Consider the following 57,671-nt stretch of genomic DNA (forward strand, 5'->3'; position numbering starts at 1 on the left):
TGAGGTCATTGATGACCTGGTCACGGTTCGAACTCTGAGCGTTACTCTTAAACATTGATATTCCAACGGCTATAGCAATACCAACGATAATGACGCCGAGTACGATTAGCAGAAGTTGTTGCTGTCCCATACTTACCTCCTACGGTTTTTAAGATTTGTTAATCAGTGACTCTTGTAATTTATATTAGATTGTCAGGTTTCCCTGAAGTGGAGCCACTGCGAGCACGCATTTATTATAAGGCAATTGTGATGCCAATCAAAATGTACTGTACCATCACCATAATGCCTCAAATTGACAGAAACAAAGGGGAGCAGAGAGAAAATTATTCCTGAGCTTTGAAATAATTACCGTGACGTAATACCGAGATGAGGTTTTGGGAATAGGTCCGCCGCATATCTCCATCACCCCAAATTTCTGCTTCCCTCTATTTACCTCTAAGTGCAGCTGATCAGAAAGCATGCGAGAATATATTTCGGTCATTCCGATCGTTGAGTGTTCGAACAGTTCATGACTGCACAACGCGACACCGACGAAATGGCCAGCGCCGAACCAAATGGACGGCTCAGCCAATGAAAACGAGGCTTATTGTTTACAGGAGATATCATCGTTGCAGATAGGACCGGAAGAAAATGTCAAAGGAGAACCCTAATTCCAGAGAAGTTTCAGCAGTGGGCTACTTTCAAAGTGAAGTGACATTGACAAATTCTCTCACTGTCATTCCCGTCCGACCGCAGATTCGGCGGCCGGATCGTGGGGACGTGCTCTTAGCGGGAATCCATCTCCATTCTCCACCATGGATTCCCGATAGGAGCGTTCGGGAATGACATTTGTGTTTTTTTTGAACGCCGTAGAATACTCAACGATGGGACATTTCAGTAGCGTCAAAATAGCCCACTACCGAAGCTTCCGCATGTCCGCGCTCTATCTGTCGAGCAGCCGATATGTTTTGAATTCCGTTGAAATTTTGGCCTCACGGTAGTATATTATTTCTTAAATTCCCGGAGGTTTAATGCTAGCTGTCGTAGAGATTGCAGGTAAACAATTCAGGATCAGCGAAAACTCGAATGTCGTTGTCCCCCTGCTTAAGGCAAAGGTCGGCGAGAAAGTCAGCTTCGACCAAGTGGTCTATTTGGAATCCGAAACAAATAAGACCGTCGGCAACCCTCTCGTGAAGGGTGCGGTCGTGGAAGCGACAATCGTCAACCACGACAGGGAAGACAAGATCCTTGTATTCAGGAAAAAGAAAAGAAAGAACTTCAAGGTGAAAAAGGGACATCGGCAGGACTACACGACGATCCATATCGATAATATAAAGGCGTAGGAGTTACATCATGGCACATAAGAAAGGCGGCGGAAGTTCAAGGAACGGCCGCGATAGTAATTCGCAAAGACTCGGAGTGAAGACGTTCGGCGGAGAAAATATATCAGCGGGCAGCATTATCGTTCGTCAGCGCGGAACCAAAGTATTACCCGGCGAAAATGTCGGTGTCGCGAAGGATGACAGCCTCTTTGCTTTGAAGGACGGCGTCGTGAAATTCGAGACTTTCAGACGAGTGCGCAAGAGAGTGAGCGTACTTCCTCCGACTCCCCGCAAAATTTAAGTTCAGAAGGACATTTCCATGAAAATCACCGTAGTAGGCGCCGGCAATGTCGGCGCGACCGTGGCTCAACGCCTTGTCGACCGCGAGCTTGCTAACGAAGTCGTCCTCACAGACGTTGTCGAGGGTCTCCCGCAGGGGAAGGGCCTCGATATGCTCGAATCATCACCGGTGCTTGGCAGCGATGTCAGAGTCGTCGGTGCAAACACGTACGACGAAACCGCGAACAGCGACATCATTGTGATTACAGCCGGCATCGCGCGCAAGCCGGGCATGAGCCGGGACGACCTCCTCTCCACCAACGCGGGAGTTCTGAAGTCAGTGACTGAACAGGTTGCTCCGCGTTCACCGAAGGGCATAATCATCGTTGTGTCTAATCCGCTCGATGTCATGGTTTACGTCGCGATGAAGATGAGCGGGTTCGACAGGTCGCGCGTGATTGGGATGGCGGGCGTCCTCGACACCGCAAGGTTCCGGTCGTTCATCGCGGCCGAGCTCAACGTGTCGGTCGAAGGTGTTCAGGCCTTTGTTCTCGGCGGTCACGGTGATTCCATGGTGCCGTTGGTCCGTTACACTTCAGTTGCCGGAATTCCGCTCACTGAAATGATGGACCGCGACAAGATCGAGAAGCTCGTCACGAGGACAAGAAACGGAGGAGCCGAAATCGTGTCTCTCCTCAAGACCGGGAGCGCATACTATGCTCCGTCCGCTGCGGTCGTCCAGATGGTTGAGTCGATTGTTAAGGATAAGAAGAGAATCCTTCCATGCTCTGTCTACCTCAAAGGAGAGTACGGCATGAGCGACGTCGTCATCGGCGTACCTGTGAAGCTCGGCGCGAAGGGGATGGAGAAGATTATCGAAATAAAATTGACGGAAGATGAGAAGAAGGAACTCGCCAAGTCGGCGGAGGATGTGAAAGCCAATATGGCGAAGGTAAAGTTTAACTGACCGGTTGGAATCTCATGTTCATGCAGAACCCGTCCCGCCCCGGACGGGTTTTTTTATTTAAGTGGGTTAAATCTTTATTCTTGCCGGTGAGAAGAGTAACTGTCCCGATTCTTATTGCGAGGGAGAAGATCTGCTAAAGGCGGGCTCGACCCATTATTCCTTATGAAGGGTCAGCTTCATCGTCATTCGCGTTCCGCGCGGGGTGAAATCGTATTTCACACTATCCATCAACGATTTCATAATGTGAATTCCCCTTCCGCTCGGCTTTAAAAGATTCTCCGGTAGAATTGGGTTAGGCAGCGAGCTCAGATCGAAGCCGCCGCCTTCATCCTGGATCGCGACGATTATTACCCCTGCTTCATAATCGACGTCGATAGTTATGTTCTTCGTGGGATCGTGCTTGTTCCCATGCTGTACAGCGTTATTGACGGCTTCACTGGCCGCAACAAGCAAATTGTGCTCGTCGGATTCCGACATCGAAAGTCTCTTAAAAATTTTCTTTAACTTTCGTTCGGCCTCTTTGAACGAAGTATTCTTAGTCTTTATCTGTATGTGTTCGTGCAGTTGGGTCACTAGAAAATGTACGATGCTTTCAATTCGAAGTTAGGATAAACTATCGCGTTTTCCAACGATTGGGTCGAAACCTGGTACCAACCATTTATGAAAATTCTGACGTGCTCCATTTCGACCGTAAAGAAACCCGTCGGTCCGGCATTGGTCTGTCTTAGCGCAAAATTCCTCTCGGTTGCAGTCGTGTAGTCGTACCGCGTCAGAGACAGATATTTGTATCCGACACCGTAGCCGACGTTTCCTGTGAAGTATGACAGGTAAAGCCAGAAGGTCTGGTCCACGAAGTAGTTCAAAGGATATTCGGAAAAGCTCGACCAGTATAACTCTCCCCTAGTATAAAGTTTCACGCTGGCGAGGAGGAAGGCGCTGACCTTTGAAGTCAGTGCCACCCTGGTTGAGTCGAGGAATGATGCCTGCCGGAACGAAAAACTATGTACCTCAGAAAAAGCCTCGTAATCGTAAACTGTGTAGTTGGCGAGAACTTCGAATCGATTGTAGGAATTGACTGTCGATCCCGAGTATATCACTATCGGGAACAGCTTGTAGATAAAATTTCTATTGTTGTTCGCACTTCGCTCCGAGGTGATGTAGACTACGTGTATCAAGTCGCCCTCCGCTCCGACGCCCGCCTGGAAAAACGGACTGAATTCGTTCATTACCTGGAGAGAAAGTGTGTTTGTAAGTTCGTCGCGGTCGTCGAAGTTCAGGTCGCTTGGCGTGTCGTATCTCAGTAGTGACGCGAGTCCCGAAAGATTTGCGGAGAAACTTCCGAAATGAAGAAGGAACTTGCCGGTCAGTGTGTTTCTTGCCTCGAGGCTGTTAAGTTGCGCCTCGTTCGAATCGCGGATCGCCGTAAACGGGTCCACGAGACGAGCATTGATCACTGAGTGAGTCTCGTCGCGCTCGGAGTGTTCCATACTGACAAGAAGAGTGTCCTCGAGAAAGTTTGTGAGGACCTGGCCGAGGAAATCGAAATCGGAAACTCTTATCCTCGTATCGTAAAGTGTGTTCGCGGTGTCGATCGTCGGTTTGTATCTGTAAGTCAAGTCGATCGATCGTTCTCCAAGACTTACCTGGGAATTGAGCTGGAAGAACGCGAAGGGTGTGGACAATCCGGCAAGAAAGTTCTCCCGGTCCTCGTTCCTGCTTTGGATGTTGTTCGTAACATTGTATAAAGCTTCGACCACGGGATCGGCCGGGAAGAAAAAATCTCGGAGTTGTGTGGTGTATGTTCCCTGGAAGTTGACCGATGAACCTGGACTGAAGACCTGGCGGTAGATGACTCCCGCAGCTCTGTCGAAGTTTCTCCTCGGTGAGATCTCTTCATCGTGGATCATTAGGGAAGGGAGGAGGAGGCTTCCGTCGAGAGGAGACAGGATTGAACTTCCGTGCGCGTCGTATGTGATTCCGATGTTCTCCACGCCTGCCTGCCGGTCCCATTTGTTGCCTACAGCTGCTGCGAGGGTGTCGCGCCGAGTCGCGTAAGTGAGGCCTCCAAGGACGGTGGACGCGCCCACCGAGTTCAGTCCGATCTGTCTTGAATCACTGAAGTAATTCGACTGCACCAACCCGAGTCCTGAGATATTGCCGAAAAGCGAGCGCGTGAGCTGGAAGTCTACGCTCTGTTCGTCTCTGATGAGATTCTGCTGCCCTGCGATGAGAACTGAGTGGAAGTTCTCGTCCATCTTTACTCCGTAAGCGTTCGACGACAGGTTTGCGCCCGCCAGCCCGTTCCAGGTAAGCGTATTCAGATTCTGGTCGAAACCTGTCAAAACAGAATTGACGGGCACGACGACATTACTGTCGGGGGTTTGGGAGAACGCATTCGCAGTAAGCAGGAAGACGATCATCGAACAAATGCTAATGCGCATTTCCAAAAAAATCATCTATCAGACGCTGCTCGTTGTGGCTCCCGATGTTATTCATGAAAGTCTGTTCCAGGAACCCGCGGCTCTTGGTAAACTCATCCTTCATGAATTCGTCGGTGATCCGTCCTTTATTGATGAAATACACTTTGTCGCAGACATTCTCCACCAAATCGAGAAGGTGCGAGCAGTACAGTATCGTTCCTCCGCGTGATGTGAACGACTTCATCACTTGCTTTAACGAACTAATTGCCTGTACATCGAGACCGTCGGTGGGCTCGTCGAGTATGAGGACCTCCGGATCGAAGACCAGTGCGAGCGTGAGCGCGACCTTTTGCCTCGTGCCCTTTGAAAGCGAGAGAAGGGCTCTATGGAGATACTCGGCGAATTGGAAAATTTCCGACAAGACTTCGAGCTGCTTACGTGACCGCTTCCTGTCGAACTTCCTCAAGAGCGAAGCAACTTCGATTGTCTCGGCGGGCGTCAATGATTCGTACAGTCTCGGAGATTCGGGAACGTATCCTATTTTCGAACGCCTGTAAATAGGATCTTCCGCGGTCCCGTCTCTGACAACAGTTACTTTGCCGGAGTCCTGCTTTTCCAAACCCACGACGATTCTTGCGGTAGTGGATTTTCCAGCCCCGTTCGGGCCGATATATCCGCACGCACTTCCTCTCTCGACCTTGAAGGAGATCGAGTCGAGCGCGACTGTCCCGGAAAATGTTTTGGTTACGTTACTGAGTTCAATCACTGCGATATCGTAAAACTGAAGACGTTGCTTACTGAGTTCGGGGTAGCCGGGTCGACCGTTGTTGCGGCTACACGCCAGAAATATAACTGGTTGAAGCTAAGCGAGGAACCGGAATAAACAAGTGAGTCCTCTCCTGCAGGAATCGTGGTCGTGAATACCTCGCCGCCTGTAGGCGAGCTGGAGATCAATAGAAGATACCCGGAGCTTCCCGCAACCTGGGTAAACTTGAAAGTCAGCAAGTCGTTGTAATTTATCGACGCACCGGAAGGAGGCGAGACGAGCTGCGGCCTGGCAAGTATCCTGTCGGAAACGGGAAGAGACGCCGCACTGCGCCAGTGATCGAAATCGAAGGCGATGATCTTGTAATAGTAGTCTCTGTTAATGTCGACATGGTTGGTGTCGTCGATGGAATTCGTTACCACCGTTGCGACAAGGTCCGTTTTAGTGAGAGTGTCCGGCTGAAAGTCTGCAGACGTATCTCTGTATACTTCGTAGCCGGCAAGATCTCCGATTTGTTCGGACGACCATATGACACTGACGTATTTTCCGAAATCATCATCGTGACCGTGTACGGTGAGGCCGAGAGGTGCGGGCGGAGCCGAAAAGTTCACGGGTTTTGTGGCCACAAAATTGCTCTGGCCGCTCTCGACTCCGTTGGCGTAGACCGCCGTAACGCTGAGGTAGTAAGTCGAGTCGTAGCTGAGACTGTCTACCAGAAAAGCGTTTTCGGCTGTCTGATCAACCACTTTCTGGTTGCTCCTGCTCGTGCCAAGGTACACGTTATAATATGAGAACCCCACAGCCGTAACCTGATCCCAGAATACAATTATTGTGGCATCTCCCGAAAGATATACCTGCATATTTGAAGGGGGCACTATAATGAAGTTGTCGTTTCCGGTCGGTATTGAAGTCACTTTTCTACAACCTTGCGAGATAATTGCGAATAGAATGAAAGTCGCGAGAATCATTGTCTTGTTTCCCATCGATTTCAGTCAATCATATTTGAAAATCCAGAAACGAATCTCTCACTCAGGCAATTTTCTCTAACGGATTTCCGACTTATGCTGACTCCAAATACTTTGAGTATGAAGTCGCGCATGAAGCCTGCCGCGTCGAATGCGACGGCGATCTCGGAATTGAAGTCTCGTGGATTACCTCTAAGGTCGGCTATCGTCATGCCGGAAGTGTAAACGCCCTTTGTTTCAATTGCAATTCTCGACTTGATGAAGCGAAACCAATTTCCATTTAATGCGGCGGCGATAGCAATCGGATCGTGGAGGAAGCATCCGTCGAGGCGCTCTTTTGTTTTATGATATTGCATGTAGAATTCTACTGCTTGACTGATAAGGTTCTTGAGTTCCCCTTCCAGCTTAGTGGACCGCCGCAGAACTTGATTGAAGAATCTTCGCTTGAGGAAGAGCAGCTCGGTAAGGTCGAGACTGACGAACCGGACGAATATGCCTTGCTCGAGAACGAATGCTGCAGCTTCCGGATCCACTGCGATATTGAACTCGGTGAATGTTGTCGTATTACCATATCCGAAAGTCACTCCGCCCATCTGTATGATCCGACCGACGTTGCGGATCGAGTCAGCGTCCAGCGACACGGCATCTGCGATATTCGTCATGGGACCTATTGAAACGATCGTCAGCTTTCGGCCGTGCTTTCGGGCTGATTCAACAATCATGTCGGCGGCGTTGCCCGGATCGCACCACGATCGCTCTCTGCCGTTCGATTTCCGGTAGTTTCCGACGCCGTCGCCCCCGTGGACTTCCGGCGCTGTCAGCAATTCTCTTGAGCGCGGTGAAGGAGCGCCCATGTAAACGGGGAAGTCGGCGTGCAGTAGTTCTCTCAAAAGCAAGACGTTCTGAGTTACGTCATCGACGTGAACGTTTCCTGACACCGTGGATATCATTTCTATGCTCGCCTCCGGGCAGCTCGCCGCATACATGATCGCGAGCGAGTCGTCCACGCCCGCGTCGGTGTCAATGAGTAATCTAATCACTTGATCGTCTCTGAGACCGTAAACTTCGGCGAATATTTTAACACTACTTTCGCGAGATCGCTTGAGATGAGCGAGCGGGGCGATTTCATCGAATGAACAACCTGTGACTTCGGATAGAACTCGCCGATCAACTCGGCTGAACTCAGTCCGGTCCAATTGTCATCCGCGGTGATGAAGAACCTGTCGAAGCCGTCGCCTTTATACTCCAGGGCTTTTGAAAACGCCTGTGAGACGTCATGAACGTTCACCCAGGCCCAGAGATTCTTGTACCACTTTTCATATTCCGATATGAGTTTTCTGTACACCTCTTTCTCCTTCTCGTCTGGCACCCAGATCCAGGGAAATCGCAGCGCGACAGTCTGTATCTGGTATGCGCGCGAGTAGCTCTTGAGGATTTCCTCGGAGCAGACTTTACTGAGCCCGTAAGGGTCCTGTGGAAGAAGGGGGTGCTGCTCGTCAATTGGAAAATAGTCCGGAGAGGCGGCGCGTCGGGCGAACGCGAACCCGAGAGTCGACTCGCTGGACGCAAGTACAACCTTCTTTATTCCTTTGTCGGCCGCGAACTGCATTACGGTAAAAGTGCCGAGCGTGTTCACCGTGAATACTCTCTCCGCCGGATCATTCAGAGGATGCGGTATGCCCGCGAGGTGGAGTATGGCGTCGAAATGTTCGTCGTGAGCTTTAATTGAGGAAGCATCCGTAAGATCGGCCTCGATAAACTCTACATCGGCTGCAGGCTTCTTCTTGTCGAGAACCGTCACCTCGTAGTCGGTCGCCAGATCGTTCGTTACGTATTTCCCTACGAGCCCCGCTCCACCGGTGATCAGTATCCTTTTCAAATTTCGAATTTGTCGCCTCTCGCCGGAGAATAGACGTTCTTCAATCCGATCTGCCTGAAGCCGTCGGTAAGAGCACTTTGTTCCTCGGTCTCTCCGTGAACAAGGAACACGTTCTGAAGCCGTTTCTTTTCGAAATTGTTCGTGAAATCGACAAGGTCTTTATGATCGGCATGAGCAGAGAAAGAATGCATGGCTACCACCTCTGCTTTCAGCTCGACCTGATCGCCGAAGATCTTCAGCTCCTTTTGCCCGTCCAGCATCCGCCTGCCAAGAGTATCGGGAGCCTGGAATCCGACTATCAGGATAGTGTTATTCGAATTGCCGACGTTATTCGCGAGATGGTGGAGGATCCTCCCGCTTTCACACATACCTGATGCGGAAATGATTACGATCGGTTCCTTTATGTCATTCAACTTCTTCGACTCTTCGACGCTCTGAACATAGTGGATGTATTCGAAGCCGAACGGGTCCTCATGAGCGATCACCATCTTGAACACATCCTTATTGAAGCATTCCGGGTGCAGCCTGAATATCTCGGTGGCGTTTACAGAAAGAGGACTGTCGACGAACACCGGGATTCTCGGAAGGGTCTTTGCCTCAAAGAGCCTGTGAAGCGTGTAAGCTATCTCCTGAGTTCGTTCTACACTGAAAGCCGGGATAATTACTTTCCCGCCTCGCTTTATCGTTTTCATTATGACTTCGGCAAGTTTGGCTTCCATTCCCTCGATTGGATCGTGAAATCGTCCGCCGTAGGTGCTTTCGATCATCAAGGCATCCGCCTCCGTCACTATTTCCGGATTCCTCAGAATCGGCAATCCCCTTCGTCCGAGGTCTCCCGTGAAAAGCAGTATTTTTTCTTTCCCGTTGTCGCTTATCCGCAATTGAACGAGTGCGCTCCCGAGAATGTGGCCGGCGTCCAGAAAAGTCAGCCAGACGCCTTCCGAAACAAGAACCTCCCTGTGGTAGGAAGCGGAGACAAACAGCGGCATCACCTCGAGCGCGTCCTCAGTGGTGTAAATGGGTTGAACCGGCGCCTCCCCCTTTTTCGCGAGTCGCTTATTCAAAAACTCCGCGTCCTGCTCCTGGATCTTCGCGCTGTCTGCAAGCATGATCCCTGCGAGGTCCCTCGTTGCCGGAGTCGCGTAGATCGGTCCCGTGAATCCTTGCTTTACAAGATTCGGGAGATTCCCGCTGTGATCGATATGAGCATGAGAGAGTATTACCGTGTCAATTTCCGCCGGATGGAAGTAATCGAATGTCTTGTTCACCCTGATGCTCTCGGCGCGTTTACCCTGGAAGAATCCGCACTCGAGGAGAATTTTTTTGCCGTTGGCTTGCAAGAGGTGCATGGAACCTGTGACAGTCCGAGCTGCGCCGATGAATTGGATTTGCATTTCGTCCTTCGAAAGAATTTAAGTTGAATATATTTCAACCTCCCAAGTCTTTCAAGATAGGCAAGGTGGTACATTTCAAACCTGGTGACATTGCTTATAAGCCCGATAATTGGTATCTTATGTGAACAAATCTTGGTATGAAATGACGCAACCCTTCAACGTTTTGTTCCTGTCTTCTGAAGTATTTCCATTCGCAAAAACCGGCGGCCTCGCCGATGTGGCAAGCGCGCTTCCCCAGGCGCTCAAGGAAATCGGCAACGATGTCAGGCTTGCAATTCCACGGTACGGGTTTGTGAGTGAAAGAAAATTCCGGATCCACGAGATAATTCGGTTGAAAGATATCGACATTCCGATCGGTAAGAAAACCGCGAAGCTCAACGTCAAGTCGTCGTTCCTCGTTGGCGACAGAACAAAGGTGCAGATCTATTTCATCGACAGCGCCGATTATTTCGGCCGGCAGGGGATTTACCAGGATCCGAGATCGAAGAAGGATTATCCGGACAACGACGAGAGATTCATTTTCTACTCACGCGGAATCTTTGAAATCCTGAAGAGGCTCGGGTGGGCTCCGCATGTGATACACTGCAATGACTGGCAAACCGGTCTGGTTCCGGTTTATCTCAAAAAGATTTACTCGCGCGATCCTTTCTTTAAAAAGATCAAAACTGTATATACCATTCATAATATTTCCTACCAGGGCAATTTTCCCAAAGAGACCTTCCAGAAGACCGGATTGCCTGCCGATGTGTTTACACCCGATGGCGCCGAGTTCTTCGACAAACTCAGCTTCATGAAAGCAGGAATAGTTTATTCGGATTACGTCACGACCGTCAGCTCCACTTACGCAAAGGAAATATCGGAAAGCGAAGAATTCGGCTGCGGCATGGACGGCATTTTGAGAAAGAGGAAGAAGAACTTCACAGGAATCGTGAACGGTATAGATTATTCGATCTGGAACCCCGACATTGATCCGTTCATTCCTTTTAAATACAGCCTCAAAACGGTAGACGCGAAAGTCGAGAATAAGAAGTATTTGCTCAAGAGATTCGACATTAAATACGATCCTCATGTCCCCCTGATCGGTATGGTAACGCGGCTCGTTGAACAAAAAGGGCTGGATCTTCTGATTGACTCGTTTGCAGAACTGATGAAGTTGAACGTGCAGTTGATAGTATTGGGGACGGGCGAGAAGAAGTATCATGCTCAGCTCGAATCGCTCTCGAAAAAATTTGCCGGAAAGTTCGCGCTCGAGCTCGCTTACGACGATGAGCTCGCACATCTCATCGAGGGAGCGGCGGACATGTTTCTGATGCCGAGCAAGTACGAGCCGTGCGGACTCAACCAGCTGTACAGTCTGAAGTATGGTACGGTGCCAATCGTCCGGAGGACCGGCGGGCTCGCTGATACGGTCAAGGAAGTCAACGCGCAGAAGGGGACGGGGACCGGTTTCTTCTTCGATGCCTACACGTCCGGAGAAATGCTCAAGGCGATATCGAGAGCGGTTTCACTTTTCGGAGACGAGAAGAACTGGCAGAAAATCATGAAAAACGGGATGATGGAAGATTTCTCCTGGACGAATTCTGCCAGACAATATTCCGAGCTCTATACCAAGATACTCGAGAAGTGACCCGGGCAATATTCATCGATCGTGACGGGACGATCAATGTTGATAAGGACTACCTTTCTGATCCCGATCAATTGCAATTTATAGACGGCTCGCCTGAAGCGATTTCGTTGGCGAACAGATTGGGTTTGAAAGTGGTTGTAATTTCGAACCAGGCGGGCGTCGCGCGGGGAATTCTTACGACAACTCAGGTCGAAAACGTAAACGCCAGACTTGTTTCCAAGCTCGCCGAAAAAGGAGCGGTAGTGGATGCGATCTATTACTGTCCTCATCATCCTGACTTCGGAGAAAAAATCAAATGCGACTGCAGGAAACCTGACACAGGCATGTTAATGAGAGCAAAACGAGAATTCGACATCGATCTTTCCGGATCTTTCGTAGTAGGGGACAAATGGAGCGACGTTAAGTGCGGACTGAACGCAGGCGCGATGACTTCACTCGTTCTCACCGGATACGGTCAGGAAGATTACGGCCGTTGCATTGCAGACGGAATTAGAATCGATTATCTTGCGAAGAACCTCTTAGATACCCTGGAACATTTTGTAAGAGAGAAAATTGAAGCAGTCAATTAAGATTATTCTTTCAGCACTTGCTGTATCTACATTGTTAACAGGTTGTACGAATAAGATCAATCAATCAGGCTCCTGGCTTGTCACGTACGACAGTACGCTTGCTCCAAGACCTTTTGATTCGATAAAAGACAGTGCCAAGCTTGTGACGAGTCAAATCAACCAAGGCATAGCGGACGGCGCGGGCAGCGAAATACCGATCGGTAAGGTACCGTGGACGGAATCCGATCTTCTCGTCAGATTTTTTGCCGGGCTTGATTCGGTCTACTATGCGGAAACTATTTTGTCGGCGAATATAATATTTGTGCGCGGTCCCGAATATTTCCAACCGTCTGGATACGACGTTCACAATATGCAGTTTGAGGGATTCACGATGGATACGCTCTGGGACCCGCTCACGTATACTGTCGACAGCATCAACGCCCTCGGACGTGGCTCGACTAACATAGTGCTATCGCAATCGATTGTAGATTCCACTGTTTCAATACAGATCGACACTTCGATCGCCCGGCAGTGGGCTGTCGCGCTGTTCGACACGAACGTGAAGAACAATGGCATGATAATCAAACCGGTGAACATGAGCGGTGTCATGTCTTTGTATTCGTCGGCTTTCGGGGTCACCGGCTATATTCCGGTGATGAGCGTCGCTTGTGTGATTAACGGTTTGCTGGATACTATCATTACGACTTCATCGAACGCGATGTCGGCTGCAACTACCACGATCACTTCCATGGCGCCGCCCGGACCCTACAGGATTGTACAAAGCGGCACCGGCCTCCGCGAGTCGGTCCTCTTCGACCTCAGCAGCATACCTAAATTCTCGATCGTGAACTTTGCGCAGCTCACGGTTTACGCTGATTCCCTTGACACACTGTATTCGGGCAATTCCGGCGATTCACTATACGTCTATTACATCGGCAGCTTATCACCGCTGACCTTGAACACCGTAAACAGCGCTCTCAGCACACAGACGGGAAACAAATATGTCTTCAACGTCACCGCGCCGGTGCAGCTGATGATTAACAGAGGAAACAATGGTTTCATGATTACGCGGTACAGCGAGTTGAGCAATCTGGATTCGCGCTTCGTATATGATGAGAACGCTTCCGATTCGCTGAAACCAAGACTTGACATCACTTACGCGCCGGTGATCAAGAAATGAGAAGCGGAATAATCGTAGTGCTTTGTCTTGCAACTGCCGTTTGTGCAGTCAGGGCACAGGACGGCACGCCGCTGTCCGCAGAAGGCGCTGGTATATTTACAAGTTTCGCGGGAAGTCGTTCCGCCGGAATGGGTAATTCAGGTCTCGCACTATCGGGGAACGGCTATCTGAGTCTCCTGAATCCCGCAAGTTGGTCCGGACTGGAGAGCGTGCAAATAACGGCGGCTTTCGGTTTTTCGGGAGTCAGCTCGCAAGACAACAAGATGGGACAGACTTCTTATTATGCCAACGGCAATTTCAATGGCGGAACCTTCGCACTTCCTATCGATCGCGGGCTCGGTATCTCCATAGCGGGGGGATTCGCTCCGCTTACCTCCTACCAGTATCAGATCGTCTCGACCGTGCCGGATACGAGCGGGATTCCCACACATACGTACCTGCGTACGGGAGCCGGGGGACTTGGCGAAGGCTTCTTTGGTGGAACCGTTTCACCTATAAAAGAGTTAAATCTCGGCGCGATGTTCCAGTATGCATTCGGCCGCACGGAATTGACGGGGCAGATCATCTTCGACAGCTCCGGTTACGAAAATTCTTACCTTGACAACAGCATGTACTTGCGTGGGCCGGCCGGTACAATCGGATTCCAGGCTCACGATCTTGATCAGCTGAGCGGCTGGAGTTTTCTAAAGGGAATTAGCATCGGAGGATATTACAGAGGTGCTTTTGACCTTAACGGGACTTCAGCTGTGAGATCTATCTACGCCGCCGATTCCGATTACACATTCACGAGCGGTGCTGCAGGAAGAATTCCTCCTGAATATGGACTTGGTCTCGCCGACAAAATCAACGACGAATTGAGTGCACTACTGGATTTCCGACTCCGGAAACTCTCCCAATATTATGATACTTTTACTTCTGCCGGAACGCTTAAGGACGCCTTGTTCCTGGGCGGCGGTATGGAATATCTGGCAGGGAGGAGTATCGCGACATTATTCCAGCGGAGAGTGCTGCGCGCCGGATTTTACTACCAGGAGACGCAGTTCGAGGTTCCGACTCGATCGGGACAATTGAAACAGCTGGATGAATTATTCCTGACAGCCGGAATTGAAATGCCGATCAGCGTAACCGCTTCGATAGACTTGTCGGCACAATATGGTCTCCGGGGAATCTCGAGCGATTTTCTCTTTCGTGAACATGTCTTCAGGCTGTATCTGTCTATTACGATGGGCGAGGTTTGGTTCAGTCGACCGGAAGGAGAATGACGATGATCGCGCTCGCATCGGATCACGGAGGCTTCTCATACAAGGAAAAGATTAAAAGCGTGCTCGCAGAACTGAAACTTGAATATCGAGACTTCGGTGCGTTCAACGATTCCCCGAGCGACTATCCTGATTTTGCCTACGCTGCTGCGAAAGCGATTTCCGGCGGCGAATGCGATCGCGGCATCATGGTCTGTGGAAGCGGTATTGGAGTGGATATCGTCGCCAATAAGGTGAAAGGTATTCGCTCCGCCCTGTGCATGACGGCCGAGATGGCGGAACTGTCCAGGAAACACAATGACGCGAACGTTTTGAGCCTTGGAGAAAGACTCATCGGCTGGAGCGAGACTGAAGAAATTGTTCGCGTCTGGTTATCGACGCCGTTCGAAGGAGGAAGACACAGCAGGCGGGTCGACAAGATCCATTCGCTTACAGGTTGTTAAGAATTCTCCAATCAAGAGAGGAACCCCTAATGGATGCAGCAGAAATTCTAAGGCAGTCCGATCCTGAAGTATATGCTGCCATAGCCCATGAGACTGAACGACAGAATACTACCATAGAACTTATCGCTTCCGAAAACTTCGTCAGCACTTCGGTTCTTTCAGCTTTGGGAAGCGTGCTCACGAACAAATATGCGGAAGGATATCCTGGAAAAAGATATTACGGCGGCTGCGAATTTGTCGATGTGGCTGAGAACATCGCACGAGACAGGGTGAAGAAACTCTTCGGAGCAGGATACGCGAATGTGCAGCCGCACGCCGGAAGTCAGGCGAACATGGCGGCGTATTTTTCTTTCATAAAACCGGGAGACACGATTCTTGGAATGAATCTTTCCCACGGCGGCCATCTCACTCACGGTTCGCCCGTAAATTTCAGCGGAAAGCTCTTTAATGTCATCCCATATGGTGTCGACAGGAGCTCAGGCAGGATCGACATCTCCGAGGTCGAGAAGCTTGCACGCGAGCACAAGCCGAAAATGATTGTGGTTGGCGCAAGTGCCTATTCTCGAGACATTGATTTCAAATCGTTCCGGGAAATTGCGGATCGGACGGGTGCTTTCCTCATGGCGGATATCGCGCATCCCGCCGGACTGATCGCGACCAAACTCCTCAACGATCCTCTTCCATATTGTCATATAGTGACTTCGACTACCCACAAGACTCTCCGGGGACCGCGAGGAGGACTGATACTTATTGGTGCTGATTATGAAAACCCGTTCGGGCAGGTCGCTCCGAAATCGGGACGTCTCAAGATGATGTCCGAGTTAGTTGATTCGAACGTCATGCCCGGAATACAGGGCGGGCCGTTGATGCACGTGATCGCGGCGAAAGCAGTGGCTTTTGGCGAAGCGCTCGGAGAATCCTACAAGACTTACACAAAACAGATCATTGCGAATGCGCGAAAGCTCGCTGACGAACTTACGAAGAAGGGTTACCAACTAGTTTCCGGCGGAACCGACAACCATCTTATGCTCGTCGATCTGCGGAACAAGAATGTTTCCGGTAAGGATGCCGAGAAGGCACTCGAGCAAAGCGGAATCACGGTAAACAAAAATATGGTCCCATTCGACGACAAATCACCCCTCATCACGAGTGGAATCAGGATCGGCACACCCGCGGTGACGACGCGCGGCTTTACCGAAACTGAAATGGTACACATCGCAACGTTCATCGACACAATAGTCTCGAACATCGGCAACGATAAAGTGTACCGCGAGGTCAGGGAGAACGTCGCTGAACTCTGCGGCAGGTTCCCGCTCTACGATTACGCTAAGGAATTCCCGACGGTTGGTTGATGGAGATGGACACGGCAAATCCCGAACTCGCCGACGTATCTCAGAAAGAAATGTCTTTCTGGGACCACCTCGAAGAATTGAGGATGCGGCTGATATGGTCGCTGGTGGGAATAGCAATCGGGACAATCATCTGTGCCGTCTTCGCAGACGCCATCGTTAATAAATTTCTTCTTTCGCCGGCCATCCACAGCAAGCCGCCGCTCAAGATTCAGAACCTCAAGCCGTACGGCCAGCTCATGCTCTATATGGAGCTAGTGTTCATCGCCGGTCTGATACTCAGTTTACCAAATACTCTCTATCAGTTCTGGAAATTTGTCCAGCCTGCTTTATACCCGAATGAAAGAAAGTACGTCAGCTCTATCGTCTTTTTCTCCACTTTCTTCTTTCTCGTCGGCGGTGCATTCGGATATTTCATATTGATTCCAAACGCTCTCGGATTCTTTTCGGGCTTTGGATCTCCATCTATCGAAAATATCATCGATGTCCAGGCTTATTTCGGTTTCATCACCGGAATGATCCTTGCGTGCGGTGTGGTCTTTGAACTGCCGATGCTCTCTTTCTTTCTCGCAAAAATAGGAATCCTGAGTCCCCAATTTCTGAAGAAGTATAGACGACACGCGATCATTTTAATCCTCCTCGTTGCCGCTGCGATTACACCCGGTCCGGACGTTGCGAGCCAGATCATGGTTGCAATCCCGCTGTACCTCCTTTATGAAGTTTCCATATTTGTCGTAAAGTTTGTGCGGTCGTCGAAAGCCAAGAAAGAGGAGGCAGCATCCTAATTTCGCAAGGTGATCGTTGAATTTAAACGAGATAATACTGCCCGTAAAAGAAGAGATCCGGCAATTCAACGGCGAGTTTAAGACCGCCATCCGTTCTGATATCGGGCTCGTAGATCTCATTGCCCGCTATATCCTTCGTCAGAAAGGGAAAAAGATCCGGCCGCTTCTCGTTCTCCTTTCTGCAAAAGCATGTGGTGGAATTAACCCGAGCACCTACCGTGCCGCCTCCCTGGTTGAGCTCCTCCATACCGCGACACTGATCCACGATGATGTGGTTGACAACGCGGATACGCGCCGCGGAATTGCCTCGATAAATGCCGCCTGGAAAAATAAGACGGCTGTTCTGATGGGGGACTACCTTCTTTCCCGAGGTCTCCTTCTTTCTTTGTTGAACAAAGAATTCAGATTTCTTGAGATCAGCTCGGTTGCGGTAAAAAGAATGAGCGAAGGCGAGCTGCTGCAGATTCAAAAGTCGAGACAGCTCGATATAGATGAGCAGACATATTTCAGAATAATTTCAGACAAGACCGCTTCTCTCTTGTCGACCTGCTGCGAACTTGGAGCAGTCAGCGCTACAGACGACGAAAATGTCGTTGCGGCACTTCGAGAATTTGGTGAGTATCTAGGCATCGCATTCCAGATACAGGATGATATTCTCGACTATGAAGGGAAGAGAGCCACGCTTGGCAAACCAATAGGTGGAGACATCCGTGAGAGGAAGGTAACGCTCCCGCTTATATATGCTATCCAGAACGCGCCGAAGAAAGATGCGAGATCGGCTCTTAGATTGTTGAAGAACGGACGAAGAGGTTCGCGGATCGGGGAAGTCATAGATTTTGCCGAAAACTATAACGGCATTACGAAGGCCCATGAGAAAGCGGAAGAATTTGTCTCGAAGGCAAGAAAGAAGCTTGAGATACTGGCGGATTCTGAAGCAAAGGAATCGCTGATGAAGTTGACTGAATTTGTGCTTGAACGTGTAAGCTGAAAATCTTCGGGCCATTCAGTCCAACTCGTTCAGGAAGCCGGGAAACCACAATCTTGAGACCGGAAATCCACTAAGTTATTGAATTCAGGGGCAAATTCCCTGTCCATCTCATTGCATTCCCCTCTAAAATTTGTTAAATTTAGAAACGATGGGAGTTAAACCTCAATAAATGTTTAGCGGAAAGCCTTCCCACCTTATTTTCGTCGTGCTTTTTCTGATTTATCCTGCAATCTCCTTTGGCCAGCAGTCTGATCCGCAGACCGAACTTCTTCAAAATGGTCTGAAATACGACCAGATCACGCCAACCCGTGGCAGAATAGACCTTGGCGGGAAGTGGAGACTTTCAACCGACGGCGGGAATGAATGGCGCACTGTAATGATTCCCTCTACACTGGACGACGACGGAAAGGTTACGTTTGAAAAACGACTTTTCATTCCCAAAGAATTTGTAGACCATAACATCTTCAGCCTTGTGTTTGGAAATGCCGGTGTCTCAACCGAGATTCGGGTCGACAATGAGTTTGTCGCAATTCATAACGGTGCTTATTCAAGAATCAACGCGAGGATACCTGACCGTCTACTTCAGGCGGGCAGTGAGAACGTCATAGACCTGATCTGCAATGACGAACTTGACCCTGCTTCCTCCATCCCGTTAAAACAACTCGCATTTCAACAGAAATGCTTCGCTGGACTGTTCAGGGATGTTTACATGGAGGTGAAGCCTCCAATCTATGTCGACAGGCCCGTAGTGAAGTCTGCTGTCAGTGAAAATGTGGCGGACCTTGAGAGCGACGTAGTCGTATATGCCTCCGACTACTCGAGGTACGGAATCGATTCGAGCGCCACCACAATTCCGCTCAAGGTGCACGCGGAGCTCTTCGACAAGACGAGCGGCAAAATGGTAGCGAAGTCGCAGGACAATACTTTTGAACTTTCTCAGAATCACAATGCGAAAGTTCATCTCTCTCTGATTCTTCAGCACCCGAATTTGTGGAGTCCATCTTATCCTAACTTGTACGAGCTTCAAATATTCGTTTCGGGTACTTCAGGAGTTATAGATGAGTACGCAGAGAATATCGGGTTCAGGTCGTTTGGAATCACAGGAGGCAAGTTCTATCTGAATGGCGAGCGGATGTTCATCAAGAGTGTGAACTATGTCGCCGATCTGCCGAAAGTAAATGCTGCCGTCGACGAGGTGGGACTAGAGAAGGACATTGCGGTGATCAAAACGCTCGGCGCCAATGCGATCCGGGTGGTAGGGTATCCACCGTCACAGGAACTTCTTGATCTTTGCGACAAGTTCGGTCTCCTTGTATTTGAAGAAATGCCATTGAGCGACGCCCCGGAATCAGTCCTCGAGTCGCATCAATACCAGGGTGCACTCATCGGTTACCTGAGAGAAGTTATCCAGCAAACATTTTATCATCCGTCCATAGTGGCAATATCAGCGGGGACTAATATCGACCCGGGTGCCGAGGGCACCAGGGAATATGTCAGCTCCGTCGCAAGCATTATTCATAATGAGACAGATAAGCTGGTTTATTACACGCCCCTCTCAGGGATGAATGATGGTGCTGCCACCGACGCCGACTTCGTAGGAATTGACCTCACGCCATTGAACTCCGCCAGATCTCTGAAGTCGGTCATAAACGATTTATCCACCCGGTATCCGAGCACGGTCTTCTTCGTGTCTTCGGTGGGTACGCAAACTCAGGTCGATAATCATAACGGTTATTCCGATCCTCTTTCGCTCGAGCACCAGGCAAGGTACCTGGTCGATGCGTACGAAGCGATCGACGATGCGAACTTTGCCGGCGTCTCGATAAACAGTTTCGCGGACTGGCAAGGCGCAGTTCCGCACCTTATGCCGAATGGTCATCCGTACCTCTACACTTTCGGGCTTGTTAGCTTCTGGAGAGAAAAGCGTCCTTCGTTTGCCGCGGTGAGGGCACTGTTCAACGATGAAACCCTTCCGAGTCTCCCGATCGGCAACTACAGCGACACACCTCCGATCATCTACGTGGTGCTGTCGACTTTGCTCCTCGTGATCGTGACATATCTCCACTACAGCCGGCGGTGGTTCCGCGAAAGCGCGGCCCGCGCTGTATTTCGTCCTTATAATTTCTTCGCGGACATCCGCGACCAGCGGATGATTTCGGCATTCCAGACGCTCACCGTCCTCTTCCTAGTCTCGGCTGGAATTTCTATTTATCTCTCGAGCCTCACATTTGCTTTCAGGGACAATTATGTCTTTGACAGGCTCCTCGGATTGATAATTCCCAGTGACTTCATAAAGATAAAAGTGGATTACCTGATCTGGCATCCGATGGAGTTTATTGTTGCGATGACCGTTTTGTTTATGCTTCTGGTTTCGATTACGACGTTCATAATAAAGCTCGTCTCGTATATCGTGAAAATCAGGCTCCAGCTCCTGAGTGCCTTCACCGTGGCGACCTGGTCGATGCTGCCTATGGCGATTCTTATCCTGGCAGACATGATACTCTTTCGTCTTCTCGGCGATCCAAGGTTCGTATGGGCCGCCATAATTGTTCTCGGTGCATTGTTTGTCCTCAGCCTCTTGAGGTTGTTTCACGGCATAGGAGTCATCTATGATCTGCCGATTGCGCGAGTCGGGGTTATTGGGTCGCTACTAGTGATAATAGTCGTCCTCCTCGTCGCGTTTTATTATAACGGCGCGAACGGCATCATACCTTACGCGAAATTCTTCTACAGATTTATGGTCGAAAACAGAGCTGCCTAGATGTTCCTTTCTAAACTAGAGTTGTACGGATTCAAGTCTTTCGCGACCAGAACCGAATTGTCTTTCGAGGGCGGCATCACCTCCGTCGTCGGGCCGAACGGCTGCGGTAAAACCAATGTACTCGATTCGATACGCTGGGTCCTCGGCGAGCAGCGTACCAGCATGTTGAGAAGCGATTCGATGGAGAACGTTATCTTCAACGGCTCCAAAGATAGGAAGCCGCTCGGCATGGCGGAAGTGACAATAACGATTAAGAACGATAAGGGACTCCTCCCTGTTGACTATGCAGAGGTGAGCCTGACCCGTCGTGTATTTCGCTCCGGAGAGAGCGAATATTTTATAAATAAGAACCAGTGTCGCTTGAAGGACATCCAGGATATGCTTATGGATTCCGGGATGGCCGCAAGTGCGTATTCGGTGATCGAGTTGAAGATGGTCGAAGATATTCTCAGGGAGAACACCGACGAGCGAAGGAAGATGTTCGAAGAGGCTTCCGGCGTGACGAAATACAAGTCGCGAAGGAAAGCGGCCCTGGGAAAGCTCGAAGACGTCCAGCGTGATCTGCTGCGAGTGAACGACCTGATTTCCGAAATCGAGAAGAAGGTCAACTCACTCGAAAGGCAAGCTAAAAAGGCAGAGCAGTACAAGAGGTTCGTGGACGAACTAGGTTCTCTCGAGCGACAGTACTTGTTCTCCGAATATCATTCAGTCCTGAATAAGATTGCTCCCCTGAAGGAGAGTCTCGTCCAAAGTGAAAGCGAAAAGGCCAATACTCTCTCCGCACTTTCGCACCAGGAGGAATTGCTCAGACTCATCAGGTCCGAGATAGCAGACCTCGACAGGAGCTCGGCCTCACTGCGTTTGCAGAGATCGCAGAAGCAGGACCAGCTGCACGCCGTCGAAGAGGAAATCGCGGTTCTTGTCGAGCGGAAGAGAGGGCTCTCCGAGAATATGTCATCCCTTGAGAAGAGGAGGATCGATCTCTCGGCGAAGAATGAGAATTTGCAGCAGCAGACAGAAGAATTACAGATAAGTCTCAAGGAAAGCGAGGAAGAAGAACGGGAGCTCTCTGCAGATCTGAACAAGGAACAGGACGACTTTAAGAAATTTGAGGAGCAACTTTTTGCCGCCCGGGAGAAATCGAATCTCGATCACGAAAACCTGATCAGGATTCTCAACGAGCTGGCGCTGAAGCAGAACGAACGCGAACGAGCCCATGCGCGACTGGAACGGGTCAGATCGCACAGCGATGAACTCGCGGCAAGGAAGACCCAGCTGGACAACGAAGCGAAGGAACTCTCCGACAGGCTTGCCGAAGCTGGACGCGAAAAAGAATCACTTGGCCGTCAAATAGATGCAGAGAAAGAAAAACTCAGCGACCTCGAAAGGCACAGGGAGGACCTGTTCGGAAAAATCGAGAGAACCAAGAGCGAAGCTCAAAAGGTTCGTGAGAATGCCCAGTCGAACCAGGCGAGGATCGATTTTCTTAACGGACTTGTCGAGCATCTCGAAGGGGTTCCTGATGGCGCAAAAGCGCTCGCGCGTGGAGAGATCGGAGGCCTACCAAAGTTCGAGATACTCAGCGATCTCTTTTATGTCAACCAGGAGTACAGGATTGCTGCGGAGTCAATCCTGGGAGAGGCTTCGAACTATCTCGTTTCTCAGGACGAGCACACTGCGTTGAGCGCGGTCGATGCGCTGAGAAGCAGAGACCTGGGCAAGGTGACTTTCGTGTGCCTGGATCGAGTATCGGCGCCGATGCGGAAGTCTCCCGGCGGAAGCTTCAAAAGACTTATCGACCAGGTGCAGACTTCGTCTGAGAATGAAGTTCTGGCAAGGTACTTTTTCGAGAATGTGGTTGTCGTGAATAACTATTCAGAGGCTGAAAGGATTCTGAGCCAGGATCCTTCGTTGGTCTGCGTCAATTTCGCAGGCGATGTTTATTCCGCAAGGGGAATTATCCGGGGCGGAAGCATCAGGAAGACCGAAGGAGGTCGGGTCGGCAAGCTAAGGCAGTTGGAGGAGTTGAAAAACGAAAACTCCACTCTCAATCGCGAGCTCGCAGATCTTGAGCACGCTGTGGAGACCCTTCAGTCTGAAATGGATCTCTTGCCCATAAAGAGTGGCAACGAGACGCTTCGAGAAATGGAACTGAAGCTTGCCAGGATCGAGCAGTCAAACGTTGAAACGGAACGGACTTATAATGCCATCGAGACGCAGATAGCTGATCTTGCAACGCGGGCAGCAAGACTCGAGATCGAAATATCGGAATCGCGCGGTGAACTTGAAGCATGCGAACTGGCACTTACGGGGCTGAACTCTTCGAAGGGCGCGGCGGATCATGAGTACCAGGCGTCCCTCGAAGCGTTGAAGCACATCGAAGAGGAATACCGCCGGAATAATGAAGAACTTCGTGACGCCCAGGCTCGCCATATTGAATGTATTAACAAGCTGAATTTCCTAAAGCGAGAAATACAGACCTCGCAGGAACAGGTCAGCACAAATGTGGAAGGGATAGCACGAGCCCTGGAAGAAATGTCAACTACCTCTACCGTTATTGAACAGTCGCAACAGAAGGTGAACGAGCTGGACGAGCAAAGGGCAAGCCTCGCAACGGAAACTCAGGCTCTCGACTTTCAAATGAAAGAGCTGGATAACAAGGTCTCGGCAAAAAGGGAGTCAGATGAAGTCGAGGAGAAGAAGCTGAAGGACGCGAGGGCAAGCCATGAGCTTGCTGTGGAGGCGGCCCATCAGGTGAACCTGAAGATCAGCGAACTTGAAGCACACTCCAATGCAATCCTGGAAAGAGGGAAAGAGGAGTTCAATCTGGACCTTGGTCAGCAATCGATTGAATCATTGAAGATCCCCGGTGACTTCGATACGACGGCGGCTCACGAAAGGGTCAACTACCTGAAGGGGAGAGTTGAATCATTTGGCCCGGTCAACCTCGTTGCATTTTCGGAATATAACGAGGAAAAGCAGCGCTTTGATTTTCTTACCGGTCAGAGAAGCGATCTGTTTGAAGCTGAAAAAACGCTTTCTACTACTATTGAAGAAATAAATCATACGGCGCATCAGAAGTTTCTAGAGACATTCGACCAGATTTCAGACAACTTCAAGACGACATTCCGAAGTCTTTTCGACGGAGGCGAAGCGGAGCTGAAACTTGAGCAAAACATCGATCCGCTCGAGGCGAAGATCGAAATATTTGCCAAGCCCGCCGGGAAAAGACCGCAATCGATCGATCTCCTATCGGCGGGAGAAAAGACGTTGACGGCAATCGCGCTCCTGTTCGCGATATATCTCGTCAAGCCCAGCCCGTTCTGTATCCTCGATGAAGTCGACGGACCGCTCGACGACAACAACACGGATAATTACGTTCGCATGATTAAGAAGTTTTCCAGCGATACTCAGTTCATCGTGATCACTCATAACAAGCGTACGATGGAAGCGGCTGACACACTTTATGGTGTCACGATGGAGGAACAGGGAGTTTCAAAAGTAGTAGCCGTAAGATTCGTGGATGATTGGGTCATGAAGCAGTGAGCAGGCTTATTCCAAGAGTGTTTGTAGACTTCGACGGGACTATAACAAAACAAGATGTCGGCAACGCATTCTTCAGAAAATTCGGAGATGAAAAGGTCTCACTTGAACTGGTCCGTAAGTGGAAGGCGGGGACACTCTCTGGTAAGGAGCTTCTCCTTGGGGAGGCCGCGACCGTCCGCACTTCCTACACTGAGGCGGTCAGGTTCGTTGAGAGTCTCGACATTGACATGACCTTTCTTACGTTCCTTGATTATTGCAGGACAGCGGGAATTGAGATCACGGTCTTGAGTGACGGATTGGATTTTTATATTGAGAGGATCATGGAGAAGAATGCAATAGCCGGTCTTCCCGTCTATTCCAATCGTGCGCGTTTCGTTTCCGACCGGCTTGAAGTCGACACACCTTACGAATCGGATTGTAAGTGGTGCGCCAACTGCAAAGGATTCCAGATACTCTCGCACAGCGGTATCGATGACGCGATCATATACATCGGCAACGGATTCTCCGACCGATGTGCGGTCAAGTACGCGGACGTGGTGTTCGCGAAAGACGAACTCCTCAGATATTGTCAGGAGAACAATATCACATATCAACCGTTCAGGACGTTTGAAGATATTTTAATGAAATTCAGAAAAATGATAGAGGCCGGCGGCATCAGAAAGAGACACCAGGCAGAACTGAGACGCAGGGAGGCGTATCTCGCCGAGTGACGGATCCTACTGAAAACAAAAACTGGAAGAGTCAGCTATTTACGTTCAGGAGCTACACTCCCATTCCGTTCTTGATTGTCATGCTACTCTTCTCCTCGCCGACCATCGCGTCACTCGTTGCAGGTTTCCTGATCGCGCTGGTTGGAGAATCGGTGCGGTTCTGGGGAGTAGCGTACGCCGGAAGCGAGACAAGAACAACCGGCAGAGTGGGCGGAACTCAGCTCGTGACTAGCGGTCCCTATTCATTTGTGAGAAATCCCCTGTACGTGGGCAATGTCATCCTCTATCTCGGTGTAGGAATTATGTCGAACGCACTCACCCCGTACCTCCAGGTGATTGCCGTAATCTATTTCGCGCTTCAGTATTCCGCGATAGTCGGCATTGAAGAGAAGTATCTGGCAGAGACTTTTTCCGGCTGGAACGATTACGCGAGTAAGGTGCCTCGATTCATACCGCGACTTTCCCGCTTTGTCTCAGGACAAGTGCTCGTTCCGAACACGAAGAGGGCGCTTCGTTCTGAAAGATCGTCGCTTCTAGCGTTCGCCTCGATCAGCTGCCTCCTCTGTGTGATTTATATTGTTCGAGGTGCAAGTTGACATCGACGCTGATGATTATCGCAGGCGAGACATCAGGCGACAAGCACGCAGCTCTTCTTGCCGAAAGTCTGCAAAAAGCTGCGGATGTCAGGTTATATGGCGTCGGCGGAGACAGGATGAAGGAAGCAGGCGTCGCGCTTATGCACCATGTCAGAGAAATGTCGGTAATGGGATTTTCTGAAGTGCTTTTCAGGATTCCTTTTTTAAGAAGAGTGAGCAGGGAACTCATCGAATCTATCGACGCCAGGAAGCCGGACGGCGTAATACTTGTCGATTATCCCGGCTTCAATCTTCGTTTCGCTGCGCTCGCCAGAGCCCGAGGGCTCAAGGTAATTTACTTCATAAGTCCTCAGGTCTGGGCGTGGGGAAAAGGAAGAATCGAAAAAATACGGCGCACAGTCGACCTGATGCTGACTGTTTTCAAATTTGAAGAGGAAATGTACAAGGAGGAAGGAATCGACGCCCACTGGGTAGGGCATCCACTCGTTGATGAAATAACTCATCCCGACAGCTCGTCCTTCTCGGAATTTAAAAAGAAATATGGCATTGCGGAGGGATCGAAAATTCTGGCGCTCCTTCCAGGAAGCCGACTTCAGGAAATCAGAAGGATACTTCCTGGTATGCTCCGAACGGCTGAGTTACTGGCTGGGGGTCTACCACACGAAACAATTAAGATTGTCACTGTCATCGGATGCGCTCCCGGAATAGGGTCTAAGATATATGATGAGCTCACGGCCGGTTCTCGCGCCTATCCACTGCTTTGTCCTGACGTCGAGTCGTTACTCATTTCTTCAGATGCCGGGATTATCGCCAGCGGCACAGCGACTTTGGAAGCAGCACTTTATGGACTGCCGATTGCGGTTGTCTACAAAACCGGCTGGTTGAATTACCTGATTGGCAGATCGCTCGTAAAATTGAAATCGATATCTCTCGTGAACATCGTTGCAGGGAAGGAAATTGTCAAAGAGTTTGTCCAGGGGAATTTTAAACCGGGAGAAGTTGCAGAGGCAGTAAGAGAGATGCTCGTCGCGGGCGGTGTCGCGGAGAAGATGAGAAATGAGTATAAAGAGGTCCGCAGGATCCTCGGTGAAAAAGGTGCGACGGACAGGGCGGCTAAATTGATTTTGAATTCGATCTGATGAAGGACTTGGCGAGAAAAATATTGTATCCGTTCGATGCACTATATGCTGCTGCGGTCACTGCGCGCAATTACGCGTATGATCATGAATTGTTGAACTCCGAGCATCTTCCCGCGCCGGTATTGTCCGTGGGGAATATCTCAGTCGGGGGATCAGGGAAGACGCCGTTCACAATGTACCTCATCGGGAAACTCCTCGAGTCAGGTCGTAAACCGGCAGTTTTGTCCCGCGGGTATATGAGATTAACGGAAGATCTTGCGATCTCTTGTCCTGCTCAAGGCTTCATGGCCGACGTTCGCTCATTGGGCGATGAGCCCGCATTGATCTCGCAATCTTTTCCTGCCGTTCCGGTGGCGGTCAATAGGGACCGATTCAAAGCAGGGATGGAGGTTATTGAAAAGTGTGGCGCCGATATCTTTATCCTCGATGACGGATTTCAAAATCGAGAGCTGGCTCGCGATGCAGATTTTGTGTTGATGAGAGACTCGCTGGCTGATCTGACCGATCAATATCTCCCGTCCGGAAATCTGCGCGACTCGAAAAAACGCCTGGGTCAGGCACAGATCATCGTCCTCACGTCTCACGAACGGTTTGGTCTGCACGAAACGGATTTCGGCATATTGAGGAAGTTCAGCGATGCGGCCGTTGCGGGAGTGAGTTTCTTGCTCTCGCATTTCGCAGATGTTGCAGGATCGGTATATTCGACGGATCAGCTCCGTGAAAGAGAGGTAGTGGCATTTTGTGGCATCGCCGGCCCTGATGCTTTCTTTGACGGAGTCCGGAGACTCAATCTAAATGTGACCGGCGTGAAAGCCTTCCGCGATCATCACTGGTACGATGAGTACGATCTTGACGAAATTTTCGGCGGCAATGATGAGTCGATTGCCGTCACAACTTCCAAAGACGCCGTGAGGATTTTTCTTGACGGGGAGTTGAACGGACACGACGATGTGAAACGCATATACGCGCTTCAGGAGAAAGCGGTTGTGAATTTCGGCAGTGAGCACATAGACGCCGCGTTGTCAACAGCACTCGGAGCTGTCTATGTTTAAGATCGCTCTGTCGGATTGCGGCAAGAAAAACAAGAATTATGAAAAGTTTGTGAGCAGGATACCGGGTTCATCCACGGTCATTTTGTCGGCGGGAAGAGGGAACGATGGCGAGCTTAAAAGCTGCGACGGACTTGTATTGACCGGCGGGAAGGATGTGGCGCCGGAACTCTTCGGCGACTGGGCCGATGAGACTGTTGAGGTCGATTCTGAAAGGGATGGGTTTGAATTCAAGTTGATAGAGAAATCTATGAAGCTCGGACTGCCGATCCTTGGAATTTGCCGCGGCATTCAGGTAGTAAACGTGTATCTCGGCGGGACACTGATTCTCGATCTCCAAAAATACCACGCTAGAAAACATGATGAAGTCAAGGAGGACGTCGACAGGACTCATACTATCAAAGTCGTACCAAGTTCAAAGCTTGGCAAGTTTGTGGGAAGGGAAAGTGGTACAGTGAACAGCGCTCATCATCAGGCCGTGGAAAGAATCGGGAAAGGCCTGAAGCTGGCAGCGCGGGCGGAAGACGGAACCGTAGAAGCTTTGGAAGGCGATGAAGAGTTGACAAGCAAGATCGTGCTGGTACAATGGCATCCCGAACGAATGGATTTTGAGAATCCTTTTGCTCATGGCGTTCTCGATCTGTTCGCCCGTCAAATGGAAGATAACCAACATTCAGAAAAATACGCTCAATGGAGGTCAAACAATGAGTAAAGTGAAATACGTCTATTTCTTCGGCAATGGCAAAGCCGATGGAAAGGCCGAAATGAAAAACCTGTTGGGTGGCAAAGGGGCTAACCTGGCGGAAATGACTAACATAGGTTTGCCTGTGCCACCGGGATTTACGATTACGACTGAAGTCTGCACGTACTATTATGCAAACAAGAGATCGTATCCGAAGATACTGAAAGTCGAAGTAGAAAAGGCGATGAAGCGACTCGAGTCGTCCGTTGGGACGAAATTCGGCGACAAGAATAATCCGCTTCTGGTATCTGTCAGGTCCGGTGCAAGAGCTTCGATGCCGGGCATGATGGACACAATCCTCAATCTCGGTCTCAATGATGTCGTGGTTGAAGGACTCGCGAAGAAGACAAACAATCCGAGGTTCGCATACGACGCTTACAGGCGTTTCGTGCAAATGTACGGTGACGTAGTACTGGGTTTGAAGCCGGTCCACAAAGATGAGATTGATCCTTTCGAGGCAATAATCGAAAAAAAGAAGAAAGAGAAAGGTGTCCACCATGACACAGAGCTTACGGCTGACGATCTGAAAGGTCTCGTGGCATCATTCAAGAAAGCGATCAAAGAAAAAACCGGCCACGACTTTCCGGAATCGCCGATGGAACAGTTGTGGGGAGCGATAGGGGCTGTCTTCGGTTCATGGAACAACGACCGCGCGATTGCCTATCGCAAGATGTATGATATACCGGAATCATGGGGCACGGCCGTGAGCGTGGTAGCAATGGTGTTTGGAAACATGGGCGAGACGTCCGGCACCGGAGTCGCCTTCACGCGTGATCCTGCCGCAGGAGAAAACGTTTTCTACGGCGAATACCTCATGAACGCGCAGGGCGAAGATGTCGTCGCAGGTATCCGCACTCCTATTCCCATCGCGAAACTTGCAGAGCAGAATCCGAGAATCTACAAGCAGCTCGAGAAAATCCGCCACGTGCTGGAAAAGCATTATCGGGACATGAACGATATAGAGTTCACGATCCAGGAAGGGAAGTTGTACATGCTCCAATGCCGTGTCGGAAAGCGGACGGCATTTGCTGCGATCAAGATCGCTGTCGACATGGTTTCCGAGAAGCTGATTTCGGAAAAGGAGGCGCTTAACAGGATTGAGCCTGATCAGCTTAACCAGTTGCTCCGGCCGGTCTTCGACTTGAAAGAAAAAGACGCCGCCGTCAAAGGAAACCGTCTTCTTGCCAAAGGTCTGAATGCCGGCCCGGGCGCCGCGACGGGCCGGGTAGTATTCAATGCACCGGACGCGGAAGAATGGAACAAACGCGGAGAGCAGGTGATACTCACCAGAATTGAGACTTCTCCCGAAGATATCAGAGGCATGAACGCTTCTGCAGGTATCCTGACGGCAAGAGGTGGTATGACATCTCACGCCGCGCTTGTCGCGAGACAAATGGGCAAAGTCTGCATCGTGGGCTGCTCATCGCTGGAGATCGACTATTCAACGCACACGATGCAAGTGAAGGGAAAGACCGTCAAAGAAGGTGACTGGATCTCAATTGATGGTTCGACTGGGGAAGTGATTGAAGGTAAGCTCCCGACAAAACCGTCCGAAGTTCTTCAGGTTGTCATCGACAAGACCCTGGATCCGAAAAGCGCGCCGATATACCAGCAGTTCACCAGGATCATGGACTGGGCCGACAAGTACAGACTTCTTAACATCCGTACTAACGCCGATCAGCCCGACCAGGCTTCAAACGCTGTTGCGTTTGGCGCGGAGGGTATCGGTCTCTGCCGTACCGAACACATGTTCTTTGGTGAGGGAAAGATCGGACCGATGCGTGAGATGATCCTGGCCGACACTCTCGACGCAAGGAAAAAGGCTCTGGCAAAGCTTCTGCCTTTGCAGAGAACCGACTTCGAGGGAATATTCGAGGCGATGAACGGAAAGCCCGTTACGATAAGGACTCTCGATCCGCCTCTTCACGAGTTCCTTCCGCACGAAGAGAAGCCTCAACGCGAGCTCGCTGGCCAGATGGGGATCAGTTTCGAGAAAGTGCGGCAGAGAGTGGAAGATCTTCACGAGTTCAACCCGATGCTTGGTTTCAGGGGATGCCGGCTCGGGATAATCTATCCGGAAATCACTGAGATGCAGTCGCGCGCAATTTTCGAAGCTGCAGCGAATGTCCAGAAAAAGGGCACCAAGGTGGAGCCCGAAGTGATGATTCCCCTCGTGGGAAATGTTAAGGAGCTCGAGAATCAAGCGAAGATCGTCCGAGCAGCAGCGGTAGAAGTGATGAAGGAAAAAGGCGTGAAGTTTGACTACCACGTCGGAACGATGATAGAAGTGCCGCGCGGAGCATTAACCGCCGACGAGATTGCAAAGGAGGCGGAATTCTTCAGCTTCGGGACCAACGACCTCACTCAAACTACGCTCGGCGTAAGCCGAGACGATGCGGGAAGATTTCTTATCCCTTACACAGAAATGGAAATCTACGCCAAGGATCCCTTCGAAGTGCTGGATCGTGACGGAGTCGGATTGCTTATGAAGATGGCGAAAGAAAAAGGGCGTTCGGTTCGCGCGGATCTTAAGATCGGCATCTGCGGCGAGCATGGAGGTGAGCCGTCGTCGGTCGAGTTCTGTCACATGATCGGCCTGAACTACGTGAGTTGTTCACCGTATAGGGTGCCGATCGCACGTCTAGCGGCGGCACGTGCTGCGTTGAGATATCCGGCCGAACCGAAAAAAGGCGAAGGCAAGAGGTCGCCTAAGTCAAGAAAGAAGTAGGGATATAAACGTTGGACCCGGCGGGAGCTCTCACTTCCGTCGGGTCATGACGAGATGAAGGAATAAGTATATGATGAAACTCACGGACTTCAAGTACGCAATTCCGCGAAGCCTGATTGCCAAGTCCCCGGCTCAGCCTCGCGACCACGCGCGCCTGATGGTGCTCGACAGGAAGACGCAACAAATAGAAGAGAAGGTCTTCTATGAGGTCTCCGAATATTTTCAAAAAGGAGATTCGCTCGTCGTGAACGAGACTAAAGTCTTTCCGGCCAGACTTCTCGGCAGGAAGGAAAAGACGAATGCGAAAATCGAAGTCCTCCTTCTAAGAGAACTCAATCACGAAGAGGGAATTTGGGATGTGGTCGTCGAGCCCGCTCGGAAGGTAAGGATCGGAAATAAGATCTATTTCGACGATGAGAAGATCTATGCGGAGGTCATAGACAATACGACCAGCCGCGGACGAACGATCAAGTTTAATTATAAAGGCGACATCTACAAGATCCTCGATAAGATCGGGCAAATGCCGCTGCCGAATTACATTAAACGAGACGCTACTGAACAGGACAAGGAAGATTATCAGACTATTTACGCCCGGGTCGTTGGAGCTGTAGCTGCGCCGACCGCAGGACTCCACTTCTCGAAAAGGCTGATTACGAAACTTGAGAAGAAGGGCGTCAAGATACTTCCCGTGGTCCTGCACATCGGGATCGGGACTTTCCGTACTGTCGATGTGGAAGATCTTACAAAGCACAGAATGGATTCGGAGTATTTCGAGATTCCACCGGAGACCGCGAAGGGCGTTAACGATTCGATAGACTCCCGGAAGAATATTTTCGCGGTTGGCACTTCCGTCGTGAGGGTCCTCGAATCGAATCTCACCACGGACAATCATGTGAAATCCGGAAAGGGCTGGACTGACAAATTCATATATCCGCCGTACGAATTCAAAGTCGTCGACCATCTTGTTACTAACTTTCACCTTCCGGAGACGACACTGATCATGCTCGTGAGCGCCTTTGCCGGTCACGACTTCATGATGCGGGCTTACAAGAAAGCGACAAAAGAGTCCTACCGGTTTTACAGTTACGGCGACGCAATGCTCATTCTCTGAATGACCGACGCGATTGCTGTAATAATTCCCGCTGCGGGATCGGGCAAACGCCTGGGCGGTATTTCGAAACCACTCATCGATGTCGGAGGCAGGCCTATTATACTCCGACTCCTCGATCTCTTCTCTTCGTTTCCCGGTGTCGATATTATTTGTGTCGCCGTTCCTGCCGGCGAGATGTCGACATTTCGGAAGATCGCCGCCGCCTCAGGGGCGAAAAAAATTATGGTGGTTGAAGGAGGTGCTGCGCGAGCGGTCTCGGTGAAACGGGCCTTCGACGCTGTCAGGGATTCTCTCTCCGATGGCGATCTCGTTTGCGTCCACGATGCTGCCAGACCGTTACTGCATCCATCCGATCTCGGCCGCGTGATCGACGCCTGCCGCAAGCACGACGCAGCACTCCTCGCGGTCAGGGTCAAGGATACGCTCAAGCAAGTCGACGGCGAGGGCTTTTGCAGAGGCACCATCGATCGCGCAAGTTTGTACGCCGCCCAAACACCCCAGGTAATCAGGAAGAGTCTGCTGTCGAAAGCGTATGATCGCGCAAGGGATCTTGCCGGATTAACGGACGAGATAATGCTTCTTGAAGGAATTGGAAAGCACGCATTCGTTGTCGAGCCGGAGCACCCCAATTTCAAGGTCACCACCCCGGAGGACCTGGATATTCTTAGGAAGCTTATCTCTTGATGTAGGTCGCGTTCAGGAAATCCGAAGGGAGAACGTCTCTTCCTTGGCTTATGGCGACACCGAACTGCTGACCTAGTTCATTCGCGAAAACATCTCTCGGGTCCACTTTGGTGTCGAGCTTGAATGCAACCTCACCGTCTTCAATCCATTTCCCAATTGCATCAGGGACCTGATTAGTGCCCGTTGCATAACTCAAATAAGCGGAACCGAAAAAATGGACCAGCTTGTCCGAGTCTCCGAACGAATCCTGCGGAGAATCTGAAAAAATGTATCTCGGGAGATTTCGGATCCTGGCCGCGGCGTCTGATGAATCCTCGGCCGGGAGGGGAAGTCTGATCATTCCGAGAAGAGGAAACGTCGGTTTAATGTCTGTCCTGTTCAACACTGCAATGGAAGCGGCAAGGAGACAGGTCGGAATCTGTTTTTTCGAGAACTCCATTGCCTTGACAAATATCAAGTCGACGTTCTTGAGTTCCTGAAGCCGATCGTGTGTCGGAGGCGGCAATTCAGTCCGGATATAATCGCGAAGCTTCTCCGAGACCTGGAAAACCTGCGGCTCGAATATCTTTCTGAGGAAATCGAGTTGCGCATCCGCCTTGTCAGCGAGTGCCGCGACAAGAATAATTACTCCTGTTATGCGGATAACAACCGACATCAAGTTTGCAGGACACCGACATTGAAGTGGCCGATATCGGGATTGTTGTTAGCAATCTCAATCCCCGTAGAAATGACGTTGCGCGTATCGGCGGGATCTATGATGTCGTCGATCCAGAGTCTCGATGCGGCAAACGTCGGATCCATCTCTTTTTCGTATCGGTCTTTGATTTCTCGCAGGAGAACGGCCTGTTCCTCTTTAGATATTTTCCTTCCCTCCCTTTCTATCTGTTGGAGCTTGATGCTGAGGAGTGTCTGGCTCGACTGCTCTCCGCCCATGACAGCAATTCTAGCCGACGGCCAAGCGAAGATAAGCCGAGGTTCATAAGCTTTCCCGCACATCGCGTAATTTCCAGCACCGAAGCTGTTTCCAATGATTATGGTGAACTTTGGGACCGTAGAGTTTGAAACCGCGTTGACCAATTTCGCTCCGTCTTTGATTATGCCGCCTCTTTCAGCGCGGGTACCGACCATGAAACCGGTAACGTCTTGTAAGAATACGAGCGGGATTCGCTTTTGGTTACAATTCATCACGAATCTCGCTCCCTTGTCAGCGCTGTCCGAATAGATGACTCCACCGATCTGCATTTCGCTCGAATTGTCAGGTCGCTTCGCCTTAACCGTCGTCCGCTGATTTGCTACAATGCCCACGGCCCAGCCGTCGATCCGCGCGTAAGCACATATTAGAGACATGCCGTAGGTGAGTTTGTACTCATCGAGTTCGCCGTTATCCACAAGTCGTCCAATTATTTCGTACATGTCATAAGGCTTGCTTCTGTCAACGGGGATGTTTCCGTATATCTCCTCGGGTCGACTTGCCGGCGGTCGAGATTTTGTCCGATTGAAACCCGCGGTCGGGTGGGGACCGATTTTCCCAACCAGCCCGCGAATCAACTCCAAGGCCTCGGCGTCTGACTTCACTTTATAGTCGGCGATCCCGGAGATTGCGGTGTGAGTTTCAGATCCGCCGAGCTGCTCAGTGTCTGTCTCCTCTCCGATTGCTGCTTTTACAAGATGCGGCCCTGCGAGATACACACTACCGGTACCTTCAACAATTATTGATTCGTCGCTCATGATAGGAAGGTATGCTCCACCCGCGACACACGGACCCATTATAGCGGCGATCTGTGGAACGCCCATCGAGCTGAGAAGAGCATTATTGTAAAATATTCTGCCGAAGTGATCTCTGTCTGGAAAAATTTCCGACTGCATGGGTAGGAAGACTCCCGCGGAGTCCACTAGATAAATAATCGGAATCCTGTTCTGCATCGCTATTTCCTGTGCGCGAAGATTTTTCTTGATCGTAAGAGGGAAATAAGCTCCTGCCTTGACGGTCGCGTCGTTAGCTACAATCACGACGTCCTTTCCATGGATCTTGCCGATTCCCGTAACGATTCCCGCGGAGGGTGCGCCTCCGTACTCTTCGTAGTTCCCAAGCGCCGCCAGTGTGCCTATCTCCAGGAACGATGAACCTGGATCGATCAACGTTCGGACTCGTTCGCGAACGAGCAGCTTTCCGCGCTTCATCTGACGGTCCGCCGCGTCGGAACCTCCTCCTTTCCTCACCTCCTTCTTTAATGTCTCTAGATTGGCGAGAAGAGTTCTGTAAGCGCTCTCATTATGTGCCGCCGAGGGATCCTTCTTCCTGTCAACATCTATCTTCTTCATGTCTTCTCCTCTCTCGAACGATGAATCGGGAATATCATCGGTCCCAAATCTTCATAGAGCGTGATCCAGTAAGTTATTTGTAGAGTCCGATCGCTTTCCGAACGGAGACGCGATAGGGAAGTTGCCGGACAACGGTCCTCGTTATTCCATTCAAGAATATTGAATAAGGGCGCATTATTCAAGAACCCCGGCAGTGAGTTATTTTCCCGACGCCACGAACTCCGCTAATCGGATGTGCACGGCCTTTTTTAAATCCAGAATTCATCGTCCATTACGGCAAATCACTTCATTGACATTCTGACCAGCCATGTCTATATTTACTGGTTCTGAGATATGCAGCATAAATCTTCGCACGAGAATGAAGCGTCAGCAAAGCTGACGTTTGTTGTATTATCGGGTGCAAACAAGCCATCAAGGACTTTCAAAGCTTCGAAAATCCAGCTGGCGATCGTTGTCGTAGTGGTTGTCGGGGCGGTAAGCGCCCTGAGCATACTGGCCATGATCCACACCCCGCTCGGAAAATATATTTTGCCGGCTTATTTCAGCACGCAGGAGGAGCAGCTGGAGCGAGTCCAGTCTCTCGCTGCAAAAGTCGACACTGTTCAAAAACAACTTACTTATTTGGCATCTTACAATTTGAGATTGAGAAACGCGCTTGGTGATACAGCCACCTCTCCGGATGCCGGGAGCCCAGCCGCGACCGAGGAAAGTCGCGATGAATCTTCCGGGGCTCCGGTCACTAACGTACCACCGCAAGCTTACAACGCAAATTACCAGTCGGCTAAGTCAGCACCCGTCCAGGTTACTTCTCCCGAGAACGGCCCATCGATATTGCCTTTTATTATGCCCGTGTCGGGATTCGTGAGTAGAGACGTCAATTACACAATCCAACATTATGGTGTAGACATCTCGGCGAACAGCGGAGAGCCGATTGTTGCGCCAGCTCCAGGCCAGGTGATCTTTACAGACTGGACTGTGACCGGCGGAAATACTCTCATCATTGTTCACCCTGGCGATTTCGTCACTGTGTACAAACATTGTGAACGTATTCTGACGCAGGTCGGCGCAAGAGTCTCGAGAGGTGAAGCGATTGCCCTTGTCGGTTCTACCGGCGTGACCAGCACGGGCCCGCATCTTCATTTCGAGTTGTGGCAGGACGGGAAGAATCTCGACCCGATGAATTACTTACTAACTAAGAACTAAAATGGCCAAAGAAGAAGCTCAACTGAATATCATCTCCCACGGTTCCAGGTTTGAAGGGAAGATCACGAGTTCCGGCAGCATGCGTGTTGACGGGCAGGTGAACGGAGATGTTACGCTGACCGGTGATCTGGTGATCGGCGCGAATGGTGAAATCAGCGGCAACATCGAAGCACAGACCGTCACCGTAGGAGGTAAGATTACCGGAAATATCAACGTGAAGAACAAGCTCGTTCTTGAAGGGAAAGCCAGAATAAAAGGAGACATCCGCGCGTCGAAACTGGTCATAGATGAAGGCGCGATCTTCGACGGCAAGTGTGAAATGAGCGGCGACCGTAGACCTGACCAGAAGAGCGAGCTTTTCAGATGACCCGTGGCAAATGTCATTAAGAAGCGCAGCGGGACTCTAGGTGATGCGTACAGACAACTCGCCCCATACATGGGACTGGGCACTGAACTGGCTGCATCTGTCGGGGGCATGTTGTTGGTCGGGTATTTCCTCGATGAATATTTCAAGACCACACCGTGGCTTCTACTTGCTGGTGCTGTAGTCGGATTTATAGGCGGGTTCTACAACTTTTTTAGAGAAGTACAAAAACTCAGCAGAAGTGATACCGACAAACGAGGCTGATAAGCCAATCCGTAAGATGCGCGCACGAATGATAAGGACTCTCGTAGCGTGCCTCGTGACAATTGGGCTGGTGTCTACCGTGCTCATCGTCGAATACGCAGATGGCCGATACGGTGGATCTTACTTCCTTGGAGCTCTACTGGGAATTGTGAACGGAGTTGTCGGCTTCATAATAATCGAGAAGTTCATAGACAAAAGCAGTCTCGCTTTCCTTCGCGGAGTTTTTGTTGGAATGGGAGTGCGCCTTCTGCTGCTCTTAGGGATCTTTGTTCTCCTGATCAAAGTATTCGACAGGAACATCGTAGCATTGGTAACGGGACTCCTGATCTTCTATTTTGCCATGACTATTTTTGAAGTCGTGTTCCTCACAAAAAGAATAGCTTTGAAGAAAGCTGCTGGCCAATCGGCACTATGATATTTGCTGATTCACTCATCGCAAAGTCAGATTCGGTCGCGGCGGGCGCCGGGAAGCTCGTGGCTGACACGTTGAGCGCGGCTGCCCATACTGCCGATTCATCAGGAGGAAACTGGATCCTTGAGCATGTGTCGGATTCTCACGTCCTCGAATTTAAACCGTTTGGCGAAATCCATCTTCCACAATTTCCGCCGATACACGTCGCGGGGCTTACCGTTGATCTGTCGTTGACAAAACATATCGTGATGATTTGGTTTGCCTGCCTGCTGCTGATAATTTTTGTCAGAGCAGCGGTGAGAAGCTACAAGCGTTCGAACGTCCCTCACGGGCTCGCAAACGTCCTTGAGACAATCGTTATCTTCGTGAGAGACGATATTGTTTACGAGGCGATCGGCGAGAAGGGACGAAGACTTCTTCCTTATTTTCTCACGCTTTTCTTCTTTGTCTTGTTCTGCAATTTAGTCGGATTAATTCCCTATACCTCTACTCCTACCGGGAATATAAATGTCACCGCAACACTTGCGATAATCGCTTTCTTAGTGATCCAGATTTCTGGAATGGCAAATAACGGATTCCTCGGTTATTTCAGAGGGTTGGTGCCCTCTCACATCCCGCTGTTTGTTATTCCGATATTGGTCATTGTCGAACTTCTCGGGCTCCTCACAAAACCGTTTGCGCTCTGTATCCGTCTATTCGCGAACATGTCCGCGGGGCACATAATTATCTTTTCTTTGATCGGACTGATTTTCATTTTCCAATCTGTCTTCATAGCACCGATTTCCGTAGCATTCGCGGTTTTCATATCGCTTCTTGAAATACTGGTCGGACTTATTCAAGCTTATATTTTCACGCTGCTGACCGCGCTGTTTGTCGGCCTTGCAGTGCACCAGGAACATTGACTTAAGAACTAAAAAAATAGGAGATCTCTCATGCCTGATTTAGGATTAACACACCTCGCGGCGGGAATCGGAGCCGGACTGGCGGTCATCGGCGGCGGCTACGGCATTGGCAAGCTTGCTGCATCCGCCATGGAGGCGAGCGGGCGACAGCCTGAAGCGGTCGGCGAAATACGAACTTCTATGATTATCGCGGCCGCGCTTATCGAAGGCGTGACGTTGTTCGCGGAAGTTGTCGCTATAATCCTTGCGACCGCAAAATAATCTGCACCGGGGCATGGATGGTTCGCCCGTCCTCCCTACAATTTTGTCAGGGAGTCTTATATGCTTGAACTGAATACTGGACTTATAATCTGGACGTCCTTGACGTTCGGAGTTTTGCTCCTGGTGCTGCGCGCATACGCCTGGAAGCCGGTGATTTCAGCCCTTGAGTCGAGGGAGGAGTCGATAAGGCTTTCACTTGAGCGCGCGGAAGAAGCGAAGAAGGAAGCGGAACGCATCCTTGAAGAGAATAGACAGAATCTCGTTCGCGCTGAAGAAATGGCTCAGGAGGTCATAAAGGAAGCGCGGGAACTTGCCGAGAAGATAAGGAACGATTCTGCTTCACGGGCTAATTCCGACGCAAACAAGATTCTGGACAGGGCTCGCGATGAAATTGAGAGAGACAAACAACTGGCGATCAACCAGCTTCATGGACTTGTTGCCGAGCTCGCGGTCAAAGCGGCCGAGAAGATTCTCAAGGAGACTATCGACGAGAAACGCCAAATGAAACTCGTCGAGGGATTCCTGAAATCGTTGCCCGAGAATTGACGAGCTGATGAAGAGGCTTCGCGCTTCAAAAAGATATGCAGCAGCTTTGCTCGAACTGGCACTAGAACAGAAGAGGCTCGATCGGGTGGCTTCAGATCTGGAACTCATCCGGAAATCAGTTTCTGGTTCTCGAGACCTCGAGCTTTTCTTTGCGACCCCGCTGATCGATCGAACGAAGAAGGCGGCGGTGATTGCTGAGCTCTTTGCAGACCGGATCGACGATCTTACCAGGCGGTTCCTCGGCTTGCTCGTGGAAAAGGGAAGAGAGCAGCTCATACCCGGCATCACGATTGAATTTGCTGAACAGCTGGATGACTACCGCGGCATCGTCGATGCGGAGGTTCGTGTACCCTTCGAGATTGATAAAGCCAATAAATCCGGGCTGCAATCGAGGCTCGAGGAACTTACCAGGAAAAAAGTGCGCGTGACGTACAAACAGGATGCGACCCTGATCGGGGGATTCCTCGCTCAAATAAGAGACACGGTGTACGATGGAAGCGTTCGCCGCCAGCTGGAAATTCTCAGGAACGAGCTCTCAGAAAATTCCGGTATGCAGAATTGAAAATATCGACGCTTAATAATATGAGGATGTTATGCCTGAAGTAAGGCCAGATGAGATTACGGCGATACTACGAAAACAAATTTCCGGCTTCGAACAGGAAAGCGATGTGTACGATGTCGGCACGGTTCTGCAGGTCGGTGATGGAATCGCACGCGTGTACGGCTTGGAGAAGGTAATGGCGAGCGAACTCATCGAGTTTCCGAACGGCGTGTTCGGTATGGCACTCAACCTTGAGGAAGACAACGTCGGCTGCATGCTGTTCGGCAACGATACGCTTGTAAAGGAAGGTGACCAAGTCAAGCGGACCGGAAAAGTCATGTCGATGCCGGTAGGCGAGGCGATGCTCGGACGCGTCATCGATCCACTGGGGCAGCCGATGGACGGCAAGGGCACGATCAAGACGGACAAATTTCTTCCCATTGAAAGAAAAGCCCTCGGAGTAATCTTCAGAAGCCCTGTCAAGCAGCCCCTCAATACAGGATTGAAGGCCGTAGATTCCATGATACCCATCGGCCGGGGTCAGCGTGAGCTCATCATTGGGGATCGTCAGACAGGAAAGACCGCCATTGCTATTGACACGATAATCAATCAGAGGTTCACTCATACCGAAGAGGCCAAGAGAAGAGACATCAAACCGGTTTATTGCATTTACGTGGCGATAGGACAGAAAGCTTCCACGGTTGCACAGGTCGTAGCGAAACTGGAGGAAGAAGGCGCGATGGATTTCACAACTGTCATCGCTGCGGGCGCAAGCACGCCGTCACCACTTCAGTTTATCGCGCCATATTCCGGATGCACGATCGGCGAATACTTCAGGGACGGCGGAAGAGATGCGCTTGTTGTTTACGACGATCTCTCCAAACACGCGTGGGCATATAGACAGGTATCGCTTCTCCTGCGACGACCGCCGGGCCGGGAGGCATACCCGGGTGACGTGTTTTATCTTCACAGCAGACTCCTTGAGCGGGCATCGAAGCTGAGTGACGAAATTGGCGGCGGCAGCCTCACCGCGCTTCCTATCATCGAAACTCAAGCAAACGACATTTCGGCTTACATACCGACTAACGTCATCTCTATAACGGACGGCCAGATTTACCTTGAACCCGGTCTGTTCAATTCCGGCGTCAGGCCGTCCATCAACGTCGGAGTGTCCGTGTCGCGCGTCGGCGGCCACGCTCAGATCAGGGCCATGCGAAAAGTAGCAGGCAGACTCAGAATCGACCTCGCACAGTTCAGAGCACTGGAAGCGTTCATAAAATTCGGATCTGATTTGGACAAAGTGACTCAGGCTCAGATCACGAGAGGGCAAAGGCTCGTCGAGATCCTCAAGCAGAACCAATACACTCCGATGCCAGTGGAGAAACAGGTGGTTCTGATATTCACGGGAACGAACGGTTATCTCGACGAACTTCCCGTCGACACTGTTCAGCGTTTTGAGCGTGAATTCCTCGAGATGATGGAGCTCAAGCACAGAGACATTCTCGACAAGATTGCGGATACAAAAGACATCGACTCCGAAACAGACAAAAGACTCAACGCGATAACGAGAGAATTCGTAGATCTGTTTAAGATGACTTTTAAAGGCCTATAAGTGCCGACATTAAGAGAAATAAAGCGGCGAATCGCCGGCGTCAAAAGTACCGAAAAGATCACTAAGGCGATGAAGATGGTTGCCGCCGCGAAACTTCGCAGGGCACAAGCGGCAGTTTATGCGGCGCGCCCGTACTCCAGGAAGATCTCTGAGATGATGCGCCATCTCGCCGCAAACTCAGATCTCAGCGAAAACAAATACGTTGTACCGAGAGAGGTGAAAAGCGTCGCGATCGTGAGTGTGACCGCTGACCGTGGATTTTGCGGTGCATTCAACTCGAATATTATTAAGGCGACGTTGAATCACATACAGAACAATTATGCTGAACTCAATGCTGGCGGTCAGGTTAAGATTGTCGCCGTTGGGCGAAAGGGGGTTGAGTTTCTTTCAAAACGGAAATACAATGTCGTTCGAGGTTACTCCGGAATCTACCACTCTCTCGATCTCGCGGCAGCAAACGGCGTAACACATGAAATCGTTAAAGGATATCTCGACGGGACCTACGATAGAGTCGACTTGATCTACAATGAGTTCAAGAGCATACTTCAACAGCGATTGATAATCGAACAGCTGCTCCCGATTCCGAAAGAAGAGATCAAACCGGATGAGGGCAAGAAGATCGAACTGGAATACATTTATGAACCTTCGGCTGCTGAAATTCTGGATCAACTTATTCCGAGGCATCTGTCTTACCAGTTATGGCGTGTGCTCCTGGAAAGCAACGCGGCAGGTGAGGGTGCAAGGATGGCCGCAATGGATAACGCGAGCGAGAATGCGGGCGAGTTGATCTCCGCGCTTTCGCTTCAGTACAATAAGGCGCGGCAGGCGTCGATTACTAAGGAGCTTCTCGAGGTTGTGTCGGGTGCCGAGGCATTGAAAGCACTCGGCTGACAGCCGTAAAATCCTAGTCCCCAAATCAAAAAGCCCCGCTCAAAGACGGGGCTTTCTTGTGTCTATATTTATATCCTCATCAGGGGAGGAGTATTCCTGAAGCAACTACGGTTGTCCAGATTCCCCTTTTGTCACCTTCGGCCGATTGGGTCACATTGAAAGAGCGCACGATCTTCCCGCTCATCTTATAAACTTTTTCCCGCTCGTCCCAGTCTGCGTTCGAGTCGAACTCAATTCCAAGCGTCGTCGCCAGCATTGTAGCGGCAAGATCCTCGGCATATTCCCCCGCCTTCTCGTCTGTCTCTCCGAACGGATGGTGCTCCGACAGATAGCCATACTGCGAGGGGTCATTGGGCGTGGCTACCCCAATAGAGGCGGCAATGAGTCTGTTCGGCTCGTTCGTGGAGTTTCTTGCCATCACGCAGAATGTAATTTGACCCGGTTGAAGGAGCTTCAGCCCTTCATCAACTGAAATGCGCTTAGCGCCGGCAGGATAAATACTTGAAACCGTGACTAAATTACATTTCTCGATCTTGGCATCGCGTAATGCTAACTCGAATGACTGAAGGTAGTCGCGATGACGACCTACCCCTTTGGTGAAGAATATCTTCGTTGGAACATACAATTTCACATCTCCTTGTTCTTAGTTGTCAGTTCTCCGGATTCAGTTGTGAGTAAGTTGAATATCCATTTCACTTGATCCATCGATCTTATTGCGTGATCCTATAAAATTTTCGCTTTCCGACTTTCAGGATGAACGGTTTACTGAAATTCACGACGGCATTCGGGTCAGTTACTTTGGCTCCATCTATCGTAACACCGCCTTGCAACACAAGACGACGAGCCTCACTTTTTGACGGTGCCACACCGAGTTCAATCAAGAGTTGGGATGTCACAGGCGGTTCAAAATGCTTTATGGTGCGCTCTTCAATTTCGTCCGGAACCTCTTTTCGAACAAAAATTCTATCGAATTCCTCTTCGGCTTGATGAGCAGCATTCTTATTGTGATAAAGCGTGACGATCTCTCTGGCGAGTCTCCGTTTGAGATCCCGCGGATTCACCCTTCCCAGATCGAGTTCACTCTTTATATTGCTCAGTTCGGTCTCACGTAAGTTTGTTAGAAGGACAAAATAATCGTAGATGAGTGTGTCAGGAATCGACAGAGTCTTTCCGTACATCTCACCGGGTGAGTCGGTGATGGCGATATAGTTGCCCATCGATTTCGACATCTTCTCCACGCCATCGATACCGACCAGTAAGGGCATCGTAAGGATGACTTGCGGTTCGAGTCCGAACTCTCGCTGTATGTCTCTCCCCACAAGCAAATTGAATTTCTGGTCTGTTCCGCCAAGTTCTATATCCGCTTTGATGGCGACTGAGTCCATTGCCTGAGCTAGAGGGTAGAGGAACTCGTGCACACTGATCGGTTCTTCTGAATGATATCTCTTTTCGAAGTCGTCCCTCTCCAGCATTCTTGCGACGGTATACTTGCTCGCTAGTTTAATGACGTCCTGGAAATTCATTTTAGCAAGCCACTCGGAATTGTAAACAATTTTCAAATTGTTCGGGGAAAGTATTTTGAGCGCCTGGCGGAAATAACTCTCGCCGTTACTCCGTGTCTCATCCAACGTCATGGAGGGGCGGGCCTTGTTTCGACCGGACGGATCACCAATCATGCCGGTGAAGTCACCGACTATCAGCGTTATTGTGTGGCCGAGGTCCTGAAATTGCCTGAGTTTGCGCAGGACAACCGAGTGCCCGAGATGAAGATCAGGCCTGCTAGGGTCGCAACCCAGTTTCACGTTCAGCGGGGTGTTCGTCTTGAGCGACTTCTCAATCTTGAGAGTCAACTCGTCTTCTGGAATGATCTCGGCCGCGCCGCGCTTAATTAGGGCGAGTTGCTCTTTAAGTGGGGGAAACAACCTTAACTATTCTTCTCCTCGGATTGCGCGTGAGCGATAATCACGACTTTCAGGCTTCGGCATCTCTCTGGCGAATCTCCCGGTCCTGATCTCTTTGTCTGATTGTCTCCCTCTTGTCAAAGGCCCGCTTGCCCTTTGCGATTGCAAGCTCGACCTTTGCAAGGCCGTGCTTCCAGTACACCCTGATCGGAACGAGGGAAAGTCCCTTCTGTCTGGTCTTGCCCACCAGTTTCCTGATCTCTCTCCTGTGCAGCAGGAGTTTTCGCGTGCGACGAGGACTGTGATTGAACGGTCCTGCATTCTGGTAAGCCGCGACATGCATGTTGTGCAACCATACTTCTCCGTCTTTCACGGACGCGAAACAGTCGCTGATATCAACTTTGCCTTGCCTGACCGACTTTACTTCTGTCCCTTTCAAAACTATACCAGCCTCAGTTGTCTCCAGAATCTGGTACTCGAAGCGCGCACGACGATTTTGCGCTACCGTTTTCTCTTCTGGTTCCATCTAACCTTCCAAGTTAAATTTGATGGCTGTCAAGACATCACCCTGAACATCTTCCGAATTCCTATGCCGTCTTCCGACTGCGTCATAAAATGCTAAAATTTACCTTTCAAAGTCAAGTTGAAGGGTGCATTTTTTTGTGGTGCAAGATCCGGAGCCGTTCACGAAAGGAACGGCACATCCATTCACCTTCTTTGTCAATTCCGCCGCGCATTTTATATTGAAATGAATTAGCAGCGAGGAAGAATTGAGTAAGTCTGAAACGACTCTTGAGAAAATTGTATCTCTTGCAAAAAGGAGGGGATTCGTTTTCCAATCGAGCGAAATTTACGGCGGATTGAACGGGTGCTGGGATTATGGACCGCTTGGCGTCGAGATGCTGAATAACGTGAAGCGGCAGTGGTGGAAAAGCATGACTTACAGGGAGAATGTCGAGGGTTTGGACGCCTCCATTCTCATGCATCCTCGGGTGTGGGAAGCTTCTGGCCACGTGGAGAATTTTACCGATCCGATGGTGGATTGCAAGCAGTGCAAAGCGAGGTACCGACTCGACATACTCTTCGATGAGCTCTCTCTGAAGAAGAAAAAGGAAGTCCTCCGGGAAATCGATCCGGAGAGATTCGGGGGTCAGCAAAAAGACGAAGTCATCGAAGAGGAATTTTCAAAACTGGTGGCGGTCGATCAGCAGGCTGCGAAAGTTGTCGGTAAGCTCGCGTGTCCCAACTGTGGAAATAAGGGGACGTTTACAGAGGCGAGGAAGTTCAACCTAATGTTCAAGACATTCGTCGGCCCCGTGGAGGATTCCTCCTCCGTTGTCTATCTTCGTCCAGAGACAGCCCAGGGAATATTCGTGAATTTTCAGAACGTGTTAAGCTCTTCACGGCAAAAACTTCCGTTTGGCATCGCGCAGATCGGTAAGGCGTTTCGAAATGAAATCAATACGAAAAATTTTCTTTTTCGCACTCGTGAATTTGAACAAATGGAAATGCAGTTTTTCGTGAAGCCCGGAACGGACGATCACTGGTTCGGGTACTGGCGCTCCGAAAGGATGCAGTGGTACATAGACCTCGGCATGAAAAAAGATCAACTTCAATGGCACCAGCATCCGAAAGACAAGCTCGCTCATTATGCGAAAGACGCTTACGATATAGAGTTTCTTTTTCCTTTCGGTTGGGGCGAGATCGAAGGCGTTCATAACCGTACCAACTTTGACCTATCAAGGCATGAGGAGTTTTCGGGTAAATCGATGAAGTATTTCGACGAGGAGTCGAAGGAGAAATTCACGCCGTTCGTCATCGAGACGTCCTCCGGCGCCAGCAGATCTTTCATGGCATTTCTCACCGGGTCGTATAATGAGGAAGAAGCACCCACGGCAGACGGGAAAATGGAGATGCGGACTGTGCTCAAACTCCATCCGAAGCTTGCTCCCATAAAAGCGGCGATTTTTCCGCTGGTCAATCGCGACAACATGCCCGAGATCGCACGGAAGATTGAAGGTGATTTGCGTCCGAGCTTTCGAGTGTTTTACGACGACAGCGGAGCGGTTGGAAGACGATACCGCAGACAGGATGAGACTGGAACGCCCTTCTGCATAACTGTCGACTCACAGACGCTGCAGGACCAGAGTGTCACAGTACGCGACCGTGATTCAATGCAGCAGGAACGGATTGGCGCCTCGAGCATTTCAGATTACCTGATGAAGAAACTGGCCTGAGTATCAAAGTGAAAGCGGATAAGACGAAGAAGGCGTCGCGTAGGACCAAGCTCGCCGTGCCAACTGATCCACAGGAATTTAACGGATTCTTCAAAGAAACCTTCCAGTTCTTCTCAGAACTTTACACTCATAATTCAGTCACCTGGTTTCGCAAACACAGGGAAGAGTACGAAAAATATCTGATGAACCCGGCGCGAGCATTCGTAACCTCGATCGGTCCGTTCGTGAAGTTCATCAACCCGACGTTTGAGACTGAACCGAAGTTCAACAAGACCCTGGTCCGGCTTAATCGCGATATGCGCTTCGCGAAGAAACCATATAAAGATTTTTTCCTGATCAGGTTCGGAAAAACGAAATGGGATTCGGAACTGTTTCTGTATTTGGACAGAGACGGCATGGAGCTCGGAGCTTTTGTTAATAACGAAAAGACGAACGGTCGAAGAATCTTCGAAGACAACTTGAAATTATACACCCGTCCTTTTGAGCTGGCCTGTAGGAAATACAAAATAGGTTCGGACTATTCAGCGTATGAGTTGAGTAAGGGGACCGAACAGATATCCGAGAAATTCAATGCGAAAGCCGATTCCGGAAAATTCACGGGAAAGGATTATATCATCTTTGGAATGGAACTGAAGAAATCGGATCCGATGATCCGGTCGAAAGAGCTCCTGGCGCTTGCCATGAAGACTTATAACAGACTTTACCCGCTTTATATTTTCTCCACATCAGATAATCCCGTCGCTGATCTCGAATCTTATTCGAACCGGATTGGGCTTCTGAAAATTTCCGTTTGATTGTGAACGCGTCTGCTCTTACTGCAGGTCAGATTCTCCGGGAAGTTGTCCGGACCTCTATCGATGCTGTCAGGCCGGTGAATCTCTTTCGGCAGAATTTTGTGGTCGTGGGCGAGAAGCTCGAGGCATTCGGGAGTTCCTTCAATTTGGCAAGTAGTAGAAGAATCCGATGTGTAGCGGTAGGCAAGTGTGCCGAGGCCATGGCTTTGGAGGTTGCAAAAGTTCTCGGGGATCGTGTGAGTGGCATGATCGCTACATCTATCCCTAATGAGAGGAAGGTTGAGGGTTTCACTTTTTATTTAACTGGACATCCACTCCCTAACGAAAAAAGTCTTGAGGCGGGGAGGTCGATCCGCGGGTTCCTGGAATCCAGCGCCGCGGATGATCTCGTAATCTTCCTGATCTCCGGCGGCGGCAGCTCCGCAATCTTCCTTCCTGCAGAAGGAATGAGCTTGTCGGATGCGAACACAACTGTCAGAGTCCTCTTCGAACACGCTGTCCCGATTACAAAAGTGAACCTGGTTCGGAGGCATATCTCTGCGCTGGGAGGAGGAAAGTTAGCTGAACTCGTGCCGCGCCAGGAGAAATTGTCTTTGATAATCTCCGATGTCGTCGGCGACAATCCGCGCTCGATCGCAAGCGGTCCCACTGTCGAGGACGATTCGAACGCGACGGACGCCCTGGATTTTATTCTTGAAAGCGGATTTGATTCTCAGCTGCCTGCGGCGGTTTTGCAAAGTCTCAAGAATCAGCCTTCGTCATTAAGGATTCGCCGCATTGAGAAGAATAAAGTTGTTATTATCGGCACCAATCGAGACGCATTGAGTGCGGCGGAAAAGAGCACGCGGGAAATCGGAGTGAATGTAAAGATCGTCTCGCGATATGTAGATCTCGAAGCTGACGTTGCCGGCGAAATGCTTGTGTCATATGCGCGATCGATTGTGGAGGAGAAGGAGCCGATTTCACCTCCTGCACTTCTCCTTTTTGGGGGTGAGACGACTGTGAGTGCAATATCCGGACATAAAGGCGGGCGGAATCAACATTTGGTCTTATGTGCGCTTAAGAGATTGTGTGAACTCTCGGAAACCCGCAGGGAACTCGAACGGGTGACCGTGTTTTCTTTCGGCACCGACGGAAAAGATGGCAACAGCGAAGCGGCAGGGGCGAGCGGAACGTTGGAGTCCATCGCAAATGTCAAAGGCCTGCGCAGCGAAATCGAGAATTCTATTGCTGCTTATGAATCCGGTGTCTTCTTTGAGAAATACGGGGGTGTGATTTCGACTGGGAGGACCGATACGAACGTGATGGATATTTTCGGAGTCATCGTAGTATGATCGCACGTGATGAGGTTGTAGAGCTAAAGATTGACTCGCTCGCGTTTGAAGGGAAAGCCATCGCACGGTTAGACGGGTATGTTGTATTTGTGACAGGTGCCGTGCCTGGTGATGTGGTTCGGGCTAGAATAACCAAAAGCAAACGGGATTACGCCGAAGCGAAGGTCGTTGAGATCCTCTCAGCATCGCCGTCCAGAGTCACGCCACGGTGCGACTACTTCGGAGTATGCGGCGGGTGTAAATGGCAGCATTTGGAATACACCCAGCAACTGAAATACAAACGGCTGCATGTCGTAGACGCACTTGAACGAACAGGCGGATTGAAAATCGATGTCGCGGACACCGTGGGTGCAGAAGACACTTACGAATATAGGAACAAACTTGAATTCACCTTTTCCGACAGACCGTTCAGAATAAAAGAGATAGACACAACTCAGGCGGCACTCGGGTTTCACGCGCCTGGTCGCTTTGACAAAGTGATAGATATCGATCACTGTCATCTAGCTGACGGAAAAATCAACGAGATTCTGAACTGGTTCAAGAAGACAATCGACCCCAATTCGGATTATGTAAGTGAGATGGGACTGAGCATTTACAATTCGAATGCCCATTCCGGTCTGCTGAGGTTTCTTACCATCAGGAAGTCCTTTGCAACAAACGAGTATATGGTAAGTCTGATTGTACTCGAAAAGGATGATCGCGTAGAGAGAATCGCGTCTGATTTGAGGCGAGATCTTGCATTTGTTTCGACTTTCGCTTCCATTGTGAATCCGACGCGTGCACAGGTAGCTTCAGGTGATTTCTGTAAGGTCCATTTCGGGAGCGGATTCATCACGGAAAAGATCGGCGGGTACTCGTTCAGAATATCTCCGCTCTCGTTCTTCCAGACAAATTCTGTTCAAGCCGAAAGATTGTACGATGTGACAAAAGAGGAGATCGGCAAGAAGTGTGGAACGATCTTTGACCTTTACAGCGGGACGGGAAGCATTTCGATTTTTCTTTCGAGCCTTGCTGACCGAATTATAGGGTTTGAGCTCGTTGAATCAGCGGTGAAAGATGCCGCGCAAAACGCTGCGCTGAATCGGGTGGGGAATGTTTCGTTTGTGAGAACGGACCTGCTCGATTTATTCAAAGGAAGAAATCCGCTGGAGAACTTCGAGCAGATGAATCTGCCCCGCCCGGACGTCATTGTACTCGATCCTCCGCGAAGCGGTCTCCATCCGAAGATCTCTTCGAACCTTCATCTTCTGAGTGCCGAAAGAATTGTCTATGTGAGCTGCAACCCCATGACACAGGCGAGGGACCTCAAAGATATAGTTTCCCATGGCTACCGAGCTCTTCATGCGAGACCGGTTGATATGTTCCCGCACACGTATCACATCGAGAACATAGTAACGCTTGAGAAGACCTGACCCGCCCGTGCTTACCGACTAAACGATCGTCGCCTTCTCCGAGCTCCGCTTTTTTGACGTGATCTGACCGGCATACTGCAGCGCGACAGAGAACATTTTATCGAGGTCCACCATCTTCATGCACTCCAGGTCGTACGGGCAGGTTTTCTTCCAGCAGGGAGAACAGAAGAGGTCCTCCGGAATGAATTTAGTACCACGATCATATAAGTCAATTTCTGCCGGGCAACTAACGCCGAACCAAACAAGGACGATTTTTTTGAGAGCAATTGCCAGGTGCATCCCATAGCTGTCGCCGGTTATGACGATGTCCGCCGCGTTCTCATACACAATGCCTTTTCTGATCCCTCCGGTGGTGGGTGTCTTGAATAAACGCGTCAGCAATTGGGGGTTGGCTGCCACCGCGTCAGAATAAATTTGCTCGTTTCTCTCTGTGTCCTCGCGGCCTCCAAGCAGTAGCATCTTTATGGAACCGATGCCGGAAAACTTTTCGACGAGATCTGCGTGCTGCCCAAGCGAGAGCTTTTTGTTTGGGAATAAATTCGAACACCCGGTATTGAATCCAACGACTACCTCATCGTCCCGGATACCGAGCGATTTCCTGTAAGCGACGGTGAGCGCCTTTTCGTCTTCGGTCAGGTTCAGAACGTACTCGTCACGCTCATACGAAAGCTTGAATGTTTCGGAGAGAATATCCTGTCCAGTTCGCTGGTTCACTCTGAATTTCATATAGTCGTCGAGACCAAGACGGTAGTTGTACTCCGCCTCTTTATTAAGAGGAATGATGTGTCCGAGTTCATTCATCCCGAAACCGAGCTTCTCCTTCGCTTTCAATTTCATTGTGAGGGCACCTGATCGTCTCGATTTGTCCGCATTAAGTATCAGGTCGAATTTCAGTCCCTGTAATATCAACCAGTCTTCTGGGTCCCAAACAAATACCTCATCGATCAGCGGATTCTCCTGCAGAAGGGGGACGGCTGACTCCAGCGTAAGCCAGGCGATGTAACTGTCCGGGTATTTTCGTTTTATGGGCTCAAGCTGGGCGGTCGTCATCAACACATCGCCCATCGCGTCGAGATTAATGATGAGGATCCTTGTGCCAAAAGGTTTGTCGGGATAAGAACAACTTTCGTAGCACGTTTTGTAGGGGATGCAGGGCTTATAGCCGCTGAAACGTTGGCAGTCAGGCGTCTTCATTTTAAATGATGCCATCGGCTCTTCGAACTCCTTGTAGGATTTTCGTTATTAGTTTTTCCACTCTCTCGTATACCGTGCGTGCCTCGAGCTCAGTCATGCACGGATTACCGATCGGGCACTTTATGAGATTGCATTCGAGGCAATCGAGCGATTCCTTCCGAATGATTTCTGATGTGTTTCCGTACGGTCCCTGGAGGTGCGGGCTGGTCGGACCGAATATAGCCGCCGTCGGCACGTTAAGCGCGGCGGCAATGTGCATGGGTCCTGAATCGTTTGTGACGAGGAGAAGTGACTGTTCCATGATCGCACCCATTTGATGAAGACTCGTTGGAGGTGCAAGAAACGCTCCGGCCAATTTGGAAATCAGTGCGGCTTCAGCACTTTCGGCAGGACCGTACAGAACAACCACGGGCAAATTCAGTCCTTTAGCTATGAGTTTACAAAGTTCTACGATCTTGTCCCTTTTCCATCTCTTAATCTCCCAGCCGCCGCCAATGTTAACCGTTACGTACCCGCGGAAAGAGAGGGCCTGCGTCCGCAGGAAGTTAGAAGCAAAGTTTTTCGATCTATCGTCGAGGACAAAAATTGGCTTCTTGTGAGTTGGTTCGATTCCGATTCGACGAAGCGCGTCAAGGTTGAACTCCACATTATGAACTCTGTCTCCGCGGGGAATCACCCTGATGTTGTAAGCGTACTTCCTCCACTTGAAGGGGTATCCGACTCGGTATCTCGCTCCGGACGTCATGGTCAAGATTGCCGTTCTTGGATTCGAGAACAGATCAAAAGTTATGTCGTACTTCTCTTTTCTCAGTCGCATGATAAGCTTGATCGGGGAATCTGTCCTGGCGTCGTATTCGATGACCTTGTTCAGGAACGGGTTATTGTCCAGAACGGGTGAGGCAAATCTCTCAACAAGAAAGTCGATGGTCGCTCCCGGGAAGGCGTCATGAAGATTCGGGAGGACCGGTGTCGAAAGAAGCACGTCGCCGATGGCGCGTGGCTTCATCACCAGGATTTTGCTGATTCCGGCTTTCTCGACAATGATTTTCTCCATGAACGCTCTGAAAATATAAGCATACCATCTCACTTGAAAAATAATAAAATCCCCGATACATTTTAGCGATGAGAATAACTGTTCTTTCTTTGGTGCTATTTCTGACGGGGAATGCGGGCGCTCAAACGGCGTTCGAGTTCTTGAACCTTGATGTCAGTGCGAGGCAGGCCTCGCTCGCTGGAAGTTTAATGACGGGTTCCGAGGATCCTACCGCGTTCTACTACAACCCAGCCCTCTCCGTTTCCGCAGCAAACCGTGCCGTGACTTTCGGTTTCCTCAAGCACGTCCTCGACATCAATGCAGGATATGTTTTTTCAACTTTCAGTCTTGCATCGAAAGGTTACTTCGGGGTCGGCATCGGGTATATCAACTATGGGACTTTCACTTCGACAGACGAGTTCGGGAATGAATACGGCACATTCAGTGCCGGTGACGCGATGATAACTCTGAATTACGCCAACTTCCTTGGCGACAATTTCAGTTACGGCGTAAATTTGAAAGGGATATACTCATCGATTGCTTCCGCGACCTCCACCGCTTTGGCGGCAGATGTCGGATTGTACTACGATTTCCCGGACAACCTCTTTGGAGTTGGCTTCTCTGTACGTAACATCGGAAAGCAGTTGAGCGAGTACGGCTCCACAGAGGAGTCCCTTCCATTTGACGTAAGGTTCGGAATATCGAAGCAACTCGAGCATCTCCCGCTTACTCTGAGCGTTGCATTGCAGAGACTTGGTGATTCCAATTTAAGCGGGAACGACAAGCTCCGGTCGTTTGTGATCGGAGCGGAAATTGCGCTCTCCGAAACTTTTCATTTGCGTGCTGGTTACGATAACCTGGAGCACAGGGAGATGAAAGTGGGCCTGAGTTCCGGTATTGAGGGATTGTCGTTCGGTCTCGGCCTGAAACTGTATGGATACGGTTTCGACTACGCGTTCTCATCGTGGGGAAAGATCGGCGCGCTCAACCGCATAAACGTCACCACGACATTTTGACCATATAGAATCGCACTCACGTCACCGTTGTTGTACGCCGGTTTTTATCAGGCGTCCGTGGGAAGTCAGACACCGGCAGCATCATCCGTTGATATTCCAACGTCAGGGAGATTAGAATGCCGAGAACGCGCGAACATCTTATAGTTGTAGTCAATACCGGCTCCACATCCACCAAGCTCGCATTGTATAAGAATGATGCGCTTGTATCCGCCGCGACCATCGTGCACACACCGGCGGAATTGGAGAAGTTTGGAAGTATTTGGGATCAGTTTGATTTCAGGGCGAAGATCGCAACGGAGTGGGTCAGGGCGCTTAAGAAAACTCCGTCAGCTGTTGTAGGAGTTGGCGGGCTCCTGAAACCGGTCGCAGGCGGCACCTATCTTGTGAATGACAGCATGGTACAGGACGCGAAGGCTAATCTTCAGGGTGAACACGCTTCAAATCTCGGCTGTGCGATAGCTCAGCTTGTCGCGCAGAAATTCAGCTGTCACGCTTTCGTCGTTGATCCCGTTTCAGTGGACGAGTTCGAGACTCTTGCCCGTTATTCCGGTCATCCGCTGATTAAACGACATAGTCTTTCCCACGCCTTGAACATACACGCTGTCGCCCGGACTGCCGCAGCCAGACTCAGAAAAAATCTTTCGAAGACAAATTTCATCGTGGCTCACCTCGGCGGCGGCATATCTGTCGCCACAGTGGTGGGCGGAAGAATTGTCGACTCCAATGACGCGTCGGGCGAAGGTCCTTTTACACCAGAGCGCACCGGCAGCCTGCCACTCCAGCAATTCATGGGCGTATGCTTCTCAGGTGACTTTTCCAGCCATGAAGTGAGATCAGTTGTTATGGGCAAGGGTGGCTTGGTTGCGTATCTCGGCACTAATTCCGGGCGGGAGGTGGAAGAGAAGATCAGGAAGAAAGATCGTGAAGCGGAGACTGTTTATCGTGCGATGGCGTATCAGATATCCAAAGAAATTGGCGCAATGTCGACCGTGGTAAACGGAAAACTAAATGCGATAATACTGACAGGAGGACTTGCCCATTCCAGATCGCTTGTCAGGTGGATCAAAAAAAGAATCTCGTTCATTGCGGAGGTCCTGGTTTATCCGGGAGGAGATGAAATGAAAAGCATGGCGATGGGAGCTCTCCGGGTCCTTCGGGGCCAGCAAGAAGCACTGGAGTACTGATGAAAAGAAACGTTATATGGAACTTTGACGATCTTCTGAATGTCGCACGCAGTCTGCCGGCAAAGACAATCGCGGTGATTTACCCCAGGAGCGAAGAGACCTACAACAGCATTCGCGACGCGTCCAAATCGTTGAAAGCGAAATTCATTTTGTATTGTGACGAGTCCTCATCATCCGGGGCAGCAGGATTGGTGAACAAAGAAGAAATCCAGGCGGAAATCGTTATCGTTCATGACGCAGTCGAGGCCGTCACTAAAGCGGTTGAAAAAGCCGGAAGCAACCGATACGACATACTCATGAAAGGGGACGTCGACACGGGAACGATGATGAGAGTCGTTCTTCAGGAATCGAGCAGCTTGAGAACGGGAAAACTCCTGAGCGACATATTCGTTCTCGAATATCAGTCGCGAACCGACAACAAGTTCGTGATGATAACGGACGGCGGGATGACGCTCGCTCCCGACCTCAAAAATAAAGTGGAGCTCATAGACAACGCAGTTGAGGTGGCCCATGCTTTGGGGAATGAACTTCCTAAAGTCGCCATCCTTTCAGCGACAGAATTTGTTCTCCCGAACCTTCAATCTACTCTTGACGCCGCGGCATTGTCGAAGATGAATGAGAGAGGTCAGATAAAGGGCTGCGTTGTTGACGGACCGTTGGCTCTCGACAACGCGCTGTCGCCGGAAGCGGCCGCCGAAAAATCTATTAACTCGGCTGTTGCGGGAAGAGCTGAAATCCTTGTCGCGGCGAATATCGAATCAGCAAACAGCCTGGCGAAGAGCACAACTTACTTCGCGGGATTGAGACTGGCGCATGTGATAGTGGGCGCGAGACTGCCAATATTGATCCCCTCACGATCCGACAAGAGCGATGCAAAACTGCTGTCGATCGCGCTGGGAATCGTCATGAGCGAGCATTTTCAATTTCATTAAGTCTATTCCGAATCCACAAAATCGAACTCCTTTGACGGTTGAAATTCACGATCGTGGTGGATACATTTGAATCGGAGCATGAACAGTAAAGTATCTTTCATATCGCGACTTCTCTGGTCCAACCTGGCGAGAAAATTCTATCTCGCTCTCGTGATCCTGATCTTTCTATTCTCGTTAATGAACTGGATTGTAATGCCATGGTACGTTAAGGGGAGCGGGATAGTAACGGTACCTGAGTTGACCGGGCTGACGATGTTTGACGCGAAGACAGCCCTTGATTCGCTCGGTCTCCAGCTCCAGCTGGGAGGAATGAAACCCAGCAAGCTCCCATCGAATACCGTGTTGTCTCAAAACCCCGAGTCAGGTACGACTGTGAAACGGGGGAGAAGAGTTTATCTTATCGTAAGTGGTGGGGTCGAGAAATCGAGTGTACCCGATCTCCGCGGCCGGTCCGAAAGGGAAGCGCAGTTTATGCTGGAGCGCGGAGGATTTAAACTCGGCGACGTAACGTCCGACACTTCAAGCAACCTTCCTCAGGACGTGGTGATATCGCAATCGATTCCTCCTAACACCGTCGCGGCAGCCGGGACGCAAGTGTCCCTCCTTGTCTCTGCCGGTGCGCCCGAATCGGGTGAAGTTTCTGTCCCGAATATTGTGGGAAAACCGCTCTCCGAAGCTCAACGGATAATATCGAACAATAATCTTCAACTCGGCAAGATTACATTTCAACCGAGCAGGAAACTCGTCCCCAACACAGTTCTTGAGCAATATCCACGCGCCGAGGAATTCGTTCAGAAAGGGACTAAAGTCGACCTGTTCGTCTCATCCATTTCCAACCAGAAACAAGGACCTGAGAACTGATGGCGTTAGTCGCCCCGTCACTTTTGAATGCCGATTTCTCGGTGCTTGGAGAGCAGATCAAGCTCGCTGAAAGAGGCGGTGCGGACTGGATCCATCTCGATGTGATGGACGGTCATTTCGTTCCTAACATCACATTCGGACCGATGATCGTGTCGGCGGTCAACGGGATTACGGATAAGTTTCTAGATGTTCACCTCATGATTGAGAACGCGGATCTTTACATAGGTGATTTTGTAAAAGCGGGTGCAGATTCGATCACGGTACATTATGAAGCAGTCGTCCATCTTAACAGGACAGTGAATCTTATCAAGGAACTTGGAGTGAAAGCCGGTGTGGCTCTAAATCCTTCCACACCAGTCAGCGTGCTCAGTGAAATAATTCATGATGCGGATCTTATCCTGATCCTCTCAGTAAATCCGGGATTCGGCGGTCAGAAGTTCATCGAGAATTCCTATCGGAAATTGTCGGAAGTGAGAGCGCTCATACCGAAAGGCAGAAAGATCCAGATTGAAGTTGACGGCGGGGTTTCGCCGGATAATGCGCGAAAGCTTGTGAAGTCAGGTGCAACCGTTCTGGTCGCGGGAACTTCAATTTTCAAGTCCAACGACGTGCCCGGTACAATCAGGAAACTTAAGTCTGCCTGATCATTTCAGATTGACCGTTCTCTGACGAAACAATTCGGATGCTCCTCGCTTTATAGCCGATTGAAATCCGGAATTCTAATCTAAGAAATTGACAATTATCTGTGTGAATTCTCCAATGATCGATTGTACTTCGCCGTAATGTGGTGCAAGGTAAAGGACAAAACAACTGTTGAATGACAAAAGAATAAGGATCGCCTCTGGTCAAGGATACTGGGGAGACCTCCCTCAAGCGCCATTCTGGCAAGTGACTAAAGGTCCGGTGGACTATCTGGTGATGGATTATCTGGCTGAAGTGACGATGTCGATCCTGCAGAAGCAAAGGTCCCGAGATCCGAAGCTTGGATATGCGAAGGACTTGATTCAAGTAATGGAACAAATTCTGCCGATTGCGATGGAAAAGAACATAAAGATCGTGACGAACGGCGGAGGTGTCAATCCTCAGTCGTGTCGCGACGCGATTTTTGAAATAGCACGAAAGAAATCCATTCGTGGTTTAAAGATCGGTGTCGTTTGCGGAGATGATATCCTGGCACAGTTGGATGGGCTCCTGTCGTCGGAAAATGTTCTGCGCAATATGGAGACGGGTCAGAGCATT

General features: G+C 50.3%; 55 protein-coding genes (1 of these 55 running past the window's edge). 41 read left to right on the forward strand and 14 right to left on the reverse strand.

What is annotated here, in order from left to right; all coding sequences use genetic code 11:
* Window positions 1-1,010 precede the first annotated feature (1,010 nt).
* The 3 genes from rplU to mdh are packed head-to-tail and all read left to right on the forward strand — an operon-like array spanning window position 1,011 to window position 2,547.
* A complete protein-coding gene (rplU, locus tag VIS48_01590; GenBank protein HEY9164832.1) occupies window positions 1,011-1,322 on the forward strand; it encodes a 50S ribosomal protein L21 in 312 nt (103 codons plus the stop codon).
* 10 nt (window positions 1,323-1,332) lie between these two features.
* Complete coding sequence (gene rpmA, locus VIS48_01595) at window positions 1,333-1,602, forward strand: 50S ribosomal protein L27 (protein ID HEY9164833.1); 270 nt, start codon at window positions 1,333-1,335, stop codon at window positions 1,600-1,602.
* Window positions 1,603-1,620: 18 nt separating this feature from the next.
* Window positions 1,621-2,547 (forward strand): malate dehydrogenase, encoded by a 927-nt coding sequence (gene mdh, locus VIS48_01600; GenBank protein ID HEY9164834.1) that lies wholly within the window; start codon window positions 1,621-1,623, stop codon window positions 2,545-2,547.
* Window positions 2,548-2,700: 153 nt separating this feature from the next.
* Here mdh and VIS48_01605 read toward each other — a convergent pair whose 3' ends face one another.
* Genes VIS48_01605 through VIS48_01635 form a run of 7 tightly spaced genes read right to left on the reverse strand, consistent with a single transcriptional unit; the run spans window position 2,701 to window position 9,971 of the window.
* The gene (locus VIS48_01605; GenBank protein ID HEY9164835.1) at window positions 2,701-3,120 is read right to left on the reverse strand and encodes an ATP-binding protein; all 420 of its coding nucleotides are present in this window, start codon (window positions 3,118-3,120) and stop codon (window positions 2,701-2,703) included.
* Window positions 3,120-4,988, reverse strand: a complete 1,869-nt coding sequence (locus VIS48_01610) for a hypothetical protein (protein HEY9164836.1) — start codon at window positions 4,986-4,988, stop codon at window positions 3,120-3,122. Before VIS48_01610 ends, VIS48_01605 begins: the two co-directional genes overlap by 1 nt.
* Window positions 4,978-5,733: an ABC transporter ATP-binding protein gene (locus VIS48_01615; protein HEY9164837.1), complete on the reverse strand. Its 756-nt coding sequence runs from the start codon at window positions 5,731-5,733 to the stop codon at window positions 4,978-4,980. The genes VIS48_01610 and VIS48_01615 overlap by 11 nt, the downstream gene beginning before the upstream one ends.
* Entirely contained in the window at window positions 5,730-6,716 is a 987-nt protein-coding gene (locus VIS48_01620) for a hypothetical protein (GenBank protein HEY9164838.1), read from the reverse strand. Before VIS48_01620 ends, VIS48_01615 begins: the two co-directional genes overlap by 4 nt.
* 5 nt (window positions 6,717-6,721) lie before the next feature.
* Entirely contained in the window at window positions 6,722-7,738 is a 1,017-nt protein-coding gene (locus VIS48_01625; protein HEY9164839.1) for a nucleoside hydrolase, read from the reverse strand.
* Window positions 7,735-8,577 (reverse strand): NAD(P)-dependent oxidoreductase, encoded by an 843-nt coding sequence (locus VIS48_01630; GenBank protein HEY9164840.1) that lies wholly within the window; start codon window positions 8,575-8,577, stop codon window positions 7,735-7,737. The genes VIS48_01625 and VIS48_01630 overlap by 4 nt, the downstream gene beginning before the upstream one ends.
* Window positions 8,574-9,971, reverse strand: a complete 1,398-nt coding sequence (locus tag VIS48_01635; protein ID HEY9164841.1) for an MBL fold metallo-hydrolase — start codon at window positions 9,969-9,971, stop codon at window positions 8,574-8,576. The genes VIS48_01630 and VIS48_01635 overlap by 4 nt, the downstream gene beginning before the upstream one ends.
* Window positions 9,972-10,113: 142 nt before the next feature.
* On the opposite strand from VIS48_01635, the gene glgA reads away from it, so the two are divergent.
* The 18 genes from glgA to ispD all read left to right on the forward strand — a co-directional run bounded on the left by glgA (window position 10,114) and on the right by ispD (window position 33,216).
* Window positions 10,114-11,598: a glycogen synthase GlgA gene (gene glgA / locus VIS48_01640; GenBank protein HEY9164842.1), complete on the forward strand. Its 1,485-nt coding sequence runs from the start codon at window positions 10,114-10,116 to the stop codon at window positions 11,596-11,598.
* A complete protein-coding gene (locus tag VIS48_01645) occupies window positions 11,595-12,167 on the forward strand; it encodes an HAD family hydrolase (protein HEY9164843.1) in 573 nt (190 codons plus the stop codon). Before glgA ends, VIS48_01645 begins: the two co-directional genes overlap by 4 nt.
* The gene (locus tag VIS48_01650; protein HEY9164844.1) at window positions 12,151-13,326 is read left to right on the forward strand and encodes a hypothetical protein; all 1,176 of its coding nucleotides are present in this window, start codon (window positions 12,151-12,153) and stop codon (window positions 13,324-13,326) included. The genes VIS48_01645 and VIS48_01650 overlap by 17 nt, the downstream gene beginning before the upstream one ends.
* Window positions 13,323-14,588, forward strand: coding sequence for a hypothetical protein (locus tag VIS48_01655; GenBank protein ID HEY9164845.1), 1,266 nt, complete (start codon window positions 13,323-13,325; stop codon window positions 14,586-14,588). The genes VIS48_01650 and VIS48_01655 overlap by 4 nt, the downstream gene beginning before the upstream one ends.
* Entirely contained in the window at window positions 14,585-15,028 is a 444-nt protein-coding gene (gene rpiB, locus VIS48_01660) for a ribose 5-phosphate isomerase B (protein HEY9164846.1), read from the forward strand. Before VIS48_01655 ends, rpiB begins: the two co-directional genes overlap by 4 nt.
* Window positions 15,029-15,057: 29 nt before the next feature.
* Window positions 15,058-16,380: a serine hydroxymethyltransferase gene (gene glyA, locus VIS48_01665; GenBank protein ID HEY9164847.1), complete on the forward strand. Its 1,323-nt coding sequence runs from the start codon at window positions 15,058-15,060 to the stop codon at window positions 16,378-16,380.
* A complete protein-coding gene (gene tatC / locus VIS48_01670; GenBank protein ID HEY9164848.1) occupies window positions 16,380-17,162 on the forward strand; it encodes a twin-arginine translocase subunit TatC in 783 nt (260 codons plus the stop codon). Before glyA ends, tatC begins: the two co-directional genes overlap by 1 nt.
* A 16-nt stretch (window positions 17,163-17,178) precedes the next feature.
* Window positions 17,179-18,150, forward strand: a complete 972-nt coding sequence (locus tag VIS48_01675) for a polyprenyl synthetase family protein (protein HEY9164849.1) — start codon at window positions 17,179-17,181, stop codon at window positions 18,148-18,150.
* A gap of 169 nt (window positions 18,151-18,319) precedes the next feature.
* Entirely contained in the window at window positions 18,320-20,911 is a 2,592-nt protein-coding gene (locus tag VIS48_01680; GenBank protein HEY9164850.1) for a glycoside hydrolase family 2 TIM barrel-domain containing protein, read from the forward strand.
* A complete protein-coding gene (gene smc / locus VIS48_01685) occupies window positions 20,912-24,457 on the forward strand; it encodes a chromosome segregation protein SMC (GenBank protein ID HEY9164851.1) in 3,546 nt (1,181 codons plus the stop codon).
* Window positions 24,454-25,167 (forward strand): MtnX-like HAD-IB family phosphatase, encoded by a 714-nt coding sequence (locus VIS48_01690; GenBank protein HEY9164852.1) that lies wholly within the window; start codon window positions 24,454-24,456, stop codon window positions 25,165-25,167. The genes smc and VIS48_01690 overlap by 4 nt, the downstream gene beginning before the upstream one ends.
* A complete protein-coding gene (locus tag VIS48_01695; GenBank protein HEY9164853.1) occupies window positions 25,164-25,763 on the forward strand; it encodes an isoprenylcysteine carboxylmethyltransferase family protein in 600 nt (199 codons plus the stop codon). Before VIS48_01690 ends, VIS48_01695 begins: the two co-directional genes overlap by 4 nt.
* Complete coding sequence (gene lpxB, locus VIS48_01700) at window positions 25,760-26,902, forward strand: lipid-A-disaccharide synthase (GenBank protein ID HEY9164854.1); 1,143 nt, start codon at window positions 25,760-25,762, stop codon at window positions 26,900-26,902. Before VIS48_01695 ends, lpxB begins: the two co-directional genes overlap by 4 nt.
* Entirely contained in the window at window positions 26,902-27,954 is a 1,053-nt protein-coding gene (gene lpxK, locus VIS48_01705; protein ID HEY9164855.1) for a tetraacyldisaccharide 4'-kinase, read from the forward strand. The genes lpxB and lpxK overlap by 1 nt, the downstream gene beginning before the upstream one ends.
* A complete protein-coding gene (locus tag VIS48_01710; protein HEY9164856.1) occupies window positions 27,947-28,663 on the forward strand; it encodes a gamma-glutamyl-gamma-aminobutyrate hydrolase family protein in 717 nt (238 codons plus the stop codon). Before lpxK ends, VIS48_01710 begins: the two co-directional genes overlap by 8 nt.
* The gene (gene ppdK / locus VIS48_01715) at window positions 28,656-31,421 is read left to right on the forward strand and encodes a pyruvate, phosphate dikinase (GenBank protein HEY9164857.1); all 2,766 of its coding nucleotides are present in this window, start codon (window positions 28,656-28,658) and stop codon (window positions 31,419-31,421) included. The genes VIS48_01710 and ppdK overlap by 8 nt, the downstream gene beginning before the upstream one ends.
* Window positions 31,422-31,494: 73 nt before the next feature.
* A complete protein-coding gene (gene queA, locus VIS48_01720) occupies window positions 31,495-32,532 on the forward strand; it encodes a tRNA preQ1(34) S-adenosylmethionine ribosyltransferase-isomerase QueA (protein HEY9164858.1) in 1,038 nt (345 codons plus the stop codon).
* A complete protein-coding gene (gene ispD / locus VIS48_01725; protein ID HEY9164859.1) occupies window positions 32,533-33,216 on the forward strand; it encodes a 2-C-methyl-D-erythritol 4-phosphate cytidylyltransferase in 684 nt (227 codons plus the stop codon).
* On the opposite strand, the gene VIS48_01730 is transcribed toward ispD, so the two are convergent.
* Together VIS48_01730 and VIS48_01735 are read right to left on the reverse strand one after the other, a co-directional pair.
* Window positions 33,206-33,871, reverse strand: a complete 666-nt coding sequence (locus VIS48_01730; protein HEY9164860.1) for a hypothetical protein — start codon at window positions 33,869-33,871, stop codon at window positions 33,206-33,208. The two genes, ispD and VIS48_01730, sit on opposite strands and share 11 nt — an antisense overlap.
* Window positions 33,871-35,538, reverse strand: coding sequence for a carboxyl transferase domain-containing protein (locus VIS48_01735; protein ID HEY9164861.1), 1,668 nt, complete (start codon window positions 35,536-35,538; stop codon window positions 33,871-33,873). The genes VIS48_01730 and VIS48_01735 overlap by 1 nt, the downstream gene beginning before the upstream one ends.
* Before the next feature lie 333 nt (window positions 35,539-35,871).
* Here VIS48_01735 and VIS48_01740 point away from each other — a divergent pair, with 333 nt between their 5' ends.
* From VIS48_01740 to atpG, 10 genes are read left to right on the forward strand one after another with little or no spacing between them, the layout of a single operon-like run.
* A complete protein-coding gene (locus tag VIS48_01740) occupies window positions 35,872-36,741 on the forward strand; it encodes a M23 family metallopeptidase (protein ID HEY9164862.1) in 870 nt (289 codons plus the stop codon).
* A gap of 1 nt (window position 36,742) precedes the next feature.
* Complete coding sequence (locus VIS48_01745; GenBank protein ID HEY9164863.1) at window positions 36,743-37,108, forward strand: polymer-forming cytoskeletal protein; 366 nt, start codon at window positions 36,743-36,745, stop codon at window positions 37,106-37,108.
* Window positions 37,109-37,111: 3 nt separating this feature from the next.
* On the forward strand, window positions 37,112-37,369 hold the full coding sequence (locus VIS48_01750; protein ID HEY9164864.1) for an AtpZ/AtpI family protein: 258 nt from the start codon (window positions 37,112-37,114) through the stop codon (window positions 37,367-37,369).
* A gap of 28 nt (window positions 37,370-37,397) precedes the next feature.
* On the forward strand, window positions 37,398-37,784 hold the full coding sequence (locus VIS48_01755; GenBank protein HEY9164865.1) for an ATP synthase subunit I: 387 nt from the start codon (window positions 37,398-37,400) through the stop codon (window positions 37,782-37,784).
* Window positions 37,781-38,683 (forward strand): F0F1 ATP synthase subunit A, encoded by a 903-nt coding sequence (atpB, locus tag VIS48_01760; GenBank protein HEY9164866.1) that lies wholly within the window; start codon window positions 37,781-37,783, stop codon window positions 38,681-38,683. The genes VIS48_01755 and atpB overlap by 4 nt, the downstream gene beginning before the upstream one ends.
* Before the next feature lie 30 nt (window positions 38,684-38,713).
* Complete coding sequence (gene atpE / locus VIS48_01765) at window positions 38,714-38,944, forward strand: ATP synthase F0 subunit C (protein HEY9164867.1); 231 nt, start codon at window positions 38,714-38,716, stop codon at window positions 38,942-38,944.
* A 60-nt stretch (window positions 38,945-39,004) separates the two neighbouring features.
* Complete coding sequence (atpF, locus tag VIS48_01770) at window positions 39,005-39,490, forward strand: F0F1 ATP synthase subunit B (protein HEY9164868.1); 486 nt, start codon at window positions 39,005-39,007, stop codon at window positions 39,488-39,490.
* Between the two features lie 7 nt (window positions 39,491-39,497).
* Window positions 39,498-40,052 carry an ATP synthase F1 subunit delta gene (atpH, locus tag VIS48_01775; GenBank protein ID HEY9164869.1) on the forward strand — a complete coding sequence of 185 codons (555 nt, stop codon included), beginning with the start codon at window positions 39,498-39,500 and terminating at the stop codon, window positions 40,050-40,052.
* Window positions 40,053-40,083: 31 nt separating this feature from the next.
* The gene (atpA, locus tag VIS48_01780; GenBank protein HEY9164870.1) at window positions 40,084-41,643 is read left to right on the forward strand and encodes a F0F1 ATP synthase subunit alpha; all 1,560 of its coding nucleotides are present in this window, start codon (window positions 40,084-40,086) and stop codon (window positions 41,641-41,643) included.
* Complete coding sequence (atpG, locus tag VIS48_01785) at window positions 41,644-42,534, forward strand: ATP synthase F1 subunit gamma (protein HEY9164871.1); 891 nt, start codon at window positions 41,644-41,646, stop codon at window positions 42,532-42,534.
* A 79-nt stretch (window positions 42,535-42,613) separates the two neighbouring features.
* Here atpG and VIS48_01790 read toward each other — a convergent pair whose 3' ends face one another.
* The 3 genes from VIS48_01790 to smpB all read right to left on the reverse strand — a co-directional run bounded on the left by VIS48_01790 (window position 42,614) and on the right by smpB (window position 44,961).
* Complete coding sequence (locus VIS48_01790; protein HEY9164872.1) at window positions 42,614-43,159, reverse strand: arginine decarboxylase, pyruvoyl-dependent; 546 nt, start codon at window positions 43,157-43,159, stop codon at window positions 42,614-42,616.
* An 85-nt stretch (window positions 43,160-43,244) separates the two neighbouring features.
* The gene (gene tyrS, locus VIS48_01795) at window positions 43,245-44,456 is read right to left on the reverse strand and encodes a tyrosine--tRNA ligase (protein HEY9164873.1); all 1,212 of its coding nucleotides are present in this window, start codon (window positions 44,454-44,456) and stop codon (window positions 43,245-43,247) included.
* A 49-nt stretch (window positions 44,457-44,505) separates the two neighbouring features.
* Window positions 44,506-44,961: an SsrA-binding protein SmpB gene (smpB, locus tag VIS48_01800; GenBank protein HEY9164874.1), complete on the reverse strand. Its 456-nt coding sequence runs from the start codon at window positions 44,959-44,961 to the stop codon at window positions 44,506-44,508.
* A 244-nt stretch (window positions 44,962-45,205) separates the two neighbouring features.
* Between smpB and VIS48_01805 the strand changes: the two genes are divergently transcribed.
* The 4 genes from VIS48_01805 to rlmD are packed head-to-tail and all read left to right on the forward strand — an operon-like array spanning window position 45,206 to window position 50,212.
* Window positions 45,206-46,672, forward strand: coding sequence for a glycine--tRNA ligase (locus VIS48_01805; GenBank protein HEY9164875.1), 1,467 nt, complete (start codon window positions 45,206-45,208; stop codon window positions 46,670-46,672).
* An 8-nt stretch (window positions 46,673-46,680) separates the two neighbouring features.
* The gene (locus VIS48_01810; GenBank protein HEY9164876.1) at window positions 46,681-47,466 is read left to right on the forward strand and encodes a DUF2461 family protein; all 786 of its coding nucleotides are present in this window, start codon (window positions 46,681-46,683) and stop codon (window positions 47,464-47,466) included.
* 2 nt (window positions 47,467-47,468) lie between these two features.
* Window positions 47,469-48,800 (forward strand): DUF4147 domain-containing protein, encoded by a 1,332-nt coding sequence (locus VIS48_01815; GenBank protein ID HEY9164877.1) that lies wholly within the window; start codon window positions 47,469-47,471, stop codon window positions 48,798-48,800.
* Window positions 48,797-50,212, forward strand: coding sequence for a 23S rRNA (uracil(1939)-C(5))-methyltransferase RlmD (rlmD, locus tag VIS48_01820; protein ID HEY9164878.1), 1,416 nt, complete (start codon window positions 48,797-48,799; stop codon window positions 50,210-50,212). The genes VIS48_01815 and rlmD overlap by 4 nt, the downstream gene beginning before the upstream one ends.
* 18 nt (window positions 50,213-50,230) lie before the next feature.
* Here rlmD and VIS48_01825 read toward each other — a convergent pair whose 3' ends face one another.
* Both VIS48_01825 and VIS48_01830 read right to left on the reverse strand, forming a co-directional pair.
* Window positions 50,231-51,421 (reverse strand): glycosyltransferase family 9 protein, encoded by a 1,191-nt coding sequence (locus VIS48_01825; protein ID HEY9164879.1) that lies wholly within the window; start codon window positions 51,419-51,421, stop codon window positions 50,231-50,233.
* On the reverse strand, window positions 51,408-52,460 hold the full coding sequence (locus tag VIS48_01830; GenBank protein HEY9164880.1) for a glycosyltransferase family 9 protein: 1,053 nt from the start codon (window positions 52,458-52,460) through the stop codon (window positions 51,408-51,410). Before VIS48_01830 ends, VIS48_01825 begins: the two co-directional genes overlap by 14 nt.
* A gap of 68 nt (window positions 52,461-52,528) precedes the next feature.
* Between VIS48_01830 and porQ the strand changes: the two genes are divergently transcribed.
* From porQ to VIS48_01860, 6 genes are all read left to right on the forward strand, one after another.
* A complete protein-coding gene (gene porQ / locus VIS48_01835; protein ID HEY9164881.1) occupies window positions 52,529-53,455 on the forward strand; it encodes a type IX secretion system protein PorQ in 927 nt (308 codons plus the stop codon).
* A 116-nt stretch (window positions 53,456-53,571) separates the two neighbouring features.
* Window positions 53,572-54,639 (forward strand): butyrate kinase, encoded by a 1,068-nt coding sequence (gene buk, locus VIS48_01840; GenBank protein ID HEY9164882.1) that lies wholly within the window; start codon window positions 53,572-53,574, stop codon window positions 54,637-54,639.
* Window positions 54,639-55,571: a phosphate acyltransferase gene (locus VIS48_01845; protein HEY9164883.1), complete on the forward strand. Its 933-nt coding sequence runs from the start codon at window positions 54,639-54,641 to the stop codon at window positions 55,569-55,571. The genes buk and VIS48_01845 overlap by 1 nt, the downstream gene beginning before the upstream one ends.
* A gap of 78 nt (window positions 55,572-55,649) precedes the next feature.
* Window positions 55,650-56,432 (forward strand): PASTA domain-containing protein, encoded by a 783-nt coding sequence (locus VIS48_01850; GenBank protein ID HEY9164884.1) that lies wholly within the window; start codon window positions 55,650-55,652, stop codon window positions 56,430-56,432.
* A complete protein-coding gene (rpe, locus tag VIS48_01855) occupies window positions 56,432-57,076 on the forward strand; it encodes a ribulose-phosphate 3-epimerase (GenBank protein ID HEY9164885.1) in 645 nt (214 codons plus the stop codon). The genes VIS48_01850 and rpe overlap by 1 nt, the downstream gene beginning before the upstream one ends.
* Before the next feature lie 169 nt (window positions 57,077-57,245).
* A protein-coding gene (locus VIS48_01860) for an acyclic terpene utilization AtuA family protein (GenBank protein ID HEY9164886.1) crosses the window boundary here: on the forward strand, window positions 57,246-57,671 show its start. 939 nt of this gene lie beyond the right edge of the window; 426 of the gene's 1,365 nt are visible here — the first part of the coding sequence; its start codon is at window positions 57,246-57,248; its stop codon lies beyond the right edge, outside the window.

It is taken from the genome of Candidatus Kryptoniota bacterium, assembly GCA_036567965.1.
GTDB lineage: Bacteria > Bacteroidota > Ignavibacteria > Kryptoniales > JAKASW01 > JAKASW01.

What these genes read in the sequence shown, in the direction of transcription:
- rplU (HEY9164832.1), top strand. Translation starts at nt 1,011, where the DNA reads ATGCTAGCTGTCGTAGAGATTGCAGGTAAACAATTCAGGATCAGCGAA.
- rpmA (HEY9164833.1), top strand. Translation starts at nt 1,333, where the DNA reads ATGGCACATAAGAAAGGCGGCGGAAGTTCAAGGAACGGCCGCGATAGT.
- mdh (HEY9164834.1), top strand. Translation starts at nt 1,621, where the DNA reads ATGAAAATCACCGTAGTAGGCGCCGGCAATGTCGGCGCGACCGTGGCT.
- VIS48_01610 (HEY9164836.1), bottom strand. Translation starts at nt 4,988, where the DNA reads ATGCGCATTAGCATTTGTTCGATGATCGTCTTCCTGCTTACTGCGAAT.
- VIS48_01620 (HEY9164838.1), bottom strand. Translation starts at nt 6,716, where the DNA reads ATGGGAAACAAGACAATGATTCTCGCGACTTTCATTCTATTCGCAATT.
- VIS48_01635 (HEY9164841.1), bottom strand. Translation starts at nt 9,971, where the DNA reads ATGCAAATCCAATTCATCGGCGCAGCTCGGACTGTCACAGGTTCCATG.
- glgA (HEY9164842.1), top strand. Translation starts at nt 10,114, where the DNA reads ATGACGCAACCCTTCAACGTTTTGTTCCTGTCTTCTGAAGTATTTCCA.
- VIS48_01655 (HEY9164845.1), top strand. Translation starts at nt 13,323, where the DNA reads ATGAGAAGCGGAATAATCGTAGTGCTTTGTCTTGCAACTGCCGTTTGT.
- rpiB (HEY9164846.1), top strand. Translation starts at nt 14,585, where the DNA reads ATGACGATGATCGCGCTCGCATCGGATCACGGAGGCTTCTCATACAAG.
- glyA (HEY9164847.1), top strand. Translation starts at nt 15,058, where the DNA reads ATGGATGCAGCAGAAATTCTAAGGCAGTCCGATCCTGAAGTATATGCT.
- tatC (HEY9164848.1), top strand. Translation starts at nt 16,380, where the DNA reads ATGGAGATGGACACGGCAAATCCCGAACTCGCCGACGTATCTCAGAAA.
- VIS48_01680 (HEY9164850.1), top strand. Translation starts at nt 18,320, where the DNA reads ATGTTTAGCGGAAAGCCTTCCCACCTTATTTTCGTCGTGCTTTTTCTG.
- smc (HEY9164851.1), top strand. Translation starts at nt 20,912, where the DNA reads ATGTTCCTTTCTAAACTAGAGTTGTACGGATTCAAGTCTTTCGCGACC.
- lpxK (HEY9164855.1), top strand. Translation starts at nt 26,902, where the DNA reads ATGAAGGACTTGGCGAGAAAAATATTGTATCCGTTCGATGCACTATAT.
- VIS48_01710 (HEY9164856.1), top strand. Translation starts at nt 27,947, where the DNA reads ATGTTTAAGATCGCTCTGTCGGATTGCGGCAAGAAAAACAAGAATTAT.
- ppdK (HEY9164857.1), top strand. Translation starts at nt 28,656, where the DNA reads ATGAGTAAAGTGAAATACGTCTATTTCTTCGGCAATGGCAAAGCCGAT.
- queA (HEY9164858.1), top strand. Translation starts at nt 31,495, where the DNA reads ATGAAACTCACGGACTTCAAGTACGCAATTCCGCGAAGCCTGATTGCC.
- ispD (HEY9164859.1), top strand. Translation starts at nt 32,533, where the DNA reads ATGACCGACGCGATTGCTGTAATAATTCCCGCTGCGGGATCGGGCAAA.
- VIS48_01730 (HEY9164860.1), bottom strand. Translation starts at nt 33,871, where the DNA reads ATGTCGGTTGTTATCCGCATAACAGGAGTAATTATTCTTGTCGCGGCA.
- VIS48_01735 (HEY9164861.1), bottom strand. Translation starts at nt 35,538, where the DNA reads ATGAAGAAGATAGATGTTGACAGGAAGAAGGATCCCTCGGCGGCACAT.
- VIS48_01740 (HEY9164862.1), top strand. Translation starts at nt 35,872, where the DNA reads ATGCAGCATAAATCTTCGCACGAGAATGAAGCGTCAGCAAAGCTGACG.
- VIS48_01745 (HEY9164863.1), top strand. Translation starts at nt 36,743, where the DNA reads ATGGCCAAAGAAGAAGCTCAACTGAATATCATCTCCCACGGTTCCAGG.
- VIS48_01755 (HEY9164865.1), top strand. Translation starts at nt 37,398, where the DNA reads ATGATAAGGACTCTCGTAGCGTGCCTCGTGACAATTGGGCTGGTGTCT.
- atpB (HEY9164866.1), top strand. Translation starts at nt 37,781, where the DNA reads ATGATATTTGCTGATTCACTCATCGCAAAGTCAGATTCGGTCGCGGCG.
- atpE (HEY9164867.1), top strand. Translation starts at nt 38,714, where the DNA reads ATGCCTGATTTAGGATTAACACACCTCGCGGCGGGAATCGGAGCCGGA.
- atpF (HEY9164868.1), top strand. Translation starts at nt 39,005, where the DNA reads ATGCTTGAACTGAATACTGGACTTATAATCTGGACGTCCTTGACGTTC.
- atpH (HEY9164869.1), top strand. Translation starts at nt 39,498, where the DNA reads ATGAAGAGGCTTCGCGCTTCAAAAAGATATGCAGCAGCTTTGCTCGAA.
- atpA (HEY9164870.1), top strand. Translation starts at nt 40,084, where the DNA reads ATGCCTGAAGTAAGGCCAGATGAGATTACGGCGATACTACGAAAACAA.
- smpB (HEY9164874.1), bottom strand. Translation starts at nt 44,961, where the DNA reads ATGGAACCAGAAGAGAAAACGGTAGCGCAAAATCGTCGTGCGCGCTTC.
- rlmD (HEY9164878.1), top strand. Translation starts at nt 48,797, where the DNA reads ATGATCGCACGTGATGAGGTTGTAGAGCTAAAGATTGACTCGCTCGCG.
- VIS48_01825 (HEY9164879.1), bottom strand. Translation starts at nt 51,421, where the DNA reads ATGGCATCATTTAAAATGAAGACGCCTGACTGCCAACGTTTCAGCGGC.
- VIS48_01830 (HEY9164880.1), bottom strand. Translation starts at nt 52,460, where the DNA reads ATGGAGAAAATCATTGTCGAGAAAGCCGGAATCAGCAAAATCCTGGTG.
- porQ (HEY9164881.1), top strand. Translation starts at nt 52,529, where the DNA reads ATGAGAATAACTGTTCTTTCTTTGGTGCTATTTCTGACGGGGAATGCG.
- buk (HEY9164882.1), top strand. Translation starts at nt 53,572, where the DNA reads ATGCCGAGAACGCGCGAACATCTTATAGTTGTAGTCAATACCGGCTCC.
- VIS48_01845 (HEY9164883.1), top strand. Translation starts at nt 54,639, where the DNA reads ATGAAAAGAAACGTTATATGGAACTTTGACGATCTTCTGAATGTCGCA.
- VIS48_01850 (HEY9164884.1), top strand. Translation starts at nt 55,650, where the DNA reads ATGAACAGTAAAGTATCTTTCATATCGCGACTTCTCTGGTCCAACCTG.
- rpe (HEY9164885.1), top strand. Translation starts at nt 56,432, where the DNA reads ATGGCGTTAGTCGCCCCGTCACTTTTGAATGCCGATTTCTCGGTGCTT.